Origin of the sequence: Candidatus Tumulicola sp., from assembly GCA_036490475.1 — a bacterium.
GTDB lineage: Bacteria > Vulcanimicrobiota > Vulcanimicrobiia > Vulcanimicrobiales > Vulcanimicrobiaceae > Tumulicola.
The window spans coordinates 1,556,024-1,611,756 of record DASXDT010000006.1; the positions used below are offsets into that span (position 1 = coordinate 1,556,024).

Below are 55,733 nucleotides of genomic sequence, written 5' to 3' on the forward strand. Positions count from 1 at the left end.
AACCATCCTTGAGGTTGTAGTTGACGAACGGTTGAACGAGACTCGAGGTCACGTTCGCACGATTCGGTAGGCCCGCAAACGACCACAGTTGCGTGCCCAGGGCGCCGATAACCCATTTACCCGGCATGATCAAGACGACGGCATCCGGTCCCGCCGACCATTTTCCCGAGCCGAGTGTGTTTGGCGACGCGGTGGGAATTTGAAAGATCGGTCCGACACCCCAGATGATTTGACCCGGCTTGGTTTTTGGTGCGAAGAAGAACTGTTGCTGCACGTCGCTTAGCCCGATCGTCGATGGACACCCGAGAAGCGGGGTCGCGCAAACCGCCGGTGGCGCGGCCGACGGTTGATTGACGATCGGAATAATGGTGCGTGAAATGAGATTCCAGCTGGTGCTCAACATGATTGGGAAAACCGGCTGGATGTTGAGGTTGTATTGCAACCGCGTGTACGGCCCGACGCCGTAATTAAAGTTATTTTGAAACGGAACGACCGTGATGTTGCCGACTGGATTTTGCGACGTCTTGATGATCGCTAACTGCAGCGCCTTTTGCTGCTCGGGAGTTAGCGAATTGAGATCAATGCTCGCAGGCGACGCGCTCGGTGCCGGCGATGCCGGCGGCGCGGCCTGAGGCGTCTGAGCGAGTGCCGGGGGCGACGTACACGCCCAAGCTAGCGCGATTGCCGTCATGCCATAGGCGCGGCGACGCAAGAGTGTTGTATTTCCGAACATTACTCGCTGAATGTAAAGCCGCAGCTACGCCGGCGTCAATCCGGATACGGCAAACGGCGACCGCGGGCAGTCCATTCATAATAGAACAGACATCGTCGCAGGAGAAGTTATACTAGCTAGGGTAGGCCGCCGCTAGAGTGCCCGAGCTGTTTGTAGCTTGAAAACCATCGAAAAAACGCGCTTCATCGACCAATCGAGGATGGTTTCAACCGTTCCCTCGTCGATTACTTGGGAGCAACTACAGCCAGGTAAGCTTGACGTCGCGTTTCGGGTGTTTCAGGTCGGGCCACTCACGATCTCTACGCGCGATATTAATCTGGCCTTCCACGGGTACGCGCAGGTCGCGCCCCACCGGTCTGGGGTGATGGCCGTCGAATCGAAAACCGACGCGCGCTGGCGCGGATCGCTTTTTGATGCGGCTACGCTGGCGCTTGGGAATGAAGTCGATATCCGTACGACCGGCGCCATCACGTTGTTCGGTATCGCGGTCGACCAACCCGAGTTGCATCTAACGTGTCCCCGCTCGTTGGACGCGAGCAATTTGATCGAAAAACTCGCGCACGCCAAGGTGACGAACACCCCCGTTGCGGCGGCAGCCTTTCGCGCCGCGATCAAATTCGTATCCGCGCATCAAGGTGGCCCGCCGCCTGCGGCGACCGGAATGCTCGTGCCGATGCTCGCGACGTTGCTTGACGAGATCGACCAACATGCCGTCGACCGATCGCATTGCTTGAATCGACGCTACGCCGCCGTTCGCACCTGCGAACGATATATGCGCGAACACATCGACGAAACCGTGACGCTCTTGGATCTTAGTCTCGCCTGCGGAATGCGGTCGCGTTCGCTCATCAATGCGTTCGAAGCGATCATGGGATACAGTCCGATGGATTACTTAAAGCGGCTGCGTCTTAGTGCGGTTCGGAGCGCCTTGCTACGAGCGGACGCGCGAGCGACGCGGGTCATCGACCTCGCGATGGACTGGGGATTCAGCCACATGGGTCATTTCGCGCACGACTACCGCATCATGTTCGGCGAGGCACCCTCACAAACGCTTCTTGGTGACGACGGGTAGCTACTGGGCGGCGAGCGTGAACGGTGCCGTGTAGAGTCCGTAGTGCGCTCCGCGGAACTCGATCCACATTTTGTACGTGCCGGCGGGTAGCGCGGGAAGGTCGACCGACATCTCGGGTCCGGCGACGGCCATCGCCATACCGCTGGCCTGTTTGACCTCGGCGTGCACGTGCACGTACTGCAGGGTCGATGTGTTGATTAATACGATGTGCGCAGGGGCGCCGAGATAGAGTCCGAGGTTGCTCGCGGGGTTTCCGTTTTCGTCGATGGTTAGGTGCAGCGTGTGCTCGGCACCGGCGGCAAACGTGACCTTCGAAATCGCGACCGTATACGGCGCAACGCTGAGGGTCAAGGCCGACGGTGCGAAGTTCGGATGCATGACGCCCATCGTCGGAGCTGCGCTCGAACCAACGTTGAAACGGAAGACTTGCCGGTCGAGACCTTTGGGTTGCGTGTCGGCGTAGACGTAGTAGCGATGGCCGGGCTCGGTTTTTATCGTTTCGAGAAACGCGCCGGTGCTGGTGTTGAAAGACGGATGCAGATGGTCGAACGTCGCGAAGTCGTCGCGCACCACGACCATGTGAATCGTGCGTTGCATTTCGACGTCGTACTCCATCAGCGCGGCCGTCGAGCCGGTCGCATATTGCTTGATGTTCACGTGCGTTTCACCACCAATTACCTTCGTGGTCATTTTGGAAGCGATCTGCGCGGTGCCACCGAGCAGCGCGAACGTTCCGTTTTGCGGAGCGGCGGCCGCCGATGCGGCGGCGGGTAGCGTCAGCGCGAGGGCCAACGTCCAGCCGAGCCATCCGCTCATCCGGCGGTGCGAAGGACTTTCCACGTTTCGTCTCCTGTCGATTGTAAGTAACCCGCGGTCGTCAATGCATCGAGCACTTCGTGCAACGCGGCGCGTTCGTTTTTGTTCGGCATGCCCGCCCAGCGCATCGCGAGCTCGTTCAACTCCACGTCGCCGGACCCGTTCAAGGCGTCCCGCACGAAGGTTGGCGAGAGCTTCACGCGTTCCATGCGCCGGGCGACTGGCTCCAGCGCGGCTTCGAATGGATCGGTCTGCGCTTTCGGCGTTTCGGCGGCCACCGGCGGGGCGACGGCAGCAGGTTCTGGTTGGGGGGCGGGTGCCGGTCGCGCCGGCGTTGCAGCGTCGTCGCTCGGCGTGGCCGGCATCTTGGAAAGTACCCCGTCGATCGACGCGGCGAGCAATTCGAGGGCGATGACTCCCAACGTCTGTAAGGGTACCGCGTTGACCACCGGACTGCGCCGACGGATGCCACGGAGAATCGCTCTCGCGACGCGCTGTGGCGAAACGGCCGGTACGTTGGACGAAACCTTCGAGCCCATCGCGATATGAAACTCGGTGTCGACTAAACCGGGGTCGACGTAGGTGACTGCGACGCCGAAGCCACGCAGTTCCCGCCTGAGTTGAATCGCTGCGGCACGCGCGGCGGCTTTCGCCGAAGCATATGCTCCGTACGACGGTAACGGCACGCGTGCCAACCCAGAGCCGAGGAACAGCAACTGTCCGCGGTTCCGCTCGAGCTGCGGGAAGGCAGCGCGCGCCAGACGCAGAGGACCAGCGACGTGCAGCTGCCACTGATAATCGGTGGCGGCCTCGCTTTGCTCGAGCAGCGGCCCGAACGCGCCCGCACCCGCATTGTTGACGACGACGTCGATGCGCCCGAATGCCTGCATCGCCGTATCGACGATCTTGCGCGCCGTTTCCGGAGATGTGACGTCGGCGGCGACCGTCGTGCAAGATCCGCCGGCACGCACGATCGCATCGCGCAGTTCGGCCAAGCGTTCGGCGCGTCGTGCGATGGCGACAATCGCAAAGCCGTTGTCTGCAGCTAAGAGCGCGAGTGCGCGCCCGATACCGGAACTTGCGCCGGTGACGATGAGAACCCGCGATTGCGTGGGCGTTCGGTTATTCATGCGTGTCGCAATACTCGCGATACAGGTCGAACATGCCTTTCGGCAACGATGCGTAGTACTCGGCTTCGGCGGCGATCGGCGCTTCGGCCGGCTTTACTTCGCGTTGTTGCGCGGCGAAGGCTTGCAATGCGTGAGCGACCGGCTTGAGCGATCCGTCCGAGCGGACGATGCCGAAATGCAACTCGTGCGGTGCCTGATCGAACGGGGGCAGCGTCGCGAGTTTCGGATCGTAGTCGGCCCAACACCACCAAAAACCGCCGATGGCTCCGCGCGCGTGCAGACGGTCGAGCACGTCGGTGGCGTAGGACGCCATCTCCTCTTCGGTCAGGCATGCAAAGCCGGCAGCATTGGCAGGCAGTTCTTTTTTCTGCCCATATCCGGGTTCTCCGGGTAGCGGCACCCGATCGTAGGGCGATACCGTATTTGCCGGACACGTTGGATCGCCGAACTCGCTGAACAGCAATGGTTTTCCGGTAAACGAACCTTGCAAAGCGCCCAGAAATGGCACGACGTTGCGATCCAGCCGGCCGCGTGAAAACGAACTGTACACGGAATAGCCGTGCATCGTCGCGATTTCCCATGGAAGTGAGATGCTCGACGGTCGCAGGTGACGGTCGCGTTCTAAATCCTCTCCGTGCATGCCGCCGGTAACCCATCCGCCGCCTGACGCTTCGATCAGCGTTTCCGATAGTTGTTTGCTCCACGCGGCAGCATCTTCGGGCGACGCGGGCTCGCGCAGGTTGCTGAACTCGTTGCCGAGATCCCAACCGTACAGGCCTGGATGGTCTTGCACGCGTTCGCCGACGGCTTTCACGAAGACGAGTTGCGCAGCCAGCAGTTTTGGATCGGCGTAAAAGTCGCCGATTCCATAATACGATTCATTCTCGTTTGAGATCGTGCGGAAGCGCCCGTGCGGCGTGTTGCGATCGAGCGACCACGACGGCAGCCAGTTGACCCCGCTCATGTGCCCGCAAAACAGCGTCGGCATCGCTGTGAGGCCCGCGCTTGCAACCGCGTCCATCACGGCGTCGAAGTTTCTCAGCGCATTGGCATTCATCGAGTTAGGTGAAGGTTGAAACTCATCCCAATCTATGAAGAAGCGCACGACGTCGAGCCCGAGGTCGCGGATGCGCTCCATGTCCTCGCGAATTTCGCCGCGGTCGAACTGCCGCCAGGCGTACATCGCGCTGTGCAACGGCCAGTAGTTGATGCCTAATACGAATTTCGACATGCCGCGAGCGCTATTCGCGTTCGGCGCCCGAGCCTCTGCATGGGCGGCATGGAGGATTCGGCGGCGGGGCGAAGCGCGTCGTAATGGCAGATTCGCGAGGCTCCGTTCGAGTCGGAATTATCATGGGCAGCCGGTCGGATTGGGAAATCATGGAGCCGGCGCGCGCAACCCTCGACGAATTGGGCGTCGGCTGTGAAATGCGCGTGGTGTCGGCGCATCGCATGCCGGATGAAATGTTCGAATACGCGGCCTCGGCCGCCGAGCGCGGGCTGCTGGCGATCATCGCCGGAGCGGGCGGTGCGGCGCATCTGCCCGGCATGACGGCGGCCAAGACGCTGGTCCCGGTCATCGGCGTACCGGTGCAGTCGAAGGCGCTCAACGGGGTCGATTCGTTGTTGTCGATCGCGCAGATGCCGCCCGGCGTTCCGGTGGCGACGATGGCGATCGGCGGAGCAATTAACGCCGCGCTGTTTGCCGCGCGGATCGTGGCGCTCGGCGATCCCGCGGTAGCGGAACAGCTCGCTGCCTACATGGCGCGCATGCACGAAACGGCGAAGTCGTCGACCCCCGAGTGACCGACCCGATACAAACGATCGGCGTGATCGGCGGCGGCCAGCTGGGCCGCATGTTTGCGGTCGACGCCAAGCGCATGGGCTACGACGTACTAACGCTCGACCCGCAAGAGCGTTCGCCCGCCGGACAAGTCGCCGACCAGCAAATCGTCGCGCGTTATGACGATCTCGGCGCGATCGAAGAACTTGGGCGTCGCAGCGATATCGTGACGTACGAATTCGAAAACGTCGCGATTTCGTCGGTCGAGCATCTGGAGAATTCCGGGCACAAAGTTTCGCCCTCGAGTTCGGTGCTGCGCATCACGCAGGACCGTATGCTCGAAAAGCGTTTCGTTCGGTCGTGCGGCATCGGCACGACGGCGTTTGAAAGCGTGGATGCTGCGGCCGATCTGCAGAGCGCGATTGCGACGGTTGGTTTCCCTGCGATTCTAAAGACGGTTCGCGGCGGCTATGACGGTAAGGGCCAGTGGCGCGTCGAGAATTTGACGCAGGCCGAGGCTGCGGTTACCGAAGCGAAAGGTGCGCCGCTGATTTTCGAGCGCGTCGTACCGTTTCGTTGTGAAGTGAGCGTCGTCGCGACGCGCGACGAGCACGACAACGTCGTCGCGTATCCGGTGGGCGAGAACCAACACCGGCACGGAATTCTGTCGATGACGATCGCGCCGGCCCGTATCGGGGCAGCGATCGCGGCGCGCGCGCAAGAAATGGCCGCGACGATCGGCCGTGGATTGAATCTCGTCGGTACGTTCTGCGTGGAGTTCTTCTTAACGGAAGATGGGAAGCTGCTCGTGAACGAGATCGCGCCGCGGCCGCACAACAGCGGCCATTACACCATCGACGTAACGCAGTGTTCCCAATACGAGCAACACGTGCGCGCGATCTGCGATCTGCCGCTGTCGCCGCCAATATTGTTGTCGAATGCGATCATGATGAATATTCTCGGCGACGGCAACGGCGATCGCCTCGGCGGCGTGACCGACTTATTGTCGGACCCAACGATCGTGTTGCACATGTATGGCAAACGCCACGCCGTCGCAGGACGGAAGATGGGTCACTTTACGATGCTGGTCGATGGCCCGCTCGATGATACTGCGATCGGGAAGGCTCGCGCCTCGCACGCGAAACTTCGTTGGACGAATTAAGGGGTTGTTACGCTCGAGCTGGCGGTATTATGCAGGCGATGTTGCGCGGCCGCTGCTTGCACCGCGATACCGAGTAGAACGACGAGGATGACGACGGAAAACGACTTGATCAGAAACGGAAACGTCGTAAAATATCCCATCAATCGATCGTCAGAACTCATTGAATCCTCCTTGGTGCGCTGCTAAGAACGGTTCTCGACCGGAATGACATATCGGGTCGCGGTATGCGTTTCGCTGTACGCGCTAATCTTGTTATCGATCAGGCCGGCGGCGAAACTGGCAGCGCGAACCTGGACGTCTTTTGGATCGGCGCCGCGACCCTTGGGGTGAAATATCCAGAGCATGCCGTTCATTTCGAGATGCTCTGCCGCGCCCGATATGCCGTCGAGGTCTTCGACTCGGTCGACCTTCAGAAAGATGATATCGTACCGGGCACGCAGTCGAGGAGAGGCCGATTTCGCAAGGCGCACGTCGAGCTCTCGAACGAACGCTGCGTCGTGCTTGCCGACGAGCGCGATGCGATGTTCTGCCCGAACACCGAGCTTGTCGAAGAGGGAGCGATGCGAATAGTCACGATCCGGCATCAGGAGAACTTCAGCGATTTCGGCTTTTCCGGAATATCGGTGTACCCTTGCGGACGATCCCACCAATCGTGTTTGCGCGCGGCGAGCGTCCGGTGATCCGGTTCCGGCGGTGCGCCCAGAGCGATCGCCTCGGTGTAGGCGGCGATATATCGGTCGATCATTCGTTCGTTCGAAAACGTCGCTTCGACATGCTGACGACAAGCGCGCCGGCTGAGCTTTGCCAAGCCGGGCGCCTTCGCGACGGCATCCTCAACGTTGTCGCACAAGAAGCCGGTCACGCCGTCGACGACGATTTCGGGAATCGACCCCATGCGCGCGCCGAGAACCGGCGTTCCGCACGCCATCGCTTCAATCAACGTGAGGCCGAACCGCTCGGGTCGCGTCGTCATATGAACTAATGCCAGCGCGTTGGAAAGCAATTCGTCGCGCGCTTCGCGTTCGACCGGGCCGATGAACTGCACCGCGTCGCCATCGATATGCGGCGCGACCTGTTCGTTGAAATAATTCTCGTCTTGCGGTATGCCGGCCATCTTGAGCCGAATGCCCGCGTGCTTGGCAACCTCGATCGCCAGATGTGCGCCTTTTTCGGGATGGAAGCGAGCGAGAAATACAAGATAGTCGCCCGGGGTGTCACGAAAAGTAAACAGGCTCGGGTCGATACCGTTGTACGTCGTCGCGAGATAGTCTAAACCGGGATCGCGATCGGAATCCGAAATCGAGCAGAAGAAGCTGCGCCATGCGGCGTCGTAGTACGCCGCGAGGATTTGCGGAGACGAAAAACCATGAATCGTAGTAATCATGGTCGGCAGTCCCGACGACATTGCGTAGGTCAGCGGCTTCCAATCGAAATTGTTATGGATCAGGTCGAATTCGTGCGCGCGACGGAAGAACTCGCCAATGTGCAACGCGCCGAAGACGTCGCCGGAAAGCGCCGGATCCTGGTTGAGTCCGACCGGGACGATCGACGCGAGCTTGCCTTCGAACGTCGAGTTGCCGGTCGCGAACAGCGTGACGTCGAGTCCACGCCGGCGCATGCCATCGGCAATGTTGAACGCGACTTGCTCCCATGGGCCGTAGCCCGGCGGCGGCGACGGCCACGAGATCGATCCGAGTACCGCGAGTTTAAGGCCTTCGAGGCCGTGCCTTATGCGCGTACGAACTCGCCCGCTTTGACGACGCGCTTTGGATGCTGCAGCGCGCGGACATCCTGTCCGGCGTCGCCGTCGAGCAACAGCATGTCGGCGGGCTCGCCGATCGCTACGATTCCGCGGTGCAAACCGAGTAACTCGGCCGAGACGGCGGTGGCGGCGTGCAATGCTTGCTGCGGCGTCATGCCGAGAAGCGACCACATCAGCTCGACTTCGTACGCGTAGTTCTCGTGCATGTTGTAGGGCGTGCCGGCGTCCGAACCGCCGGCGATGCGCACGCCGTTTTCGTAGGCTTTGCGAATGTTGACGAGCATCGCCTCGTTCACGATGTGGGCCTTATCGACGACGAACTGCGGCTGATGACCCTCTTCCAAGTGTGCCAGGATACAAGTCGGTGCGCTCAGCGTCGGCACGAGATACGTACCCCGTTCCTTGAATAGCGCGATGGCCTCATCGTCGAGCATGTGCCCGTGCTCGATCGAATCCACACCGGCGCGCAAGGCATTCTTGATACCCAGGGTCCCGATCGCGTGCGCAGCAACGCGCATTCCGTGGCGATGCGCCTCATCGACGGCTGACGTGAGCTCGTCGGGTGTAAGCTGCGCATTGCCCGGCACGGCGCCGCGGGTCAACACGCCGCCGGTCGCGATCAGCTTGATGCAATCCGCACCGGCTAACAGCTGCTCGCGCACGGCTTTACGCGCGTCCCACGGAGAATCGACGGCGCGTCCCAGAAACCAGCCGTGTCCGCCGGTCATACACAACACCGCGCCGGCAGCTCGTATGCGCGGGCCGTCGATCGTGCCGGCCGTAGTGCCGTCGCGGATGTCTTGCGCGATCGCGTTCGAGCTGCCGAGATCTCGAATGGTCGTCACGCCGGCTGCCAAACTCTTGCGAGCGTTGGCGACGGCTCGTAGCAGCCGCTGGCCGGGCGTCGATGACGCAATCGCACCCATAACGTCCGCCTCACCCGACATTTCGAGGTGCGCGTGCGCGTTGACCAATCCCGGCGTTACGGAGGCCGCTCGCGCGTCGCACTCACCGCTCGCAACGCGAAGCTCGGCGATTTTGCCATCGGCGACGACGATATCGACGTTGCTCTTCGGGGGCTCTAGTGTTCCGTCGTACAGCAGTCCGGCTCGAACGATCATTTATTCCTCAAATGGGACGGGAAGAACGCGCAATCGCACGTGGTACGTTTGCTCGAGGTCGTATTCGATGTCCGACAACAGTTTCATGACACCGTGCAGCTTCGAAACCGGCACGCTAACGTGATAATCGTAACCGTCGCGCGAGCTTCTCAGCGTCGAGAGGTCGACCAGTGGCGCGAGCTTCGAGAAGAGTACCGCTTCGGCGTCCGACCTCGACTGATGCGCGGCGTCGTTCACTTCAACAGCCTTCGCAGGTCGCGGGCGATATCATCCGCCCACGCGAGGTACTCGTCGGCCTCGGCGCGCGAAAATGGTTCCGCGACGTCGGTAGGGCCATAATCGGCCAATTTCCGCGCCTTTTGCAATGAGTTGGTCCTCTTGGCGGCTTCAGAGGGCGATAGCCGCGCGTCGGTAACGCCGGGCGCATTCCCGGCTTCGATGTTTCCGGAGTTCTGGCCGTCGTACAGCGCCTTTACCAGATCGACCGTTTCGTTGTGGCTAAAATGACCCTCGTAGAACGTTTGACCGGGATGCCGGTTCGCGACGCGCATCTCGAAAAGTTCGCCGGCGAACGCCGCGGTGCAGTAGACGGTGTAATACGCCCGCGCGATCGCCTGCAGATAGCAGCCATTATTTCGCAGCACGCGGATTGCGCTTTGCAGTCTTGCTTCTTGAACGTCAAGCTGATCGCGGGTCACAAAAAGTAGCCGACTCTTCCAAATATATGCATACAGAGCAACTGAGTTGCTCTTGTATCGTAGACGAAGACGAGCAACATCTCAAGTGCCTAGCCTAGATTATCCGGCGCTCGAACGACCGAGATCGAGCGCCGGAGTCTGGCGTTTTACAACGGAAACGGAGGACTGACGGCCACGCCGGTCGGCTTGCCGCCGAGGCTGTATACCTGCTTTGACGTGCCGCCTGCCGGAAAGTCGAAGTGCTCGCCCGATCCCCCACCGGTATTTACCGTGTACACCGAGTTGCCGGATTTCGTGAACGCAAAGGCCGTCGGTTGGATCGTGTACTTGCTGTTGAGCGGCGTTACGGCGAACTTTACGAGCGCATTGGCGAAAGCCGTGTATGTCACGATCGTTTCGGCCGTGGCGTCGATGATCGATAGTCGCTTGTGCGGGCCAAACTGTAGGCTCCCGGGATACTCCATGCCGTAATCCGACTGCAGCTCGTTGTAGTTACTGCCCGAGCATTCGCCTTGAACGATCGACACGACGACTTTCTTTTTGACGAAACCGTCGAAATAGAAGTCGCCGGCGGAATCGAACGCGCCGAAACCGACGCTGGTGTAATCCGGAGTGAGAATGGTCGAGCACGGCGTCGTTTTGCCCTTCGCGTACAGCACGATGCTGCCGGATCCGGCCGGGCATCCTTTCGCCGTGGAGCATTCGTTGGTCACTGCGACCGTGCCATCCGCAGCCACCGCGACTCCGCGCGGAATGTAGCCCTCATCGTCGATGGTTTCGATCGGCGCCCCGTTGTAGGGAGACTCGAAGACCGGTACGCTCTGATCGCCGCTATCGGCGACGTACACTCGATTCTCTGCGTCGACTGCCAAACCGGCCGGCTTATGTAAATAGCTGATAATGCCGACTAAGTCAGGCTTCGTGCGCTCCCAGATTTCGACGTAGTTCTCCTTAGCGTTGGCAAAAAAGACCAACGAGTCGTTCGGGCCGATCGCGGCGCCTTTCGCGTGCTGCGTCGTCGCAGGCTGCACTCCAGCGGCGGCCGGCAAATTCGACGATGGGGAGAGCGAGCCGTTCGAGCAGCCGGCAAGCAAAGCGAGGGCGCCGAGCACGGCAATAGACCGAGTGTTGAACAAAGTGGGATCCTCCAGAGAAAGGGGCGTTCTTAAGCCGTAACGGCTGCGGCGGCCCGTTTGTCGCCGGCTTCGAGTGCTTGGTACGTTCTGCTGGTGAGCGGATGGTCGAGGACGGTCGCGATGTAGCGCGACGCCGCCCGGACCTTATCGATATCGACGCCCGTGTTGACGCCCATCTGATCGAGCATATAGAGCACGTCCTCGGTGCCGATGTTGCCCGTCGCGCCCGGGGCGTAGGGACAGCCACCCAACCCGCCGGCCGACGAGTCGAAGACGTGTGCACCTAAGCGCAACGCCGCATAGATATTCGCCAGCGCCGTTCCGCGCGTGTCGTGAAAATGGAAGCCGATGCGGTCGAGCGGAATCTCGTTCACGAGCAGCGGGACGAGTTGTTCGACTTGCGACGGGACGCCGACACCGATCGTGTCGCCGATCGAAACGCCGTCGCAGCCCATATCCATCAGCTCGACCGCGACGTCGACCACGCTTTGCGGCGTTACTTCGTCGCCGAACGGCGAACCAAAAGCGGTTGAAACGTAACCACGCACCCATACGCCGTCATCTTTTGCCGCGCGTACGACTTGCCGGAACGTCGCCAGCGACTCCTCGACCGTCATGTTGATGTTACGGCGTGTGAATTCGTTCGAGGCAGCGGAAAAAACCGCGATCGCATCGGCTCCGGCTGCTCTCGCATCCGCGTACCCTTTGAGATTCGGCGTCAAAACCGGATAGCGAACGCCGGGCGTTTTCTTAATCCGCCCGAAAACTTCGACCGCATCGCCGAGCTGTGGGATCGCTTTCGGACTGACGAACGAAGTCGCTTCGATCCATTTTAAGCCTGATTCCGACAGCAACTCGATAAAGCGAACCTTGGCATCGGCTAGAATCGTCTGCGACTCGTTTTGCAGACCGTCGCGCGGACCCATTTCGAACAGCGTTACGTTTTTCGGCAGCATGGTTTATCCAATTTCCACCAGCGGCGCTCCGCCGCTGACGATCTCCCCTTCACGTACGAACACATTTTTGACTTCGCCGGCTGCATCGGCCTCGATGCGATGTTCCATTTTCATGGCCTCGAGCACAACCAGGAGCGCGCGCTCTTCGACCGTCTCACCTTGGGAAACGGCGATTTTGACGATCTTGCCCGGCATCGGGCTGGAAACTCGTCCGGGGGCCGACGCGCCGGCCGCGGCCGCCGCGCCGCTGAGCGATGGCGGATCGGCGAAGGCGAGGCTGTAGGTCTGGCCGCCGGTCTGGACCACGAAATCATCGTCGTCGTCAAACGATGCGGTGCCTTCGATTTCGGGCGCCTCGCCGAGTTGGGCCACGAGCGACGTGCCGCGCGTCGAAACGTGGAGTTTGCCGGTGAGCGATCCGCTTAAGCGCCAAACGTTTTCATCGGCCGTTACGTCGGCCAAAATATCGAACGACGCGCCGTCGTCCGACATCAAATGGATCGGCATCCCGACGCCGGCGATGCGCCACGGCGCCAGGCCGTCGAGCAATAGCGCCGCGCAGCACAGTAGCGCCGCATCCGGCGGGGTTTGCGGTTTGGTGAAGATCGATTCGTCCAACCGTTCGGCTAAGAACCCGGTCGTGGTTGCGCCATCGCGAAACGCCTGGTCGCGCACGATCCACGATAACAGCGGAATATTCGTACGTACGCCGTCGACCACGAAATCGTCGAGCGCGGCATCCATGCGCGCGACCGCAGCCGCACGATCGCTGCCGTACACGATCAACTTCGCGAGCATCGGATCGTAATACACGCTCACATCGCTACCGGCCGCGACGCCCGAATCTAGACGAATGCCCGGACCTTCCGGCGGAATCCAATGCTCGATGGTCCCCGTCGACGGCAGCATGTGGTTGGCCGGATCTTCGGCATAAATGCGCGTTTCGATCGACCAGCCGCGCGGCCGCGCGTCGTCTTGCGAAATGGTCAAACGTTCGCCCGATGCGATGCGCAATTGCCAATGCACCAAATCGACGCCGTACACGAGCTCGGTCACCGGATGCTCGACTTGCAACCGCGTATTCATCTCTAAAAAATAATAGTTGCCGGACGAATCGAGCATGAACTCGCAGGTTCCGGCGTTGACGTAGCCGACCGATCGCGCGGCCGCAACAGCGCTGGCGCCCATTGTCGCACGTAATTCGGGCGAGAGCGCGACCGACGGCGCTTCCTCGACGATTTTCTGATGGCGGCGCTGAATCGAACATTCGCGCTCGCCTAAGTGAATCGTCGTGCCGTGCGCGTCGGCCAGCACTTGAAACTCGATGTGCCGCGGATCGATCAGATATTTCTCCAGCAATACGGCGTGGTCGCCAAACGCCGATTGCGCTTCGCGCTGCGCGGCCGCTAACGCATCGTCGAAGTCTGCCAGGTTCTGGACGACGCGCATGCCGCGCCCGCCACCGCCGGCGCTGGCCTTGATCAACACCGGAAATCCCATTTGGCCGGCTTGCGCGCGCAACATTTCCAACGACTGATCGTCGCCGTCGTAACCGGGAACCGTCGGCACGCCGGATTCGCGCACCCGTCGCTTGGCTTCGATCTTGCTGCCCATGGCGGCCATCGCTTCGGGGCTCGGCCCGACGAACGTCATCCCCGCTGCCGCGACTGCGCGTGCAAAGGCCGCGCGTTCCGAGAGAAATCCGTAGCCCGGATGCACCGCGTCGGCGCGCATCGCGACGCCCGCGGCGACGACGGCTTCGATATCGAGATACGACTCCGTGGCCGGAGCCGGGCCGACACAGCGCGCGTCGTCCATGAACTCCAAGTGGTACGCCTCGGCGTCGGCTTCGGAATAGATGCCGAGCGGGACGATTCCCATCTCGCGTGCACCGCGCGCGATACGGACCGCGATTTCACCGCGATTGGCGATCAATAAACGCTGAATCACTTGTGGAAACCGGCTTTGCGGCGCTCGAGAAATGCGCGCAGCCCTTCTTGGCCCTCGGGACTGATGCGTTGATTGGCGATCGCCTGGCTCGTGATTTCACGCGATTCTTCGTAAGTGGCGTCGAGCACGTTGCGTACGAGTCGTTTTGCGGCGCGCACCGCATACGGGCCGGCGCTCAGGATCTCTTTCAGCGTCAACTCGACCCGTGCGTCGAGTTCGTCGATCGAAACCACGTCGTGCGCGAGGCCGATTTGCACCGCGCGTTTCGCGTCGAAACGCTCGCCGGTGAGAAACAGCGCGCGCGCGTTCGACGGCCCGATCTTGGCGATGACGAACGGCGAAATCACTGCAGGAATGATGCCTAGTTTCACTTCGGTAAAACCGAAGAGCGCGTCGTCGGCGGCCAGGACGATATCGCACACCGAGGCAAGGCCCGAACCGCCCCCCAACGCGGCCCCGTGCACCCGCGCGATCACCGGCCTCGGGCAGTTGTCGATGGTGCGGAACATATCGCTCATGCGTTGCGCGTCGATCGCGTTCTGTTCGAAACTGAGGTCCAGCGATTCGCGCATCCAGCCGACGTCGGCGCCGCCGCAGAAGGCCTTGCCCTCGCCGGACAGGACGACCGCCCGAACGTCGTCAGCCCCAGAGAGGCGGGTGAACGTTTCGGCGAGTTCGCCGATCATTTTGGCGTTGAATGCGTTGCGGACGTCGGGGCGCGCGAGCGCGACCCTGGCGATTCCGTCGTCGAAGCTGACGTTAAGGGTCGAAGCGGCCATGCCGGGGGTCGATTCTCCAGTCATCCGAAGGCGCCTTGGACGCGTTATACTGCTGGAATGGGTGCGCGAGCGATGCGATTGATCTACCGCTATGCTTGGCTGACCCGAGCCAGCCACTGGCTCTGGGCGCTTGCGTTTGCCGTGCTCGTCTCGAGCGGTCTGCAGATTTTCAACGCCTCTCCGAACCTGGACGCTTCCGATAAAAGCAATGCGGCGCGGCGCGTCTTGGCGATCGGTGCGCCGTCGGACGGCGTCGGCACGACGACGATTTTCGGACATACGTTTTTTACCACCGGATGGCTGGGCTGGACCGACGACGGCCAAGGATCGCAGGGCTTACACGCCTTTCCGGCCTGGATCACGATCCCGGGCAACCAAGATCTCGCCGGGGGGCGCCGCTGGCATTTCTTTTTCGCGTGGATCGGCGGACTGAGTTGGCTGGTCTGGCTGATTTCCGCATGGAGGAAGGGCAGTCTGCGAGATCTCGTCTTGCGCCCATCGGATATTCCGAAGCTGTGGCCGATGCAGGCGTATTATTTTCACCTGCGGCGCGAGCCTCCGCCGCACGGCGTGTACAATCCGCTGCAAAAGTTTTCGTACACGGCGATCTTGTTCGCGATCGCGCCGTTCGTCGTGCTGACCGGGCTAGCGTTGTCGCCGGGCATAGACGCGATCGCTAATCCATTGACGTGGCTGTTAGGCGGACGGCAGTTCGCGCGGCTGTGGCACTTCGTGGGCATGGGATTGTTGCTGGCGTTTTTCGCGGTGCACGTGTTTCAGGTAGCGACGCAAGGCGTCGTCAATCAGATGCGTGCGATGATCACCGGCTGGTACAAGTTGGATGAGCGAGAGGTGACCGGCCCGTGAAGCGTCGCTTGTTTTTGGCATCATCGATCTCGGCGGCGCTGGCCGGCTGCGGTCCGATCGCCAACACCGTCGCCAACAATCCGGCGTGGCAGAAAGTACTCGAATCGGTCGAGCCGCTCGATCATGCGTTGATCGGCACGCGCGGTTTGGCGCGTGAGTACGCCGATTCGGCGGTCGATCGCAACTTTCGCGTCAACGGCTTTGCGACGCCGGACGATTCGCACTACGTGCGATTGGCCGCGCACGGCTTCGTCGATTACAAGCTGGTCGTCGATGGCGCGGTCGATCGGCCGCGCACGTTTGCCTATTCGCAGTTGCTGCGCATGCCGCGCCAGACACAAACGACGAGACACGATTGCGTTGAGGGATGGAGTGCGATCGGCAAATGGAGCGGCGTACGCCTAGCCGATATTCTCGACGCCGCCGGCGTGCGTCGCGACGCGCGCTATGCTATTTTTCACTGTTTAGATAACGACGGCAGCGGCACGCTGTATTACGAATCGCTGGATCTGCATCAGGCCTATCATCCGCAGGCGTTGCTGGCTTTGACGCTCAACGACGCGCTACTCGATCCCGCGCATGGGGCGCCGGTGCGGCTGCGCGTTCCCACGCAACTGGGCTACAAGAGCGCGAAATGGGTCGCGCGCATCGAGCTAGCCTCGTCGTTTGCGAGCGTCGGCGGCGGACGCGGCGGTTATTGGGAAGACCAGGGCTACGAGTGGTACGCGGGCATCTAACGCCCTAGGGCGCGCGGTGCGGCCGATGGCGCATCCGCTCGGGTCGTTCGACGGTTATCGCCAGCGGAGGACGCAGTTCTTGAGCAATCGACAAGTTTTACAACCGCACCCCGGTCATCCGATTACGGTCGAGCCCGCGAAGGGCCGCGTGGTCGTGACCGTTGCCGGTAAGAAGGTCGCCGACTCGCGCAATGCGTTGGCGCTGCGCGAGGCCCAATATCCGGTCGCGCATTACATTCCGCTCGCCGACGTCGACCACAGCCTGATCGCGAAGACCGAGCACACGACGTGGTGCCCGTACAAAGGTGAAGCGTCCTATCATTCGATTTCGCACGGTGGTGCACGGAGCGAAAACGCGATCTGGACCTACGAGGCTCCGCACGATGCGGTGGCCGCGATCAAAGGTCACGTCGCGTTTTATCCGGATCGCGTCGACTCGATCGAAGTTTCGGATGATTGATCCGTTGGAAGAAGCGATACTGATCGAGACGACCGAAGGCGGCTTATTCCAGTCGCGGGTCACGACTGAGGACACGACGTTCATCATCGACGAGCCGGTTGAAATGGGCGGACTGGCTTCCGGTCCGAATCCCTATGACTTGCTCGCCGCCGCACTCGGCGGCTGTACCGCCATGACGATGAAACTGTACGCGAAGCGCAAACAGTGGCCGCTCGAGCACGTCAAGGTGCGCGTGTTGCACGAGCGTGACGGTCTGAACGGCCGCGACAAGTTTACGCGACAGATCGAATTGACCGGCCAACTCGACGACGAACAAAAAGAGCGGCTGCTGGCGGTCTCGCTCAAGTGTCCGGTACACAAGACGATTTCGAGCGGCGCCGACATCGAGACGCTGATCGTCCCGGCTTCGTCGGACCGGGAGGTCGAGTCCCATTGCGCGCACGCGATCGACTGCATGGAAGCCGCGACGGCGACACCCTGACGCCAACGCCCGAACGCCCTTAACGAGGAAGCTCCTCGTTCGCTCGCGTAGCTGCCGCCATGCGCCGATTGTTGACGACTGCCGCCCTTTTTGCATTGGCGGCTTCGCTGTGTCTGCCCGTGACGGCCGAAGAGCCGCCGCACCCGACGTTCTCACCGCTCGCACCCGGTTCGGTGGTGCAGAGCCAAGTCGTGTACCTCGCCGGTCAGGCGATGCACAGCCAGTGGCGCGGTGTGATCAGCAAACGCGCCGTCGGTAAGAGCTCCGGCACGACGTTTTATCAGTGGTATCTTTCGATTTACCAGATTGACGACACGACGTATCGTTTACGGTATCAGTCGCCACGTGACGGTGGGCCGCTCTCGAAGGTCGAGAAAGCCTCCGTTGGCGATATGTGGTACCCGTTGCAGTCGGCGGAGATCGTCGACAGTGCGATGCTGATGCAGCCCGCGGTGGAGCAGTTGATCGTTTCTTCGCACGAAACCGGCGCGGACTGCGGATCGGCCACCGTCACGGTGCTTCGCACGAATTCGGCCGGCAAGGTCGTTCCGGCGGTGACGATTCAGAACAACTGCGATTTGAAGGTGCGTGTATCGCGAGGGACCGGCGGCGTGTCCGACGCGTTGATTCTTAACGGGCCGTACTACAACTCGACCGCGCCGAATTGCTGCCCGACGAAGGCGAAGGCTGTCGCGACGCTGCGTTATCGCAACGGTACGTGGATCGAGCAGCCGAAATACTTCACCCTGTACCCGAACGCGTTTCCACATTAATCTCGGCATACGTGAGTTCGACGAAGCCTTCGTCTCGTACGACGATCTAACGCGGCTTCTCAACGACGCCTATCGGCCGTTAGCCGAAATGGGCCTCAACTACGTGGCCGCCACACAGGATGCGTCGGTGACGCGCGCGCGCGTCGCGGCGGCATCTGCCTGCTGGATCGCGTATCGAGCGCACGATCTCGTCGGCACGGTCTGTTACTACGCCGGAGGTCATGGCGCGGATGGACCGGCCCGGTATACGAATGCCGACGTCGCCCACTTCGGCCAGTTTGCGGTGATCCCGCGCCTTCAAGGTACGGGCGTGGGTTCTGCTCTACTCGACGTCGTGGAGCGGAAAGCGCTGGCCGATCGTAAGTCGGAAATTGCGTGCGATACCGCCGAGCTGGCCACCGAACTGATCGGCTTCTATCAGAAGCGCGGGTTTCGAATCGTGGAGCGCCATCGCTGGCCGCACGCGCGCTATGTGAGCGTCGTTTTAAGCAAGAGCCTCCATGATTCGACCCAAGGCTCGAAGTAGCTCGCCGTCAGTGTGTTTGACCACTGTAGCGAAATTGAACTAAGTCTAGTTCACTGGTTCACAATTCGCTAACACCGTTTTCGATCGATTTTGATGCGATCCACCGATCGACTGTGGATAGACGGGACAACTGGCGAACATTTTCTCATGTAAGAGCCCGAACGTAGTCCGAAGCCGTACGGAAGGTTAGAATTCCGTCCGATTTGCGTGTTGCCGAAATGTGAACGAGTGGACTTAGTCTAGTCCGAATTCCGTACGGTGCAAATTTATGCTATCGCCTCCGTCAATCGACCAATACGAGCCGCAACCATGTGACGAGCCGGAATAACCAACGCTCTCCGCGCGGATGCCTACATCCGGAATATGCCGAATTGCGTCCGCGGCTGCGGCGCATGCGCCGCGGCATCTAAACCAATCGCCAGAACGCGCCGTGTATCCAAAGGATCGATGATCCCGTCGTCCCACATGCGGGCCGTCGAATAATACGGCGAGCCTTCGCGTTCGTATTTCTCTAAGATCGGCGCTTCGAACGCCGCCTTCTCTTCAGCAGTCATGCCGCCGCGAACGGTCGACAAAACGCTCGCAGCTTGCGGCCCACCCATCACGCTGATGCGCGCGTTGGGCCACATCCAGAGCTGGCGCGGCGAGTAGGCGCGTCCGCACATGCCGTAGTTGCCGGCTCCGAAACTGCCGCCGATCACGACCGTAAACTTCGGCACCTCAGCACACGCGACGGCCATCACCAATTTCGCGCCGTCTTTGGCGATGCCGCGATTCTCGTACTCGCGTCCGACCATGAACCCGGTAATATTCTGCAAGAACAACAGCGGTGTGCCGCGCTGCGCGCACAACTCGATAAAATGCGCCCCCTTGAGAGCACTCTCGCTAAACAAAATGCCGTTATTGGCCAAAATCCCAACCGGATGTCCGTCGATCCGCGCGAACCCACACACAAGCGTCGTGCCGTACCGCGCCTTGAACTCGTGAAACTCCGATGCGTCGACCAGCCGCGCGATAATTTCGTGTACGTCGTAACCGACTCGACTATCCGAAGGGATAACGCCATACAACTCGCGCGGATCGAATGCCGGATCCACCGGCTCGACGCGATCCCATTGCTGCGGGAGCTCCAGATGCAGATTGCGCACGATCTCACGCACCATCGCCAGCGCTTGATTGTCGTCGTTGGCGAAATGGTCGGCCACACCGGAAACGCGGGTGTGCACGTCGGCACCGCCCAAATCTTCGGCCGAAACTTCCTCACCCGTGGCAGCCTTCACCAACGGCGGACCGCCTAAGAAGATCGTTCCGTTACCCTTCACGATCACGGTTTCGTCGCTCATCGCGGGAACGTACGCACCGCCGGCCGTGCACGAACCCATCACGGCAGCGATCTGCGCGATACGTTTGCTTGACATGCGCGCTTGATTGTAAAAGATGCGGCCGAAATGTTCGCGATCCGGAAATACGTCGGATTGCAACGGCAAGAACGCTCCGCCCGAATCGACCAAATAAATGCACGGCAAGTGATTCTGCTCGGCGACTTCTTGCGCGCGCAAATGCTTCTTGACCGTCATCGGGTAGTACGTACCGCCCTTAACGGTGGCGTCGTTCGCGACGATGACGCAATGCACGCCTTCAACGATACCGATGCCGGTGATGATGCCGGCCGACGGAGAGTCGTCGGAATACATGCCGCCGGCGGCCAGCGCCGAAAATTCCAAAAACTCGGAGCCGGGGTCGACCAGCCGGTCGATCCGTTCGCGAGCCGGCAGCTTGCCGCGCGATCGATGCTTGGCGACCGACTCCTCACCGCCGCCGGCGCGCACCGCGGCCAGCCGCGCGCGCAGCTCGGTTACCGAAGCGCTCATGCGCTCGAAATTGCGATCGAACGATTCGTCGCGCGCGAGACGCGATTCCAAGACGGCCATCGGCCAGGCCGTTCGGCGCTTGGCCGCCTCGTTCCGGCGCTGCCATACGACCCCGGCGAGCTTCGTGAAGCGCCGGTTAGATGTCGCTGCCACACCGGCTCCAACCTGAAGCCGAGTGCTATACTGCACCCAATGGCAATCGCGCAAACGACCGCCGATTTTGGCGGCATGAATCGTCCGCAAGGGCGTTTGGACGCGACCACCGCTCTGCTGCCGTTCGAAGGGCCGCTGACGGAGCGTTCGGCCGCACATTTACTGCGGCGCGCCGCCTTTGGCGGAACGCCCGAAGAAGTCGCCCGCTATGCAGCGATGAGCCCGGCCGCGGCCGTCGATTCGCTCGTTCGCTATCCGCAGTTGCGTGTCGACCCGCCGAGCGATCTCTACAGTCCGACTTCCCAGCTAGAACAATACGGACCGGGCGGCTTGCGTTCGCTCGGCATCATGCAGCGCAAGGACCTCAACAAAGACATCCGGCGCCAAGAGCACGGATCGACGCTGTCGATGCAGGTCTGGTGGCTCAACCGCATGCTCGCATCGCCGGCGCCGCTGCAAGAGAAGATGACCCTGTACTATCACGGTCACTTCACCTCGACCGTCATTCGCAAGGGCATTTCGCCCGCGATGATGTTCGATCAGCAGCAACTGTTTCGGCAATATGCGCTCGGCAATCTTCGCGATCTCACCAAGGCCGTGGCCAAAGATCCGGCGATGCTCAGATATCTCGACAACGCTCGCAACTCGGTTTCGGAAAATAACGAAAACTTCGCGCGCGAGTTGATGGAACTGTTCACGCTTGGGGTCGACCACTATACAGAAGAGGACGTGCGCAACTCGGCGCGCGCTTGGACCGGCTGGAAGGTCAATAAAATTACCGAACAAGCGTCCTTCGATCCGGCCGCACATGACAACGGTTCCAAAACGTTCCTCGGGCAGACCGGCAACTTCGACGGCGACGACATCGTCAACATCATTTTCTCGCAGCAGCAGTGCGCGCGATTCTTCGCGACTAGCCTGCTCAATAATTTCGTCTACAACGACCCCGAGCCGGAGCTGGTCGACAGTCTCGCGGCCGTCATTCGCAAGAACGACTATAATCTCGAGCCGGTCATGGCGACGTTGCTGCGTAGCCGCGTGTTCTTCTCGCCGCGCGCCTATCGCGCATTGGTGAAGAGCCCGGTCGAGTTCGTGGTCGGCGCCTATCGGACACTCGGCATCGACAAGCTCGACGGTACCGTACTGCCGATTCTTCGCGAAACCGGACAGATGCTGTTCTATCCGCCCAACGTCGCCGGTTGGCCGGGCGGTGCGAACTGGATCACGAGTGCCACGATGATCGCGCGTCAAAACTTCCTCAAACGCATCGCCAACTCGCAGACCCTCGAACAATCGACGTGGCTGAAATCGATTCCGATGCACCCCACGACGGTGGCGCAAACCCTCTCTTCGGGAATCTTGCAAGGCGACGTCGCGCCCGCCTCGATGCATCAAATCGATTCGTATCTCGCCGGTGCGGGATCGGCGGCGCTGGCGGCGCTGACGATCGAAAACTACGACGAACGCGTGAGCGGCGCGACCTTTTTAGCTATGGCAACGCCCGCCTACCAACTCAACTGACTGCAGGCCAAAATGAAACGTCTTAATTTTCTAGCGGGAACGCTTTCCGGACTCAGCGTGGTCGCAAGCGGCGATCATTTCTTCGCCAAGGCGCTCGCGCAATCGCCGCTGCCCGGTTTACCCGGCGGCGACAATCGTACGCTAGTGCTGGTGAATCTCATCGGCGGTAACGACGGTCTGAACTGCGTCGTACCGCACGGAAATTCCCAATACTATCGCGTGCGTCCGTCGCTGGCGATCGCATCGAGCGATGTGTTGCACATCAACTCGCAGGTCGGCTTCAATCCGAGGATGCGTTCGCTGAAGGGCTTATACGATAAGGGAATGGTCGCGGTGGTTCAGGGCGTCGGTTATCCGGACCCGAATCATTCGCACTTCCGTTCGAGCGAAATCTGGCAGACCGCTGCTCCCGAAACGTACATGCACACCGGATGGCTCGGGCGGTATCTCGACTCGGCCGGCTTACCCGATAAAAATTTGTTCAAGGGCGTCGCGATCTCGCAAGTGCTGCCGGAAGCGCTGGTATCGGAGCGCATAGACGTTCCGACGATCGCCAACCTCAATCACTACGGTTTGGTGTCCGATCAGGATCCCTATTCGCGCAATGCGTTTGCGCAGGATGCGCACGATCGCAGCCTACTCTTTCAATCGCCGTATCTCGGCCAGGTGATGCAGATCGAAGATCACGCGCAACGCGGTTCCGAAGAGTTGCCGCACCTGATCGGCGGCTACCGCACGCAGGCATCCTACCCGTCGTCGACGATTGGAAAGAGTCTCGCGCTGGCGGCACAGATCATCGGCAGCAACATCGGTACCCGAGTGCTCTACGTCTCGCACGGTTCGTTCGATACGCACGTGAACCAAGTCCAGACACAGAACAATCTGCTCGGCCAGCTGTCCGACGCGCTGTCGGCCTTCTACACCGACCTCGCAGCGCACGGGAACGACAAGCGCGTGCTCACCATGACGTTCTCAGAGTTCGGACGGCGCATTGAAGAGAACGGCGCGCGCGGTACCGATCACGGCGAAGCTTCACCGCTCTTCATGGTTGGCGGCGGAGTCAAGGGCGGAGTATACGGCTCCGATCCGGATCTCAACAACACCAACATGGGCAATGTCAAGTTCAGCACGGATTTCCGTAGCGTGTATGCAACGGTACTCGAGCGTTGGCTCGGACGCCCGTCGGCCCCCGTCCTGGGCGGTCAGTTCTCGAAGCTTCCGATCTTAGCCTAAAGTCGCTTCGGCGGCATCGTAGGTTCTCGGTTGCATGTCGTGCAAAACACGGCGGCATGCAACCGATGGAACGCATCGCCGGCCGTTCCTCCATTCTCTTTCTCGGCAGCGGTGGTGCGCGCTTCGTCGTTGCACGGCAACTGCGTTCGTCGGCCGGAATGTGGATACGGTTTGGCGACACGCAAATCCACGTCGATCCCGGTCCAGGCGCCTTAGTACGGGCGCTCTCGCACGTTCCACCGTGCAATCCGCGCGAACTCGAAGCGATCGTTCTTTCGCACAAACATCTCGACCACTCCGGCGATGTCAACGCGCTGATCGAAGCCATGACGTCGGGCGGTTTTCGCCGTCGCGGACAAATTCTGGCGCCGGCCGATGCCTTCGAACACGGCGCCGTCGTGCTTGCGTACTCGCAACGGTATGCCGGAACGGTCGTGCGCCTCGAACCATCTTCCGGGCCATACGCGATTGGTGATGTCGAACTGCGTACGTCGATGCCGCATCTGCACGCGGTGCAGACGTACGGCATGCATTTCACGTACGGCGGCTTGCGCGTCGCGTACCTACCGTGCGGCCGCTTCTTCACCGGCCTCGCCGAAGACTACGCACAGCACAAACCCGACGTGCTGGTCATTAACGTTCTTCGCTACCGCGATGACGCCAAGGTCGACCATCTCACGTTCGATGGTGCGCGATCGATTGTCGAAGCCGTTCGTCCAAGGGTCGCGATCATGCAGCATTTCGGAACGAAGATGCTCGAAGCGCAGCCGCGTCATTTGGCCCAAGAGTTGGAAGACGAACTGGGGCTGCGCGTGATCGCCGCCCACGACGGCTTGACTGTCGATCTCGACACCGAGGTTGCCGCGGTTGGCGTTTGAGATTACCCGGCCAGCCGATACATCGGTCGCGCAGTTTTTCCAGTGCAGCGAACGCGAGAATCTCAAGACGTTCTACGGCTTCTCGGTCATTTGGCACGAGCAGTCGCACGATTTCGCCGCGATCGACGCGGGCGAGACCGTCGGCGCCCTGACGATCCGGATCGCCGCCTCATTGGCGCACATCGAGCGTCTGTTCGTGCAAACGGCGAATCGGCGCGTAGGCATCGGTCGCGGATTATTGGCCAACGCCGAGGACATCGCGAACTACTACAACTGCCACAAGATGACGGTGCTCGTTCCGTCCGGCAGCGCAGCCCAGCGATTTTTCGAAGCCTGCGGATATCACCAGGAAGCGCTGCTGCCGCAGCATACGTTCAAGATCGATATGTCCGTACTCCGTAAATTTTTATTGTAAGGGAACCATGATCCACCGATCCGTCGTGGCTACCATTGCGCTCGCTCTGGCGGGTTGTTCGTCGGCCGCATTGCCAAATTCGACCGCGTCAAGCGCCGGAGCGGTGCGTTCGCTGGCCCGCGCGGCTCGCACGTTCGCGCCTAGTAGGGCCGCAGTAATCCCGGCTGACAAAGCGCCCTGGAAGGGCGCGTCGTGTACGTTTCGCCGACCTCCACCGGATATACGTACGTGTATCCGGGCGCACCGCACGCGCCCAGGAAAACGCTGTATTCGTTCGATCTCTATCCCGGTGTCGAAAACTCGATTCAGATCGACACAAAGCAGAACGTCTACTTCGCCGATTCGTACTCGACGTGGGTATACGAATACGCTCCCGGTACGAATACGCCGGTCAAGAGTTTCCCGACCACACAATCACCGTACGATATTGCTCTACGCGGCAATACGCTGTACGTCTTTGAGGGTCAGTTGAGCGGCGGGATCGCGGACATTGCGATCTACGAGAACGGAAGTACGAAGCCGACGCGGACGCTAGCGGACGGGAACGTTCAGTATCCGTCCGGCCTAGCAGTCGACCAGGTCGGCAACGTGTTCGTCGGTTACGAAGGGCCGAGTTTTACGTCGGGCATCGGTGAGTTCGTGCGTGGCAAAGGCTCGATGAAAGTTTTGAACTCGAACGTGCTGCCGCTCGCACTCGCGATTGACGGTGCGGGGAATCTATTGGCTGACGTGGTGTCCGCAGGCTCGAACTCGAGCATCCAAACCTATCCGCCGGGGAAAACGAGCCCGAGCAAATCGATCGATAATCTGCCCTGGCTCTATCAGTTCTCGCTGACGGCCGACGGCAAGCATTTCTATGCGGGCGACTCTGGATACAACGCGACATCGTATCAATACTACACGTATCCGGGCGGCAAGCTGGTGTACACGTATGCAGTGCCGGGCGCATTTGCAGGCGTGGCCGGCATCGCTGCTGCGCCGTCGCTAGTCGTTGGAAAGTGGTAACGAGCGCGCGTCCTGGGCAACCGCCCGACGTTGCAGGAACGGCGAGCTCGAGGGGCACGAGTTCGGGTAGTTAGCCGATCCTGTGGAACCGCGGCGGCTGATGACTGTCGCGCTGGTGCGGGCGCGCGTCGCCCTGTGAATTCTGGGGCGGTGCCGCGCCTTTGCGTCCACCCTGCTGCTGTTGATAGGTAGGCGCCGGCGGTTGTGCGTTGCGCGGCTGGGAAGAGCGCGGCTGCGGCTGCGGTTGTTGATAGCGAGCCGGCGGCGGCTGTTGCGGGTAGCGCTGCTGCACTTGTTGCGGGTAGCGCTGCGGATACTGCGGCGTCGCGTAGCGCGGAGCCGGCTGAGCGTACCGCGGCGCGACGTTCGCCGGAGCGAACGCACGAGCCGGTGCATAGGCGCGGGCCGAAGCCTGTTGCACCGGTCGCGGCAATCCCGGGAGCGTCTGAGTACTGCGCAGTTCGGCTTGTACGCGCGGGTGGTTGCGCGCCGATCCGTTGTAGAGGTATACCGAGCCGTTCTTGCTGTCGGCGGTAACGACAGGACCGCCGCCGCGCACGGTGGCTTGCGTCATGTTCGTGCCGTTATGCACTTGCGTGCCGTCGTGAAAGCTCGACACGATGTGTCCCGAACCGCTGTGTGCGCCGATTTGCGCGCTTCCGCGAACGCCCAGCGCCACGTTGCCGTGCACCGATTCGAACCGTGCTAAGCCCGCCTGAAACGATCCGTTGTCGTATACGATCGAGCCGTATTGGCTGCTGGCCTCGATCTGATGCGACGTGCAGCCGCGAAACAGCATGTTGCCGGTGGCCGTACGCACGCGCAAACGATCGAAGGTCGAGTTGTTAGCGCGTACCTGGCCGTCGACCGCTTCGGCGTAGCCGCTGCCGTGCACGTGATTCATCGTGATGCCGCCGTTATCGACGTGTGCGATGAACGCGCCGTTGTAGTTGCGGAGATTGTACTGTCCGGTTCCCACGTGCGCCGTCACCAATGCGGTGCCGCGGGGCACCATGATGGTTGTGTTACCGTGCCCTTGCGCGACGACGGCGTCGTGCGTCGAACCTTGCAGTTGCGGCATCACGAACGACTCTTCGGGAAGCGTCACGTTGCCGTGTGATGTCGAGACGTTCTGCGACCAGGCGGTGTACTGATGCGACAAATTCGGATCGACCGCCGATGCGGGCACGTGTCGCACGTTCACCGTTCCTTGGGTCTGCACGCTCACGTCGGGCCGGTCCCAGGTTTGCACGTTCAACGTGCCGCTGTCGAGTTGGACGTTCAGAACCGGATTGGGTCCCACCGAGACGGACTGGTCGGCCAATGCAGCCGCCGCGGGCACGGCGGCCCAGCAGAGAACTGCGAACGCGAACATCTGGCCCCAGCGCGCGGGGCGGCGGTTGGACACGTCTCTATTGTATCTGCCTGCGGTCGCGTCCATCATGAAGGGCCGGTGAACGGTATGGCCAGCATGGGCAAGCGCACCCGAAAAAGGGCGCCGCCGCGCTCGGAACGGCCGACCGTCACCTCTCCATCGTGCACTCGGGCGATCGAACGAACGATGGCGAGCCCCAGGCCGGTGCCCGGTACGGCGCGCGAGCGGGCCTTATCGGCGCGGTAGAAGCGGTCGAAAACCAGGGGCAGCTCCTCTTCGGGCACGCCCGGGCCACTGTCGGCAACCTCGACGAAGGCGTTCGGACCCTCGCTGCTCACGTGGACGTCCACCCCGCCTTGCTCGGTGAACTTGAGGGCGTTGTCGACGAGGTTCGAGACGAGCTGGCGTAACAAGCCGGGATCCCCCAGCACGGTCGGCGTTCCGTCGTAACGGAAATCGAGGGCGAGGTGCTTTTCCTCGGCTCGGGGCTGCGCGTGCTTGGTCACCTCGCTGGCGACCTGCGCCAACGACACCGGCTCCTTGGGAACGTCGTCGCCGCGGTCGGCCTTGGCCAGCGTCAGCATGCCGTTCACCATGTCGGCCAGCGTGGCACTTTCGCTCGCGATCGTCTCGAGGCTGTCGCGCAACACTTCGGGATTGCGGTCACCCCAGCGCAGCAGCATCTGAGCGTTCGAATTGATCGACGTCAGTGGCGTCTTGAGTTCGTGCGATGCATCCGAGATGAACTGGCGCTCGCGGGCGAACGCTTCGGATAGGCGCTGCAGTAAATCGTCGAAGCTCGTCGCCAAGCGACCGATCTCGTCGCGGCGCTGCGTCCAGCGAAGACGTCGCGTTAGCCGGTCGAAACCGATCTGCCGCATTGCGTCCGACAGCTCGTTCAGCGGCGTCGTAATCTGCGCGGCCAAACCGATCGAAAACAGCACGACCGCCAGCGCGGCGCATACCAGGACCAACGCGATGGCGTCGCGCGCCCGAGCGAACGTTTGATTCAGCGCATCGAGCGGTTCGGCGACGTGCACGATTGCCGAACTATCGCCCTCGCGTAAATACCGGTCCTCGACGAGAAACGGACGCCCATCGACGGTGACGTTGCGATAGTCGGTTTGACGTTTGGCGGAGAGCGACGCATTGGGCGGAATGCTGGCATCGCCGAGATTCGCCGTTTTCGCGAGCGGATAGCCGGCCGCGGAGTCGACTTGCACGAAGCTGCTGGGCGAGCTCCAGTTAGCTAGATTGCTACTGGTAAAGAGAAATTGCAGGCTGGCCGGCGAGCTGCCCTGCACCGAAAACGGATTCGACTGCGCGGCCGATTGCACGATCGCGCGCATCGTGGCCGATACATTGGCCATCGACTGATCGTAGAGAATGCCTTGAAAGCGCCACGCGATGATGCCGCTGGTGGCCGCCAGCACGACGATCAACAGGGCCGCATACGACAACGCGATGCGCCATTTTAGTGACACGAACGGACCTTGGAATCAGTCCTTGATCGTGTAACCGACGCCGCGTACGGTCGTGATCAGTTTGTCGTCGAACCCATCGTCGATCTTGCCGCGCAGATACCGCACGTACACGTCGATCAAGTTTGAGTCGCCGAGAAAGTCGCTGCCCCACACTCCGTTGAACAGTTCGTCGCGCGTGTGTACTTTGTTGCGATGCAGCAGCAAGTACTCGAGCAGCGCGTACTCTTTGGCGGTCAGAGCGATCGGCTGGTCGCCGCGATGCACTTCGTGGCGATCGCGATCCATCACCACGTCGCGATACTCGATCACGTTCGATTGCGGCGAACGCTCGCGCAGCCGCGCGCGAACGCGTGCTAACAATTCGGGCGTCGAGAACGGTTTGGTGACGTAGTCGTCGGCGCCGACGTCCAGGCCGGCGATCCGGTCGGGAACGCGGTCTTTGGCCGTGAGCATGATGATCGGGACTTTGCTCTTGGCGCGAATGCGGCGGCACACTTCCATGCCGTCCATGCGCGGAATCATCAAATCGAGGATAACGAGGTCGGGCTCTTTGAGGGCCTTTTCTAGACCGCTGAGCCCGTCGCGAGCGACATCCACGTCGTACCGCTCGTGCTCGAGCTCGAGCTGCAGCACGCGGCTGATGGCCGCGTCGTCCTCGATGACGAGAATCTTATATGGCTGACGGTCCGCGGGTTTCTCCATGCACCACGTTTATCGACCGCGTCCGGCCTCGAACCTCTGCCGTAACATGACGGCAGATTGTGATGAGGTGAAAAGTGACAGCCACAGCGCGGTCGCCGTGCCGGCGCCCAGCCAACCCAGGACCATTACATTCGAGAGACCGGTCGCTATCGTATGGGCGATCGCGGACAGCGTGTTCACGAAAAGGGCGCCGCCACCCAAGGCGACGAGGATGACCAGCCACACGGTTACGGCCGAAACGGCACCAATGGCGATCACTTCCCACAGCGAGAACGGCGGGGCCGGGCGGTAGGCGGTGGCAGTCAGTATCGATCCGCGGAGCTCGCCGGGCGGCTCCTCCAGCGGTAATGCGAAGAGGGCTCGGTCGAGCGCATCGTCGCTGTCGTACATCATGATTCCGTTACCTCCGTGTTCCCAAGAAGCCTGCGTAGCTGCTCCTTCGCCCTGAATAAGTGTGTCTTTACCGTACCCATCGGCAGCCCCAATACCTCGGCGATCTCGTCGTACTGGCGTCCTTGTAAATGATACAACGTAATCACCGTCCTGTATTTCTCGGGTAGCTGGTCGATTGCGGTTCGCAGCCGGCGTGCTTGGTCGAGATCGATTGCCTGTTGTTCCGGCCCTGGCGTTGCGTCCGCCCGCTCCGGCATTTCCTCGTTACTGAATCGCTTTCGACGGTCCAGGCGGTCGCAGCTCGCATGGTAGACGATGGCAAAGATCCAGGTCGAGAATTTCGCGCCCGGCTTGAACGTCCGCAAGCTGCGAAAGGCCTTGAAAAATGCCTCCTGGGTAGCATCCCGTGCATCTTCAACATTTTGTAAGGTGCGATACGCCAGATGATACACGGCCCGATCGTAGCGCTCCACCAACGTGGCGAACGCTTCGGGGTGTCCGTGGAGGGTCATCGTAACCAATTCCCCGTCGGCCGGTGAGTTCGTCATTCGGCGTTCCGGCGGGGCCTCAGCGAGTACCGGCACGTCTCAAGTACGCGCGTGCGTATCGAGTTGTTTCGCCTCGACGGCATCGCACGAATTCGAAACAAGTGCGCCGCAGGGCCGTAGGTAGGGCAGACACTTTCACGGAGGCATAAACCCAAAATGGCGACTATCCCGAACACACTCCTCTCCGATCCGGCTCGCCCCACAGTGGGCGGAACCGAGCGGAACTCCGCCCAGGCGCTGCGCCCGACCTTCACCGGCTGGGGCCCGCGTATCTAACGATGAACCGCACCCCGATCGTCGCGATGCTGGTTGCAGTCGAAATACTGCTGGTCGGTATCGGAGTGTTTGCGCTTCAAGGCGGGCATGCATTTTCGGCGCAACGCGGCGGCGGTTGGACCGCCGGCCCGATCGCGCCCATCGCCGCCGGCGGCGCCCCACAGATCGAGGTCGACGACTCAGATTCTCGCGTTGACGTAGCGGTATCGAACGACGGCCTGGTGCACGTCGCGGACCGTTCGCACGCCGATCTCATGTGGGGCGGCCACATACAACCGCTGCACGTGAGCCGAACCGCCGGCGGCGTTTCGATCTCGCGAGCGCACTCCGATTCGTTCGGCGCACACATTCAGATTGGTTTTTCGGATCAACGTATCGAAGTCGACGTTCCGCCCGGCGCACATCTCAAGATCGTACGCTGCTCGGGCGCAACGCTGACCGGCGTTCGCGGCGGTGCCGAAGTGCATTCGCAAGACGGACGCATCACGCTGACCGACGTTCAGGGCGACGCACTGACGGCGCAATCGGATGACGGAAGCATCCATCTCGACGGCGTGACGGCGGCTTCGCTGGACGCACACTCGAGCGACGGACGCATCGTCGCTAAAGGTTTGACACTCACGGGCTCGGCGCCGCACGCGTCGCTGCAAACGGACGACGGTTCGATCGACGCCGGCGGTTCGTTCCCCGCAAATGGTTCATACGACGTCTCGACGAGAGACGGCTCGATTCGGCTCGCGCTCCGGCGCGACGCCGACCTCACGGTCGACGCATCAACTAGCGACGGACGCATCTCCGTAGACGGAAAGAATACCGCCCACGGCGATGGCGACGGCGCACATCACACGGTCCGCCTCGGGAACGGCTCGGGAAATCTCCGGGCATCGAGCGACGACGGATCGATTAACATTCTTACAAACGGAGCGGTCTAAGATCATGGATGGCACAGTCGTACCTGTTTTCGTGATTCTCATCGTTGTCGGCGCGCCGATTGCCGCGTGGGTTGTCACCCGCGTCCTCGCGCACCAAGAACGAATGGAAATGCTCAAGCGCGGCTTCGTTCCGCCGCCCGATCCGCACGCAATGCGGCACGCGGCGAAGTGGGGCATGAAATCCGGCTGGGTGCCGGGACCTGGGCCGGGGCCCGGGCCGGGCGCTTCGGTTCCGCCTCCGGGATGGAGCCCCGCCGCCTACGATCCGTCGTTCCAAGCGCAAGCCCATCTGCGCAAAGGCGTTCAGGTCGCCTTCATCGGCTTGGCGCTGCTGATCGGCCTCTCGTTCATCGGGCACCACGCGTTCGGACCGTGGCTGCTCGGCGGACTCATCCCGCTGTTCGTCGGCATCGCCCAGATCATCACTGCGATCATGGGGGGAGCCCAGTTCGGACAGTTGCCCGGTGTAGGCTGCTCGCCGTCCGAATCGCAGTACAGCGCCGGGGCGCCGCAGGCGCCGACGGCGCCGACCGGCCCGCCTCCGCCGCCCTCTTCGTACGGCGGCTGGCGTCCGACCGGCATGACCGAGATCGAGCCGCCGGCTTCGCCGCCCGACCGTCGCTAGAAGCGATCGATCCAAACAAAAAATGCCGCCGGATTTCCGGCGGCATTTTCGTTAGTGGTGGTGGTTATGAAAAAGTGAAGAGGACGTTACTTGCAGGATACCAGAGCCATCGCCCAGCCTGCGGAGGTACGCGTTCGGACGAGATATCCGTCGGCGGTTCGGTCGTACACTTGATAACCAGCGCGGAGCGCATCCGCTAACGATTTGAAAACGAGTAGACCAGCCATCTGCGGAGCCCTCCTTTCGAGTTCTTACTGCTCTATACCGTATAACGCACGAAGCTGCAAGACGGTTAGGGCAAATTCGCGGATTTTTTTTAGAATTAGGAGAAATATGAGGGAAATGCAGCCGGCGCTCGATCACAACGCTCGCGTACACGTCACATCCGTCATCGATCGGCGCGTCGTTGCGCCCGGCGTGATTTCTCTAGGATTTCGCGCGCCCGAACTCGCACGCGCGGCGCGCGGCGGGCACTATGTGATGGCGGTTCCTCCAACCGGCGAAGCGGCCGCCGTCGCGCTCGGAATCTACGAAGCAGACGACAATCGTATCAGCTTGTTGTTTTTCTTGACGGGCAAGCGAACGCGTGAGTTGGGCGCGTTGCGTCCGGGCGACGAGCTATCGATGTTCGGCCCGCTGGGTAACGGCTTCGATCTCACCAAGCCTCCGAAGCGCGCCACGATCGTTGCGGGAGGCGTCGGCATCGCATCGGTATTACTGGCTGCCGAGGAGTTGTTGCGCGCCGGTTCGCGTGTGGAACTGCTGTATGGCGCCCGGTCGTCCGCCTACTTGGTCGACGCCAAGCGGTTCGCGCGGCTCGGCTGCGACGTTGCCGTATCGACCGACGACGGCAGCGCCGGGCATCATGGTTTTGTCACCCAGCTGCTCGAGCAGCGCAAGCCTCCCGAATTGTTGCTGGCCTGCGGTCCATCTCCGATGTTGCGCGCCGTTGCCGCGTCGGCGGCTCGCATGGGCGTGCGAGCGCAACTTTCACTCGAGGAAACCTTTGCGTGCGGCGTCGGCGGCTGCTGGGGTTGCGTGGTGCCGCTCTCGGCAGAGAGCGCGCAAGCGCCGAGTTTCCCGCCAGGCGATCGCGGCGGCAGCGACGTCGTGTACGCACGAATCTGTAAGGAGGGTCCGGTCTTTTGGAGCGACGAGCTGCGGTGGTAGCATGACGGCGATCGCAATGCCCGATCTGTCGGTGCGCCTGGGCAAACTCGAATTGCCGTATCCGACGCTGATGGGCAGCGGCTGCTACGGTTCGGGCGACGAGTTCGCCTCGTTCGCCGATTTACGCAAGATCGGCGCGGTGGTGCTCAAGAGCGTCACGCGCGAGCCGCGGCTCGGCAATCCGACGCCGCGCCTGGTGCACGTTGCCGCCGGAATGCTCAACGCGATCGGATTACAGAATCCGGGCATCGATTGGTATCTCGAACACGACGTGCCGAAGTTTGCCGGACGTCCGTGCGTCCTGATCGGCAGTGTCGCCGGCTTCTCGATCGACGATTACGCCTACGTTTGCGAACGCTTGGCATCGCGCGACGAGATCGCTGCGATCGAAGTGAACATTTCGTGTCCGAACGTGGCCAGCGAAGGCGAGACGTTCGCGTGCGATCCGCGCCTGACGGAAAAAGTCGTGCGCGCCGTGCGTTCGACCACCGATAAAACGCTGATCGTCAAACTGTCGCCCAACGTCACCGACATCGCTGGCATCGCGCGGGCGGCCGAGGCGGCCGGCGCCGATGCGCTGGCGGTCGTCAACACCGTGCGCGGCATGGCGATCGACGTCGAGACATGGCGTCCGCGTCTGGGGAACGTCACGGGCGGCCTGTCGGGCCCGGCGATTCGGCCGATCGCCGTGTTGGCAGTGTACGAAGTCGCGCGCGCGGTGAAGATTCCGATCGTGGGACAGGGTGGAATCGAAACCGTCTCCGATGCGCTGGAGTTTCTCCTGGCGGGTGCGAGCGCAATCGGAATCGGAACCGCGAATTTTACGGACCCGCGCGTACCGGAACGCATCGTAGCCGGGCTATCGGACTACTTACAGCGGCGCGGCTTGTCCACGATTGCCGAGTTGACGGGCAAAGCCAACGTCGGGCGCTTGAGCGCCGCACAAATCGAAGGAGATGCTGGATAGTATGGCACCGCAACTCATCGTCGCGCTCGACGTGCCGGACGCCGCTGCGGCCGAATCCCTGGTCGATCGCCTGTACGACCTCGACCCAATCTTCAAAATCGGACTCGAGGCGCTCTGCTCGTATCCGGAGCGCATCTTTTCATACTGCGAAGCGCGCGACGTGCGGATCTTCGTCGATGCAAAACTGCACGATATTCCGCGCACCGTCGCTGCCGCGATACGCGGCCTCGTACGGACAAACGTCAAGATCATCAACGTGCACGCGCTCGGTGGCAACGAGATGATGCAGGCGGCGGTCGAGGCGGCCGGCGAGCGTGCGGCCGAACTCGGTATCGCGGCACCGAAGATCTTCGCCGTCACGATTCTTACCAGCATCGCACCGGAAGATCTCAACGAGCTGGGTCTACAAGGCGGCCCGGGAGAAAATGCGACGCGACTCGCGGCGCTCGCGCGCGATGCGGGTTGTGCCGGCGTCGTGTGCGCCGTGCCGGAAGTACGCGACTTGAAAAACTTCTTCGGAGAAAACTTTCTGACGCTGACGCCCGGCATCCGGCCTCGCGGCAGCGATCACAACGATCAGAAGCGCGTGGTGACGCCGGCCGACGCCGCCGCCGCCGGCGCCGATTACGTCGTTGTCGGACGACCGATCACACAGACCGAAGATCCGCTAGCTGCAGCGCGCGCGATTCTCGACGAATTAGACGGCGTTGCCGTCGTGTGAGCATTTCAGCCGAACTCACGCAGCGGTTGGCCGAACGTGGCGCGTTGCTGCAGGGTCATTTCCGGCTAAGCTCCGGACGTCACAGCGATCGCTACATTTCGAAGTTCAGAATTCTCGAAGATCCTAAGCTCGTCGAACCGCTCGCGGCCGAAATCGCGCGCGCCTTTGCCGATGCGCGTCCAACGGTCGTGGTGAGTGCCGCCGTCGGCGGAATCGTGCTGGGTTACGAAACGGCGCGCAGCCTCGGCGTTAGCGGAATTTTCGTCGAAAAAGAAGATGGGCGCGCCGTGTTGCGTCGAGGCTTTGCGTTGAACGCACGCGATCGCGTGCTAATCGTGGAAGACGTCGTCACCACAGGATTATCGGTGCGCGAGGTGATCGACGTCGTGCGTGCGACCGGCGCGCAGGTGGTCGGCGTCGGTGCGATCGTAGTGCGCGGGACCGCTGAATTCGGCGTTCCGACCGTCGCACTACTGCACATGCCGTTGGAATCGTACGATCCGAGCGAATGTCCGTTGTGCGCCGCGGAGGTTCCGATCGACGATCCCGGCTCGCGCCGGACTTGACCCCGAGCGTCCGAACCGGAAACGCCGCCGACTGGCCGTTCGTCAGCGATCTCGGGCGGCGAACCGCGTCGAGCAGCATCGCTTCGGTGCGACCGGCGCCGGAGCGTTTCGTGGTGAATGCGTTCGACCGGCTGATCGACACGATTCGAGCTCAATCGCACGTGGTGCTGATCGCCGAGGTAGACGGCCGCCCGGCGGGGTTTTTGCTGATGCTCGACGGGCTGCCGGACGACGTGACCGGCTTGCCGCAAGCGTTCGTGGCGTATATGGCGGTCGAACCGCAGTTGCAGCGCTCCGGCATTGGTGCGGCACTGTTGCAAGCGGCCGAGCGTAAAGCAATCGAGCTAGGCCTGCCGTATATAGCCCTCATGGTAACCGAGGAGAACACCGCGGCGCAGGCGCTGTACGGAAGCGGCGGCTACGCCACCGAGCGGCGGCTGTTGAGTAAACGGCTCTGAACCCGCAGCTCTGGCGGCGCATCGCCTGGATCGTCGCCGGTCTGTGCGTTTTGCTGGCAGCCGTTTGGGTGGCCGCACACATTCCGCGTACGATCTCGATCTTCACGATTGCGGCGTTCATCGCGTTCGGTGTCGGTCCGGTCGCACGCCGCCTCGAGAAGCACATGCCCAAACCGTTAGCGATCGCCGCGGTGTTCGCGGTGTTGTTTCTTGCGATCGCCGTCGCGATGTTGTTCGTGGTGCCGCTGACGATCGATCAAGTGCAGCTGCTGGCGACCAACCTTCCTAGTTACGCGACTGCGGCGCAAAGCTTTATCGGCGGCGCGCAGCACTCATTGTCCGAGCACTTCCCGCAGCTGCAGCTTCCCCAAGCCAACCTCAGCGTCTCGTCGTTCACCGGGACCAAGCTGACCGGATTCGTCGCCGCGGCGCTTGCTTCGCTGGGAACCATCGCGATCAACACCGCCGCCGGACTGTTCGTCGCCTTTTCGGCGATCATTCTGTCGTTTTTCTTCCTGCTCAACGACTCGCAGATCGTCGAGTGGTTCGCCGGGATGTTTCCGCCCAACAAGCGCGAGACGGCGCGTAAGCTTTCGGCCGAAGTAACGCAGCTGTTCGGCAACTATATCGCGGGTCAGATCGCGGTGAGCGCGATCACCGGTTTCGTGATCGCGGTAGCGAGCGCGGCGATCGGCTTTAAATTCTCGCTGATTCTGGGCATCATCTCGGCGGTCGCATACGCGATCCCGATCATCGGCATGCTGATCGCGGAAATCGTCGCCGTTCCCATGTGTTTGCCGCAAGGCGTATGGATGGTGCTCTGGGTGCAAGTGATCATGTTCGGAATGGCGCGCATCAGCGATAACGTGCTGGTTCCGAAGATCATGGGCCAATCCGTCGGCGTCTCGCCGATCGGCGCGATGTTCGCAGTGTTCGCCGGGGGCGAGCTGTTCGGGATCCCGGGGTTGATTCTCGGGATCCCGGTCGCTGCGTTAATAAAGATCCTATGGCGCTATTTCATGGCGCCGTGGCTGCACGCGCAGCTGGATCGAAACTAACCTTTCGAACCTCTGAATACGCGCGAGGCATTACCAGGGTACTGGTAGCGCATCACCTTCGTCAGATCGATTCCGCGAATGATGCTGGCTGAGTGGTACGCGAGACCCCATGAATCGATCGACGACATATCCGGGAAGATACACGCTTCCAGAACTTGATCCGTGGATTTGTTGTTGACCCAGCCGCCGCCGGCAGCGTTGATTCCACCGAAGAGGTCGCTTCCGCCAAGCGTACTGCAGTAGCACGACGCGGGATTACCGCTGCACGAGCCTAACGGCGGCGGGAACAGATACGCCAGAGCGGCCAACGTCGGTTTGGTGGTGTACAGGGTCGAGAGCAGGATGTGAATGCGCGATCCACCGCTGGTGGTGGTGTCGGTGTATTGGCAGAACTTTGCCTGTCCCGAAAGCTGCAACTCCGACGACGGATCGTTGGTGCCGTACACCGGAACGCGCGTGTACACCGTACCGCCGGTTTGTTTGCAATAGGCCGCGGCTTTCGATTCGTCGGGCGAGACGGCGTTGGAAACTTGGATGTGCGCGGCCGCTGCGGCGTTCATCTGGGTGGGGGCCGGCTGATGTAAGCCGGATGCAGCGACAGCATTCGATCCGGCGATGCCGGACGATTGTGGGCTGGTATTGTAATTTCCGGCGCAGCCCGTTGCAATAACTGCAACGGCGACAGCGGCCGCAAATGATAACTTCATGCGGGCTCTCCTAGGGGTGCAGGGACTTAGTAAGAGTTAAATACGCCTTTTTAGGGAGAAAACCCGCTCACGACCGCGAGTGGGTCGAGGAATGTGACGTATCCACAGGCTCTTGCGACGCGTAGACGTTGCTCGTTGTACCAAGGCGAGCGGTCTTGCTCCGCCAGCGCAACGAGCGCTACGTTCGCAGCGCGCGCAGCGGCGCAGGGTTGTGATTCCGGCAGATCGAGCGTGCGGGCGTGCGGGGCTAAAACGTCGACGACGCCGATACGGATGCCCCAGCCGCCGGCCGACGAGGGCTGCGTGCGCGCGATCCACGCGAACAATCGCGACGCTTTGCCGTCGACCGCGTAGGTGTCGGTGTAATAATCAACCGGGTGGCGCGCCGCCAACGACGACGCGGCGACGATCGACAATGCGAATGCGACCGTGCACACGGCTACAGTTTTCGTTCGTTGCGAAAGGTACGCGCCGAGCGCGGCTAACGGACCGATGGCAAGCGCGGTGCGCGTCCCGCCGTCGTTCCAGTAAATCGCCGCCGTCGTTGCAACGCCAAAGACGCACGACAGTGCGCTCACGACGAGCGTGCCGATTGAAAAGCGCGCGATCCATGGACCGGCCGCCACGATGCCGGCCGCGATCGCCGGAACGGCGTACCGCAACGAGGTCCCGTTGGCGAGTTCTGGATGGACGTCGACAAACGCTAGCGGCATCACCAAGAAAAAAAGGCCTGCGGCGAGCGCGGAATATCCGATCGCACGACGCGGTTCGCGGTCGAGCAACGGGCCGGCAAACGCGGCCAGCAACGCCAGTGCGAAAAACGGCGAGACGGTGAAACTAACGCGCACGAGTAAGGCGAGCGCGCCGAAGCCATTGGCGAGGATCGTCGAACTCCAGGTGTTGGCGTAGGACGTTTCGGCCGGCGGCACCAGTGCACGATGCCACAGCAGGGCATCGTGCGCGAACCACAGCACCGCTGCGGCGGCGAGCGCGATCCATACGCCGCGAGCGGCTCGCGTCGTTGCAGCCGCGACGACCGCTAAGACCCAGCCGTACGGTTTGATCAACGCGGTGACGACCGCCGTGCGTGCCGCGGCCGCAGGTTCGTAGAGCATCGTCCACAACGACTCGAGAAAAAATGCGCCCAGCCACACGTCGTTCTGGAGCGAACCGGCTTGCTGCGCTACGGGAGCAGCCGTAACCGCCGCCGCGGCGACGATATCGGCTAGCAGCGGCGTCGCACCGCAGCGCTCGCGTAACCATGTGGCTAAGCGCAATCCGAGCAGTGCTAATGCGCCGAAACCGGCCCAACCAACCGCAAACGGACCGCTGACCGCGTAGAGTCCGGCGGCGAACGCTTCGCTGGCCGGCGGATACCACCAGTAGCGCCCGTCGGTGGTCCACATGCTGCCGGCATGCACCCATGCTGCCGCGTTTGGCAAGTGATATGACAGCGTGTCGCCGTCCAGCGGCGGACGCATCAGTTGTGGCCACGCAACGAAGAACACGGCGGCGGCCAGAACGTACGGAATGGGTTCTGCTACGTCGTTCGTGCGAATGCGCGGGCTTCGAACGTAGGCGATCGCGACGACGATCGCGAGCACGATCCAACACGCCGCGGGATACAACAGATGAACGAGCGCGAGCCCGATCGGAATCGCGACGCCGATAACGAGTGCATCGCGCACGCGATCGGCAATCGACGCGCGGCCATCGCGACGGAGCGCGCCGCCGGCATAGCCGATGCCGAGCAGCCAGAGCGCTGCCGCGATCGCGTTCAAGGTACCGCGACCGCGTTCAAATCACATCGATTCGGGAGCGGAGACGCCCAACAAATGTAACGCGGTCGCCAACACCGATTTCGTCGCGACGCATAATGTGAGACGCGCGCGGCGCGTCGTCGCGTCGTCGGTGAGAATCTTGCACTCGGCGTAGAACGCGTGAAAATCCGATGCAACATCGCGAGCGTAGCGCGCTAGTCGGTGGGGTGCGAGATGATCGACGACGCCTTGGACGATCGACGGGAGCTCGACCAAACGCCGAATCAACTGCAATTCGGTCGGCATCGTCAAAACGCTCAAGGTGCCGTCATCGGGCGCGCCTTGCGGGTCGTGTCCGGCGTTGCGTAGCACCGAGGCGATGCGGGCGTGACCGTATTGCACGTAATACACCGGGTTATCGTTGCTATGAGCCACCGCCAGCGAAAGATCGAAGTTGAGCGGCGACTCGGGCGACAGCATGACGAAGAAGAAGCGCGCCGCATCGTTGCCGACTTCGTCGAGCAGCGTTTCGAGCATTTCGATTTGACCGGCGCGCTTGCTCATCTTGACCGGTTGGCCGTCGCGAACGAGCGTGATTTGACCCGAGATCAACACGTCGATGCATCCCGGACGCCCGAGCGCGGTCGCTAGCGCATTAAGGCGTCCGACGTAGCCGTGATGATCCGGCCCGAGAATGTCGATCACGCGATCGGCGCGCCCAAGCTTTTCGTCGTGATACGAAACGTCGAGCGCGTAATAGGTCGGCCGCCCGTCGCTGCGCACGACCACACGATCCTTATCGTCTCCAAAATCGGTCGTGCGCACGAACACCGCACCGTCCGATTCGTAGGTGAGCCCGCGGCCCTGCAAACCGTCGATTCCGCTCTGGATCGTGCCGCGTTCGTGCAGCTCCAACTCGCTCTGCCACAGGTCGTAGCGAACGCCGAAGCGCTCGGCCAGCAATTGCTGCTGCTCGACGATCGTGTCGCGGGCGAAGCGCTGAAAATACGGCAGCCACTCATCGCGTGAGGCGGTGTCCCAGTGCGTGCCTTCGCGTTCGCGCAGCGTTTGCGCGATGTCGATCAGGTACTGGCCCGGGTAGCCCTCTTGGGGAAACGGGAATTTGGGCGTTTCGATTTGACGGTAGCGTGCGTATAACGATTCGCCCAAGAGCTGCATCTGTGCCCCGGCGTCGTTGATAATCCACTCCGTGAACACGTCGTATCCGCAGTAGCGCATGGCGCGCGCCAGGGCGTCGCCGATCGACAGCGAGCGCCCCTGTACCACGACCAACGGGCCGGTGGGATTGGCGCTTCCGAATTCCAGCGAGATGCGCCCACTGCGATCCGTACGTTGCGTGTCGCCGCCATCGCGCGCCAGCCGCGCCAACTCGGCCTGCCAGATCGTCGGCGAGAGCCGTAGATTGATGAACCCGGCGACCGCGGCGACATCGGTGAACGCGCGGGATGCCTCAGTTTCGCGAACCCGCTCCACGAGTGCCAATGCGACGTCTTGCGGCGAGCGGCGAGCGAATTTCGCCAGCGAAAACGCGACGTTGGTCGCAAAGTCGCCAAACGACGCGCGCCGCGGCGATTCAAAACTCACCACGACCGCAGGCGCATCGGGATACAGCGCGGACGCCGCAGCCGATAGCGCTTGTGCGAATCCGTCGAGCGCGTGCGTTCGCGGATCAGTGATGGTAGGGCTCATCGCGCGCGATCTTCGCCGCGCGATACAACTGTTCCAGCACCAGCATGCGCGCCCACTCGTGCAAGAACGTGAGCTGCGAGAGCGACCACGTGAAATCGGCGCGTTCGAGCAACGCCGGAGCCGCGCCGTACGTGCCCGCAATGACGAGCGTCAGGCGTTGCATTCCGTCTCGGGCGACCGCATCCAAGCGCGTCGACAGTTGCGGGCTCGAGAGTTGCATCCCGCCGCGATCGAGCAGCCAGACCGGCTCGCCCGGCCGGACGTGCTTGAGAATTCGTTCGCCTTCGTCGCGCATTGCCGACGCCGGATTGCTGCCGTCGCCGGCACGCACTTCGATTTCTTGGTAGGTGTGGTAGTGCGAGAGGCGCGAGCGCATATCGTCGCAAGCGGCGGCGACGTACGAGCTTCGAATCCGGTCGACGGCGATTAGGCGCACGATCATGGCTTGCGGGCGGTTTTACGTGCATAGACACCGGGGCCTCGCGATTCGACGAATCCGCGCAGTTCGAGCGACGTCAACGCAGCGAGTAGCGCGGGTACACCGAGGCGGACGGCCGCCGCCAGCTCGTCGATGGTGCGCGGCGATTCGCTCAGCGCCGCAGCAATCGCCCGGTCCGCCGGACCGGATGGCGCGAACGCTTCGAGGCTGGGGAGTACCGGCGGGATGCGCAGCACCTCGAGCACGTCGACGGCGCTGCGTGCCAAGATCGATCCATCGCGAATCAGCGCCAGACAACCCGCCACGTGCCGCCGGTCCACGTCGCCTGGGACGGCGAACGTGGGAATGCGTCCGCCCGCCAGCCCGGCGGTGTTGAGCGCGCCGCTCCTGGCCGGCGCCTCGATCACCACGAGCGCGTCGGCCAGCGCCGCCACCAATACGTTTCGCTCCAGAAATCGATACGGCAGCGCCGGCTCATCGGGCTCGAAGGGAGAGATGACGGCGCCGCCACCGGCTACCATGCGTTCGGCCAGGTCGCGGTTGCGAGCCGGAAAGAAGTGGTGGTGGCCGCCGCCGAGGACGCCGACGGTGGGCGCTCCAGCCTCGAGTGCGCCCTCGTGCGCCGCGGCGTCGATGCCGAGCGCCAGCCCCGAGACAACCGTGCAGCCCGCCGCCCCCAGGTCGCGGCCGAACTCACGAGCCAGCCGCTTCCCCAACGGCGTCGCCGCACGCGTCCCTACGACAGCCACGCACGGCCGCCGCAGGCATTCGAGGGTCCCGACGTACCAGCCGCCGCCGACCGATGCGTCGAGACCGCGGTCCTCTCGAACCGCCTCCATGGACTCGCGGGAGTATCGATCCGGCTCGTCCACGCCCGTCTATCCCCCGCCTCGACGCGGCGGCAAGGGTGCCCGGCTATCCAAGCGCGGGGGGAATCGCCTGGGTCCACGGGAATAGGCTGGCCCCAACGGAGGTAGACTAGTGGCAGCAGAGGCGTATTGCGTTAAATGCAAGACGAAGCGAGAGATTAAAGACGCCGTTCAGATTACGATGAAGAACGGACGTCCCGCAACCGAAGGTAAATGTACGGTATGCGGTACCAAGATGTTCAAGATCGGCGCCGCGGCCTAACAACCCGCGTACATAAGCCGCGCGAGGACCGCCAAAGGCGGTCCTTTTTGCGTTCACAACGGATAGTGACGTATACTGTGAGAACCCACTACATATGGGCCTTGGAGTGCACCGCTGACCTGTCCGACATGCCGCAAGAGCGAGACGCGCGTCGTCGATTCACGCGACGACGAAACGGTCGTCCGCCGGCGTCGAGAGTGCCTCGATCCGCGTTGCAAGCACCGTTTTACCACGTACGAACGGATGGAAGCGCCGCGCCTTTTTGTCGTAAAGAAAGACGGGCGTCGCGAGCAGTTCAGCCGCGAAAAACTGCTTGGTGGGCTGCGCAAGGCGTGCGAGAAACGGCCTATTTCTGAAAGCCAGATGGAAGTCGTGGCCGCCGCCTTGGAGCGCGAGTTGTTGGCGCGCGGCGAGAGCGAAGTTTCGTCGTCCTTCGTGGGCGAAAAGTTGATGGAAGCGCTCAAGGCGCTCGACCCGGTCGCGTACATTCGATTCGCCAGCGTCTATCGCTCGTTCCGCGATATCGAGAGCTTTCGCGAAGAACTGGCGGCGCTGCTTGCCAAATGACGCGGGCGCGACGGTGCACGTTGCGCTCAAGCGCCTTCCCGGGCTCGATGGATTACCGCTTCCAGAATACATGAGCGAACACGCCGCCGGCGCCGATTTGCGGGCCGCCGTCGACGAACCAGTCGTTCTCGCGCCCGGAGCGCGCGCGCTGGTGCCGACCGGCATTGCGATCGCGCTTCCGCCCGGATATGAAGCGCAGGTGCGCCCGCGCAGCGGTCTGGCGTTACGCAGCGGCGTGACGTGCCTCAACTCGCCCGGGACGATCGACGCCGATTATCGCGGACAAGTCTGCGTGCTGTTGGCCAATCTCGGAAGCGAGGACGTGACGATCCAGCGCGGCGATCGCATCGCCCAACTCGTCGTCGCGCCCGTTTCGCGTGCAGCGTTCGGCGCGGTCGACGAGTTGCCCGAAAGCGTGCGCGGCGCCGGAGGTTTCGGATCGACGGATCGAGCGTCGTGAAAATTTATATCGTCGGCCGCGGCGCCGTTGGCTCGTATTTCGGCGACGCGTTGGCGCGCGTCGGTCTCGATGTGGAATACGCTCCGCGTTCGATCGACGACGTCGTTCCGGTCGACGCCGACGTGGCGTTGGTAACGACCAAAGCGTACGATACCGACTCGGCCGTCGAGAGCTTGCGAAAAGCGATTCGCGATCCTGCGAAGTGCGTGTTCGTGACCCCGCAAAACGGCGTCGGCAACGAAGAAAAATTAGCGGCGGCGTTCGGCGCCGATAACGTCGTTGCGGCAGCGCTGACGACGCCGGTGGGCCGCGATCGCGACGGGCGCGTGAATACCGCCAACGAGGGCGGCGTCGCACTGGCGCCGGTCGGTTCGAAATCGTATAACTGGCTGATCGCTACGTTTTCTGAAGCCGGTTTGACGGTGAAAGTCGTCGAGGATTGGCGCGCGCTCAAGTGGAGTAAACTGGCGCTCAACGCCGTCGCCAACGCGAGTTGCGCGATCTTGAACGTGCTGCCGAATCGGTTGGTGCATTTTGAGAAGATCTTCACGCTCGAAATTCGCATGATTCGCGAGATTCGCGCCGTGATGCAAGCGATGAAACTGACGCCGGTCGACCTTCCGCGATATCCCGTTCGCGCGTTGTTCGGCGTCGCATCGTTGCCGAGTCCGGTAGCGCGCGGATTGCTGGCGCGCAGCATCGTTTCCGCGCGCGGAACCAAGCCGCCGTCGCTGTTGCTGGATCTGCGTAGCGGGCGGCCGCAAACCGAAGTCGACTTCATCAACGGTGCCGTTTCCGCTGCAGGACACGACCACAACGTGCGCACGCCGGTCAACGCGATCTATTGTCGCGTGCTCGACGATATCGCGCATACGCCGCCGTTATGGGCGAAATACCGCGAGCGACCGGAAACGCTCGAGGCCGAAGTTGTGGCCGAAATGCGTCGCGCCAAGGCGCGCGCCCGCAAGTAGTTTTTCGCTACAACTGCTTGGCGTAAAATATTTCCGGGTCGCCGGCGTCGAGATCGTCGAGACGCCCGACGCGCGCAAAACCGAGACCTTCGAGCACGCTTTGCATCGCGCCATTCGACTCATTGGTCGACGTGTGTAGGCGATGGCCGGTGTTGAGTTGTTCGACGCGCTCGATCAACGCCGACGCGACCCCGTGATGGCGATAGTCCGGCGACACGCCGAGCATCCATAGAAACGGTCGCGCGTAAAATCCGCGGTCCCACACCACGTAACCGGCGACGCCGCCGTCGATATCGGCGACGAGACATTCCTTGGTGCCCAGCGCATGGCGAATGAACGTGCTTGGATGTTCGTAGTGAAGGGCGTGCGGCAGGCTCGCCAGGAGCGGTAACTCTTCCGATTTGGCGGTGCGAAGATGCATGGCGGGCCCTGCGACGTGCTGATTCGGCTTTCCTAGGTAGAAGGAGAGGCCAACCTAAGGACGTAGTTAGGAGCACCTAAATCGGAGGTAACGGTGCGGATCTGGCTACTGGCGCTGGCCTTGGGGGCTGCGTGGTTCGTGAGTAACACTGGGCGGGGGCAGGCGCTCCCGATTTTTGCCCACCGGTACGGCTTTTCGTGCCAGCAATGCCACACCACCATTCCGCAGCTGAATGCGTTCGGTAAGTATTTCCAGAGCCACGGTTTCCGGTTGCCTGGGGGGCGCGGCGTCGTGCCGGTCGCGGTGAAAACCGAGCTGCAATACAACAGCGCCGGAGGTGGAGATAGCGACGACCCGGGCGGCGCCCCACAACCGCTGCCAAAATTCATCGTCAACGAAATCGAAGTGCTGTCGGGCGGTTCTATCGGCAACAACACGTCGTATTGGCTCGAGCAGTATCTGGTCGACGACGGCTTGCCGGGCCAGCCACGCGATATGTGGGTGAACTTCGACCAGTACGACAAGGCGCGCGATCCGATCGGGCCGACGTTTCACGCCAAGATTGGACAGTTCACGCTGCCGTTGCCGGTCGATCCCGAAACGCAACGGCCTACGCTCTCCGGCTATCTGCTCTATAGCCAGACGGTTGCGAGCAATCCGTTCAACTTTTTCGATCCCGATATCGGCGCAGATTTCTCATTCACCGACGATCGTCACGGCTTTGAAGCGCATTTCGATACCCTCGAAGCCTACACGCGCAGCAGCGGCATTCCGATATCGGGCATCGATTTGATGGGCACCGTGTCGCAAAATATCGGCCGCAATTTTACGGCGTACTTGTACCGCTATCAAGGCCAGCAACACCTCGAACCGATCGAAGATAATTTTTACCGGCAAGCGTATGGGCTCGGCTTTCAGGAAGGCAAATTCGGCGCCGTCGGGATCATTCAGAACGGCTACGACACGAGCGCCTACGGTTTCGGTAACGGCGCCCGATCCTCGGGCGGCTTTCTGCAAACGTCGTATGCGTTCAACAGCGCCGTTGCGCTCTATGCGCGGTACGACAGCGTGTACGATCCGTTCAACCTACGCGTTAATCAAGGCACGCTGTCGCTCGTTTTGCGGCCCGCCAGCCACTACCGGTTTACCCTCGAAGGCACCAAGTCGCAAGGCAACTATCAGCTCGGCACCGGGTTGATGTTTGCCTATTAAGAGATCGTCGATATGTTAAAGCGTTGGTTGGGTTGTTCGATCGCACTTGCGATCCTCGCCGGCTGTGGCGGCGGTGGCGGCGCCGGAGGAGGCGTGGTTCCGCAAACCACTTCGACCTCGGCCCCGACATCGTCCGGACCGTTGCCCGAACCTCCGCAAGTGTTTGCCAAACACGGCGTCGCAACGGTATCGCTGACGGCACAAATCGACGCGGCGACCGGCTTTCCGGAGTTCGTTTGGAAAGGCCAAAAAGGCATCATGCCGACGATCCGCGTGAAGCCCGGCGAGACGATCGTGGTCGATGTTGCCAACGAACTGCCGGCGGCCGGCGGCCGCGCCAGCGACATGAATCTGCATTTTCACGGTCTGACGGTATCTCCGAAGGCGCCGGCCGACGACGTGATCACGATGTTGGCAATGCCGGGCGGAACGCTGCATTACGTCGTTCCGGTCCCGAGCAATCAAGAGCCGGGATTGTACTGGTATCATCCGCACGTCTTCCCGCAAACCGACTACCAAGTTGGCCAGGCAGGCATGTCTGGTGCGATCGTGATCGATGGTTTGCAAGATCACTTGCCGGGGTTGGCATCGATGAAAGAGCGGCTGATCATCGTTCGCGACACCGACATCAGCGTCGCCCAGCAGAACCTGCGCGTTCGTCACAACGACGAAGACAGCAACGGCAACCCGTGCGGGCCCGATCCCGGATTGCAACCGTCCCTCAACGGCGCGGTGCGTCCGACGATCGCTATCCAGCCCGGCGAACGTCAATTTTTCCGCGTCATCAACGCGACCGGACATAAGAATCTCAAGCTCGCGGTCGACGGCGGAACGCTCGACGTGGTTGCGGTCGACGGCTACGCGCTCGACGTTAATCCCGGAACTCCGCCGACCGAAACGATGCCGAGTTTGGTCGTTCCGCCGGCTGCGCGCGCCGAGTTCGTCGTTACCGGGTCTGCAAGTGGAACGTCGGAGTTTCGCACGCTATGCTATAACTCGGGTCCAACGGGCGATCCGGATCCGATGAACGTGCTCGCCGATTTGCGATCGAAGGGAGCGGGCCAGTCGGCGCGCTTCGCGCGCTCGACCGGACCGCTTAGCGTCGGCGCGCAACTGCCGCATAACGCGTTCTCCGGGCCGATGCCGGCGTATTCGCAAGAACGAAAAGTCGTGTTGAGTGAAGACAACAACGGCATGTACATCAACGGCAAGCAGTTCAATATGGGCGATGGGCCGATGTTCACCGTGCATACCGGCACGGTCGAGAAGTGGAACGTCGTCAACGTCACCGAGGAAGTGCACGACTTCCACATCCATCAGGTGCATTTCTTGGTGGTGCAGATCAACGGAGCTACCGTACAGCATCCGATTTGGCAAGATAGCGCGGTCGTGCCGCATCGCATTCCCGGCGTCAACGGTTCGTGGAAACCCGGCTATCTCACGATGCTGGTCGATTTTCGCGATCCGATCATCGCCGGTACGTTTATGTTCCATTGCCACATCCTCGATCATGAGGACTCCGGCATGATGGCCAAGATCACTGCGATCTAGGCGAACAACAATCCGTGGCGGCTCCTACGCGGAGCCGTCACGGAACCGCGGCGGCTCCGGATTGGGGCGGGGCCGTCGCGGACCCTTATTATTTACGAGCCCGCCGCACTTTTGGCCCCTTGAGTTCTTCTTAGGATTAGCGCGGGCGCGGCGCGGGCAAAGGAGCGGAATGGCAAGCAAACATCGGTACACGGCCAAAGAGCACCGGCAAGTCGAGCACATCGAAAAGAGCGAGGAAGTTCGCGGGCATTCGGCGACCGAAGCCACAGCAATCGGTTACGCGACCGTCAACAAACGGAATCCCGACGATCACCGTTACACGGCGAAAGAAAAACGCCAAGCCGAGCACATCATCGATTCGGAAGAAAAGGCCGGTAAGTCCGAGACCGAGGCGAAAAGCATCGCCTATGCGACGGTCAACGCCCGCTCGAAATAGCGCTCCGTTTCGGGCGGTCGAAGTACCAGTCTAATACGCGTATCGCGCGTAACGTATTCCAGCGGCTGGCGCGGCCGGTTTCGGGTTCGATCGGAAATCCTAGCCGGTCCGAATGGACGCGATTCATCGGCCAACGGCTATTTTGATGGCGGCGCGCTTGCACGATTTCGATCGCTTCGCTCGCGCGCGCGTCGGGTTTTGCGCCGGCACTTCGAAGGTAATCGAGCCCGCGCAAAATATCGTAATGCCACGTCGTCGGATACGCGAAGCGCGTCCAGCGTTGGTCGATTTCTGCGCCGTCGCTCAGCCGGCGGAACATCCGCCGTTCGAGCAGATATTCTTGGCCTCTCAACCGCGCTGCGGCGACCGTTTCGTCGTGCCCCCAGCGGCGCTCGTATTCGTTCAATCCTTCGAGAACGCGAATCGTCGAGTTGAACGACGAACGCACGCTGGCCGGTGCTTCGCAGTTCCATCCGTCGGCAAGCTGTTCGCTCAACAAGCGCTCGACGATCGCGTCGCAACGCTCGCCGAAGTAGCTGCCGAAAGCCAGGATGGCGCCGTTGATGCACGCTTCGGTTTCGCCCTCGAAGTACGGCCGGCCGTCGAGCGCTTCCCAATGTAAGCTTTGCCGGACACGCGCGATCGCGTTTTGCGCTTGCGGGCTTTTCGGGTCGAGCCCCATTTCACGCAAGAGCGCCAGCGCGTCCATCGAGATCATCCATCCGTCGTCGGGCTCGGCCCAGGCGCCGTTCGGCATTTGCCGGTCGAGCAGCGCTTTGCCCCAGCCTTCGGTGGCGACGCGCGAGCGTTCGGCGGCTACGGCTTGGGCCGCCGCATCGGTTAAGTCGTTCAAGGCGTGCCAGCGAATCGCCGGATCGCCCTCTATCAACCAGCGAAGAATGCTTGCGTCACTCACCGATGACCGCTACCGCCCCGCGCGGCATCGCCCCTGCGCGAGGCCGCGGATGTCGCGGGCGCGAATTGCGAGGTTATGTTCCGTATCGTGCTCTCTCTGATCGTCGGCGTCGGCGTTGCGTACTTCAGCATCACCGCACTGTGCGGTTACGAGTTAGGGCGCCAGATCAATAAAGCAAAAGCCAACCCGCTCGTTGCGATCGGCGCGCAGATGATCGGCCGCAACGACACCGAAGCGTTCGCGATTCACAAGGCCAAGTTTCCGGCTTTCATCACCGAATCGCCGAGCTTTTGGCTGCTGCTCCGCCAATCGGAGTAAGCTAGAGTTTTCTCACTCGCCAAATTTGTTCTGCAGGCCACTTACGCGCCCACTCGAGGGGCACAAAATCCACGTACGTCGTCGCTGCGTTTTCGGGTGGTCGAAGCTCGATCAGGTCCTCGATTTCGAAAGCATTGTTTCGAAACAGCTCGATCCACTCGCCGTAGGGTAACGAGAAATTGACCGTGTCCGCGTCTTCGAAACGTCGTTGCTTGAAGTAGTTTGCGTGCAACCGGTCATCGACACGGTCGTTGGACTCGTTCCAGCAAACATTAAAAATAGGCGTTGAGGCGGAGAATGCCAGCAGCCCGTGTTGACGCAACAGACGACCGGCTTCGGGCACGGTGCGAAGCGGATCGCAGAAAGTCATGGCACCGTGGTCGCAGAAGACGATGTCGAACGATGCATCCGACAACGGAACCGCTTCCGCGCTGGAGTGAACGAGTGGAAAAGCGAGGCCGGCGTCGCGCATGTTCTTGCGAGCGTGGTCGAGCTGCCGCGCTGAAACATCGAGACCGACGGGGCGCGCGCCGAGTTTCGCAAGCGCGATCGACCAACGTGCCGCTCCGCAGCCCAATTCGAGCACATCTTTTCCTTCGACGTTTCCGAGCACGCGGAGTTGCGATTCGGGAATCGACCAACAACCCCAGGCCATCGAATTTTCGGCTAACTGGGTCGAATGCCGTGTCTCATAGTCGTCGCTCTGTTGATCCCAGCGCGCGGCATTCTTTCGTGCGTGCTCCGTCAGCGATTTCATACCCAGGGGTTAACTGATGTTGCCGGATCTCTTTCTTGGTGGCCTCGACGTCGTGTTCGTCAATCTCAATCCGGCGGTGTATTCCGTGGAACGGGGGCATTATTTCGCCCGCAAGAGCAATAAGTTTTGGCCCTGCATCTCCGCGTCGAAGCTGACGCTCGCGATGCGCATGGAGCTCGGCGTAGCTCGACTCGGCCCCGAGCACGACGTCCTCTTGCCGCGGTTCGGCATCGGCTTTACCGATCTGGTCGAACGCCCAACGCCGCGAGCCGGTGACGTGAGCCCGGCCGAATTCGTTGACGGCGCTGCCGCACTCCTCAGGAAGCTCGAACGATTTCAGCCCCGCATCGCATGCTTTCAGGGTATAACGGGCTATCGCTACGTGCACGCATCGTTCGCCGAATTGTCAGATCGACAGCCGTCTCTCGGACTACAGGCTGCGCACGTCGGACGAACGCGACTCTTCCTCGTGCCGAATCCGAGCGGTGCGAACGCTCATTATACGAGGGCGGAACAAACGCAGTGGTACGACCGTGTCAGCGACGCCCTCGCGGCAGAATAAGCGTTAGGGTGGGCTTACGACTTGGCCGTATGGGGCCTTGGGCGCGATCGACGGATCGATCGAGCGTGTCGGGTTTCCGCCCTTGGTATAGCTGAAGTAGTTCTCGCGGTTAGGACAATTCAAATTCCCGGCGACGACGACGTTTTGCTTGTCGCCCACACCGGTGACGAAGGGTTGTATCGCGACCATCCAATTGTGATAGGGATAACACGTGTCGGTAAGGTCGGTCTTGCGGACGATCCGTACTTCTCCGCCCGAAACGGTGATGCGATAGATCATCGTCGTGTAGTTGAACTGGTAGTTTTGATCGGTCGCGGTGAGATATTTTCCGTCCCATCCGACGCTGCCGGGAAATCCGACCGCTAGTCCGTTCAACGGTTTGAATTTCTTCTTGCCGGCAGGCAGTTCCAGAAAACTCGGTACACCCGAATAATCGGTGCCTTGCACGAAGAGATTTCCGGATGGGTCGTAACCGGGCGGAAACGCCCGGTACAGAGCGGGGTCTTCGTAGTTGGCTTGCTTTCCGGTCAATCCGCCGGATGCGATGACGAGACCGCCGCCGCCACTCGCGAAATTAGCGAAGTTTGCGATGGCCATGTCGCCATTTTTCGGGTTGACCGAACATCCCGTGGGAAAACCGAAATTGTCGGTCACCGTCGCGACCGGCGTGGTGCCGCCATGCGCGAATTCGTAGATCCTTCCGGTGTCATTGTCGACGACGTAAATGTTGCCGCCGCTATCGACGCACTGCCCGTACGGAAAAGTCAGACCGGTAATCTGACCGTACAGTTTGCCGGCTTTCGAACGGTAATCGTACACATCGACGGTTCCGGAGGCGCCGTCCGAAACGTACAGCAGCCATTGCTTCTTCGCATCCGGCAGCATCCAGGACGCCCTGCGGTTGAAATGGCGCACCGGCACCAGCCCCAAGCTGTTCGTCCCGGCGATTCGCTGGTCGAGCGCTGACGACGTGGCCGGCGGCGTGCCACCGGAACAGCCGCCGGCGAGAACCGCCGCGGCGAGCAAACCGAGGAAATGTCTTGCGCGGACCCTGTACGACATACGGGTGCTCCCTTCGCGAAAACCTTGCCGGGCGTGCTTTTGCCAAGGTGGTGCGGTTATCTTTCAGCGCGAATGGAACTCAAATGCCCGTTGCGTCTTGCGTCCCGGTCATTCCGAGCGTCGATATCGAGAAGAGTTTGCGCTTGTGGGTAGACGGCCGCTAAACAAAGACCATATGTGGTTTATATTGAACCGGCGAGCGGGACGCCGGACAAGCCGGCAGGTTACGAGGGCATCCGGCTGTATTGGACACCGAACGATCTGCGAGAAACTCGGGAGCGATTGAAAAGCCTAGGCTACACCGTTTCGGAACTCGACGATCGCAGCTACGGACAGACCGAGTTCTTGCTGACCGATGACACGGTTATTCGCACTGTTTCGGCATCCCGTGCGAAGAGAAAACCTAGCTACTCTGGCCCACACACGCGCGAACCGAAAGGAACGACTAGATGAACGGCAACACGGCCGGCAACATTCCCAGCTGCCCAGCTCCCGGCGCAAACGGCACCCATAACTTCCCGGCACTGCCCACGACGCTCAACTCCTACACCACCATCCTCTGCAAAAATTGCGGCGGGACGCTGGGGATTCAAGCCGGACAACCCCCGCAATTCACGCCGTGTACGGGTTCGAGTCACTAAGCTGGAGATGGCGCCCTTGGCGCGCAGTAGCACGACGAAACTACAAGAGACGATGCGACAAGAAGAATCGCACCATTTCGCGGCTTGCGTCGGGTCCGGCCGCGTCGGTATAGGAACCGGCCGGACTTCCCCCCGACCATGCATGGCCGGCGCCGTGAATATCCCACTGCTCGAGTAGGTCGCGCCCGTTCGCATCCGCGTACGTCGTTTTCGTGTAGGCGCGGCTTCCCGGAACGTGTCCGGCCTCGACGCGCTTAGCGTATTCGGGTGAATGGAGAGCCTGCGCAAAGCGGTCGCTATTGACGTTGTTGACGGTCCGGTCGCGATCTCCATGAAACACGATTGTCGGTGTCGGGACACCCTTCGCCGGTTGGGACGGTGACTTGGCGGCGCTCGGGCCACGTTTCATTACCGCAAACGCAGAGTCGACGTCCTTGGCCAAATCGTATGCGATGCCCGAATGCACGCCCACCGCTGCATAGATGTCGGGATACGTCGTTCCAAGTACCGCTGCCGCCGCGGCGCCGGCCGATAACCCGGCGACGTAGACGCGTTGAGAATCGATCGCATAGCCGGACATGACTTGTCGCGTAATGCCGGCGACGATCGACGGCTCACCGAAGTCGCGGGTTTGTTGGGTGCGCAAAAACCAGTTCCAGCATTTCCGCGGATTCGCCGACGCCGGTTGTTCGGGATACGCAACGAGGAAGTTGAATTCTTCCGCGAGTTCGTTCATGCGCGTTCCGGTTGCAAAGTCGCCTGCAGATTGCGTACAACCATGAAGCATGACGATCAGCGGGCGCGGTTGCCCGTCGTAGCGGTTTGGCACGTAGAGTTTGTACGATCGAGCGCCAAAGCTGTTGTTAAAGGTTTTCGTTAGGAATTGACCGCGCGTTACGCCGATCAATGCACCTTGAACGACCGTCGCCTGGGCGGCAACGGGCGCGCCGGCGACGGTCAGTGACGCTTGCAGTAGGGCCGTCGCTTCCGTGAGGTTTCCCGCGCGCGTAAGTTTCGTCGCGGCAACGATGTCGCGATACTGTGGTGTTTTCAAAATATGGCTTTCCGGTTATGAGGAGAGGCGGTCGGACAACGCGGATTTGACGGCCGCGCTGGCTTGCAGTGCACCGAGAACCGACACCGATGCGATTGTGGAGCGTGCGAGCTCGGCGCTAACGTCGTTTGCGATGCGAGCGAGACCGATCACCCGAATGTTTACTTTGTGGCCCGAGCGCTGTAGATCTTCGAGAAACTCCCGGCTGTAGTCGTGCAGTCCCAGGTCGAAGTTCTTCCGCGCTACCGACTTTTCTAACGCTTCGCGGTGTTTATCGAGATGATTGCGAATTGCCGTGCGGATGAAATCGGTGCGATTCGCGTAGAAGCCGTCCGACACAATCAAATCGATCTGCCCAAGGTCGACGTACCCGAGGTTGATCGTGATTTTTTCCGAATCGCCGGCTCTGGCAGGCCTCTTCTCCGCAATAACCATCCACACAGATGGTACACGGATGGCCACATTTAGTCAACCCCGGCGTCGCGAAGCGGCTATTATGAGAAGGCTGCTGTTATGAACGGTAAGCGCTCGTGCCGCTCGGAGGCCTAGCGCGCGCCTCGAGGTTGCAGCGCGTCATGTACCCGTCATCTCGACGATTGTCAATGGCGTCGTAATCCGCTGACACGGCGATTCTTCGAACGCGCCGAACCGGAGCGTTTCGTGCCATCCTCCGAGCGTGCGGATGTCGCTCTGCTGTCGGCTGAGTTTTAGCTCGAACGGGGGCTAGGAGGCGACAAGTTCTTCGAGACGACGGAGGACTTCGGCGAGGGGTTGAGACGCGTCGATCTCCGTCGTTGCGCCGGCTCGCAGTAACGGCTCGACGATCGCGAGATCGTACAAGATACGCGCGCGCTCATCCGCGGTCTTACCATACGGGTTGTTGGTGCGGGTGGCGATTCTCTGGAGTAGGACTTCGGCACGCGCGCTGAGCAGGACGATGTGATCGAATAGCGGGTAAAAGGTTCCTTGATTCGATTTGCAACCGGCTACGAATAAATTGCCGTGCGTGTGCGCAACCAGTAGGTCGTTCATCGCGTCCTCTCGCCAGATCCAGTCGCGCTCGCCGTTCGGCAACGTTATCCAACGACTCCAACGATCGTCGTCGGTATCTACGGCGTCATAACCGCGTTCTGCGAGAGCGTGTAGCGCGCTGGACTTACCAGTGCCCGACATTCCGGTAATGAGGACTTTCGCCATGGATAACGCTTCTAGGCGGCTCGGCGTAGGGCTCTTTCGGTTCTACGTGAAGGGAGTGTGTGATGAATACGACTGGCTTTCTACGATGCGCCGGTGCTGCGATCGCATTGGCGCTCTGTTCGGGCTGCGCGAGCGGACCCGGTGCGGCGCCGTCAAACGCCAACTCTGCTAACAAATACGGCGCGAAAACGTTGATCGTCAATGGTCGCGCCATAACTGCAGAGCGACTCAACCTGGGCGGCTTGCCGCTATACCCGGCGACCGTTTTCGACGCGACTGCGAAGTCGAAATCGAAGTACTTCGACTACATCATCAACCTATATGGCACGTACGCCAGCATCTTCGATTATCCGAAGAGCACCAAACAGATCGGCACGATAACCAATGTCGGTGGCCAGGGTTGCACGAACGTGCTGTATGGCTACGGTAAGAAGAAGTTCTGGATCGTCGCCGGATCCGACCAGATCACGGAGTACGAGGTCCCGCAGAAACCCCTCAGGACCCTGTCCACTCCCGACGGCAGCATGCCGTCCAGCTGCGCGATGGACAGCGACGGCAATCTTGCGGT

At 61.5% G+C, this 55,733-nt stretch carries 64 protein-coding genes (2 of these 64 running past the window's edge); 32 read left to right on the forward strand and 32 right to left on the reverse strand.

The window, feature by feature from the left end:
• Positions 1-712 carry the 5' portion of a hypothetical protein gene (locus tag VGF98_14865; protein HEY1682925.1) on the reverse strand. It extends 254 nt beyond the left edge of the window, so 712 of the gene's 966 nt are visible here — the first part of the coding sequence; its start codon is at positions 710-712; its stop codon lies off the left edge, out of view.
• Positions 713-890: 178 nt separating this feature from the next.
• Between VGF98_14865 and VGF98_14870 the strand changes: the two genes are divergently transcribed.
• Complete coding sequence (locus VGF98_14870) at positions 891-1,805, forward strand: helix-turn-helix domain-containing protein (GenBank protein ID HEY1682926.1); 915 nt, start codon at positions 891-893, stop codon at positions 1,803-1,805.
• Here the strand turns inward: VGF98_14870 and VGF98_14875 are convergent, their stop codons facing one another.
• The 3 genes from VGF98_14875 to VGF98_14885 are packed head-to-tail and all read right to left on the reverse strand — an operon-like array spanning position 1,806 to position 4,982.
• Positions 1,806-2,621 (reverse strand): hypothetical protein, encoded by an 816-nt coding sequence (locus tag VGF98_14875; protein ID HEY1682927.1) that lies wholly within the window; start codon positions 2,619-2,621, stop codon positions 1,806-1,808. It lies immediately after the preceding gene.
• Positions 2,618-3,751, reverse strand: a complete 1,134-nt coding sequence (locus tag VGF98_14880) for an SDR family NAD(P)-dependent oxidoreductase (GenBank protein ID HEY1682928.1) — start codon at positions 3,749-3,751, stop codon at positions 2,618-2,620. Before VGF98_14880 ends, VGF98_14875 begins: the two co-directional genes overlap by 4 nt.
• Positions 3,744-4,982 (reverse strand): beta-galactosidase, encoded by a 1,239-nt coding sequence (locus VGF98_14885; GenBank protein HEY1682929.1) that lies wholly within the window; start codon positions 4,980-4,982, stop codon positions 3,744-3,746. The genes VGF98_14880 and VGF98_14885 overlap by 8 nt, the downstream gene beginning before the upstream one ends.
• Positions 4,983-5,065: 83 nt before the next feature.
• Here VGF98_14885 and purE point away from each other — a divergent pair, with 83 nt between their 5' ends.
• Together purE and VGF98_14895 are read left to right on the forward strand one after the other, a co-directional pair.
• Positions 5,066-5,557 (forward strand): 5-(carboxyamino)imidazole ribonucleotide mutase, encoded by a 492-nt coding sequence (gene purE, locus VGF98_14890; GenBank protein HEY1682930.1) that lies wholly within the window; start codon positions 5,066-5,068, stop codon positions 5,555-5,557.
• Positions 5,554-6,696 (forward strand): 5-(carboxyamino)imidazole ribonucleotide synthase, encoded by a 1,143-nt coding sequence (locus VGF98_14895; protein HEY1682931.1) that lies wholly within the window; start codon positions 5,554-5,556, stop codon positions 6,694-6,696. Before purE ends, VGF98_14895 begins: the two co-directional genes overlap by 4 nt.
• On the opposite strand, the gene VGF98_14900 is transcribed toward VGF98_14895, so the two are convergent.
• The 10 genes from VGF98_14900 to VGF98_14945 form a co-directional block, all read right to left on the reverse strand.
• Entirely contained in the window at positions 6,693-6,857 is a 165-nt protein-coding gene (locus VGF98_14900; protein HEY1682932.1) for a hypothetical protein, read from the reverse strand. The genes VGF98_14895 and VGF98_14900 overlap by 4 nt on opposite strands.
• 21 nt (positions 6,858-6,878) lie before the next feature.
• On the reverse strand, positions 6,879-7,280 hold the full coding sequence (locus VGF98_14905; protein HEY1682933.1) for a hypothetical protein: 402 nt from the start codon (positions 7,278-7,280) through the stop codon (positions 6,879-6,881).
• Positions 7,280-8,314: a glycosyltransferase family 4 protein gene (locus tag VGF98_14910; protein ID HEY1682934.1), complete on the reverse strand. Its 1,035-nt coding sequence runs from the start codon at positions 8,312-8,314 to the stop codon at positions 7,280-7,282. Before VGF98_14910 ends, VGF98_14905 begins: the two co-directional genes overlap by 1 nt.
• Before the next feature lie 110 nt (positions 8,315-8,424).
• Positions 8,425-9,579, reverse strand: coding sequence for an amidohydrolase family protein (locus tag VGF98_14915; GenBank protein HEY1682935.1), 1,155 nt, complete (start codon positions 9,577-9,579; stop codon positions 8,425-8,427).
• Positions 9,580-9,816, reverse strand: a complete 237-nt coding sequence (locus VGF98_14920; GenBank protein HEY1682936.1) for a hypothetical protein — start codon at positions 9,814-9,816, stop codon at positions 9,580-9,582.
• On the reverse strand, positions 9,813-10,223 hold the full coding sequence (locus VGF98_14925) for a hypothetical protein (GenBank protein HEY1682937.1): 411 nt from the start codon (positions 10,221-10,223) through the stop codon (positions 9,813-9,815). The genes VGF98_14920 and VGF98_14925 overlap by 4 nt, the downstream gene beginning before the upstream one ends.
• A gap of 200 nt (positions 10,224-10,423) precedes the next feature.
• Entirely contained in the window at positions 10,424-11,413 is a 990-nt protein-coding gene (locus tag VGF98_14930) for a hypothetical protein (GenBank protein HEY1682938.1), read from the reverse strand.
• A 29-nt stretch (positions 11,414-11,442) separates the two neighbouring features.
• Positions 11,443-12,369 carry a hydroxymethylglutaryl-CoA lyase gene (locus tag VGF98_14935; protein ID HEY1682939.1) on the reverse strand — a complete coding sequence of 309 codons (927 nt, stop codon included), beginning with the start codon at positions 12,367-12,369 and terminating at the stop codon, positions 11,443-11,445.
• A gap of 3 nt (positions 12,370-12,372) precedes the next feature.
• The gene (locus VGF98_14940) at positions 12,373-14,319 is read right to left on the reverse strand and encodes an acetyl-CoA carboxylase biotin carboxylase subunit (protein HEY1682940.1); all 1,947 of its coding nucleotides are present in this window, start codon (positions 14,317-14,319) and stop codon (positions 12,373-12,375) included.
• Positions 14,316-15,098, reverse strand: a complete 783-nt coding sequence (locus VGF98_14945) for an enoyl-CoA hydratase-related protein (GenBank protein HEY1682941.1) — start codon at positions 15,096-15,098, stop codon at positions 14,316-14,318. Before VGF98_14945 ends, VGF98_14940 begins: the two co-directional genes overlap by 4 nt.
• 57 nt (positions 15,099-15,155) lie before the next feature.
• Here VGF98_14945 and VGF98_14950 point away from each other — a divergent pair, with 57 nt between their 5' ends.
• From VGF98_14950 to VGF98_14975, 6 genes are all read left to right on the forward strand, one after another.
• On the forward strand, positions 15,156-15,965 hold the full coding sequence (locus VGF98_14950) for a cytochrome b/b6 domain-containing protein (protein ID HEY1682942.1): 810 nt from the start codon (positions 15,156-15,158) through the stop codon (positions 15,963-15,965).
• Positions 15,962-16,702, forward strand: a complete 741-nt coding sequence (locus tag VGF98_14955; GenBank protein HEY1682943.1) for a molybdopterin-dependent oxidoreductase — start codon at positions 15,962-15,964, stop codon at positions 16,700-16,702. The genes VGF98_14950 and VGF98_14955 overlap by 4 nt, the downstream gene beginning before the upstream one ends.
• 79 nt (positions 16,703-16,781) lie before the next feature.
• Entirely contained in the window at positions 16,782-17,162 is a 381-nt protein-coding gene (locus tag VGF98_14960) for a DUF427 domain-containing protein (GenBank protein ID HEY1682944.1), read from the forward strand.
• Complete coding sequence (locus tag VGF98_14965) at positions 17,155-17,643, forward strand: OsmC family protein (GenBank protein HEY1682945.1); 489 nt, start codon at positions 17,155-17,157, stop codon at positions 17,641-17,643. Before VGF98_14960 ends, VGF98_14965 begins: the two co-directional genes overlap by 8 nt.
• Positions 17,644-17,702: 59 nt before the next feature.
• Positions 17,703-18,416 carry a hypothetical protein gene (locus VGF98_14970; GenBank protein HEY1682946.1) on the forward strand — a complete coding sequence of 238 codons (714 nt, stop codon included), beginning with the start codon at positions 17,703-17,705 and terminating at the stop codon, positions 18,414-18,416.
• A gap of 103 nt (positions 18,417-18,519) precedes the next feature.
• A complete protein-coding gene (locus VGF98_14975; GenBank protein ID HEY1682947.1) occupies positions 18,520-18,942 on the forward strand; it encodes a GNAT family N-acetyltransferase in 423 nt (140 codons plus the stop codon).
• A gap of 350 nt (positions 18,943-19,292) precedes the next feature.
• Here the strand turns inward: VGF98_14975 and VGF98_14980 are convergent, their stop codons facing one another.
• On the reverse strand, positions 19,293-21,002 hold the full coding sequence (locus VGF98_14980; GenBank protein HEY1682948.1) for a carboxyl transferase domain-containing protein: 1,710 nt from the start codon (positions 21,000-21,002) through the stop codon (positions 19,293-19,295).
• Positions 21,003-21,005: 3 nt separating this feature from the next.
• On the opposite strand from VGF98_14980, the gene VGF98_14985 reads away from it, so the two are divergent.
• The 5 genes from VGF98_14985 (at position 21,006) to VGF98_15005 (ending at position 26,018) form a co-directional block, all read left to right on the forward strand.
• Positions 21,006-22,487, forward strand: coding sequence for a DUF1800 domain-containing protein (locus tag VGF98_14985; GenBank protein ID HEY1682949.1), 1,482 nt, complete (start codon positions 21,006-21,008; stop codon positions 22,485-22,487).
• Positions 22,488-22,499: 12 nt separating this feature from the next.
• Positions 22,500-23,720, forward strand: coding sequence for a DUF1501 domain-containing protein (locus tag VGF98_14990; protein ID HEY1682950.1), 1,221 nt, complete (start codon positions 22,500-22,502; stop codon positions 23,718-23,720).
• Positions 23,721-23,776: 56 nt separating this feature from the next.
• On the forward strand, positions 23,777-24,598 hold the full coding sequence (locus tag VGF98_14995; GenBank protein ID HEY1682951.1) for an MBL fold metallo-hydrolase: 822 nt from the start codon (positions 23,777-23,779) through the stop codon (positions 24,596-24,598).
• Positions 24,588-25,013 carry a GNAT family N-acetyltransferase gene (locus VGF98_15000; GenBank protein HEY1682952.1) on the forward strand — a complete coding sequence of 142 codons (426 nt, stop codon included), beginning with the start codon at positions 24,588-24,590 and terminating at the stop codon, positions 25,011-25,013. Before VGF98_14995 ends, VGF98_15000 begins: the two co-directional genes overlap by 11 nt.
• 192 nt (positions 25,014-25,205) lie before the next feature.
• Positions 25,206-26,018 carry a hypothetical protein gene (locus VGF98_15005; protein ID HEY1682953.1) on the forward strand — a complete coding sequence of 271 codons (813 nt, stop codon included), beginning with the start codon at positions 25,206-25,208 and terminating at the stop codon, positions 26,016-26,018.
• A 70-nt stretch (positions 26,019-26,088) separates the two neighbouring features.
• Here the strand turns inward: VGF98_15005 and VGF98_15010 are convergent, their stop codons facing one another.
• Genes VGF98_15010 through VGF98_15030 form a run of 5 tightly spaced genes read right to left on the reverse strand, consistent with a single transcriptional unit; the run spans position 26,089 to position 30,520 of the window.
• The gene (locus VGF98_15010; GenBank protein HEY1682954.1) at positions 26,089-27,426 is read right to left on the reverse strand and encodes a DUF4097 family beta strand repeat-containing protein; all 1,338 of its coding nucleotides are present in this window, start codon (positions 27,424-27,426) and stop codon (positions 26,089-26,091) included.
• A 32-nt stretch (positions 27,427-27,458) separates the two neighbouring features.
• Positions 27,459-28,877: a HAMP domain-containing sensor histidine kinase gene (locus tag VGF98_15015; protein ID HEY1682955.1), complete on the reverse strand. Its 1,419-nt coding sequence runs from the start codon at positions 28,875-28,877 to the stop codon at positions 27,459-27,461.
• A gap of 15 nt (positions 28,878-28,892) precedes the next feature.
• The gene (locus VGF98_15020) at positions 28,893-29,579 is read right to left on the reverse strand and encodes a response regulator transcription factor (GenBank protein HEY1682956.1); all 687 of its coding nucleotides are present in this window, start codon (positions 29,577-29,579) and stop codon (positions 28,893-28,895) included.
• Positions 29,580-29,588: 9 nt separating this feature from the next.
• Positions 29,589-29,972, reverse strand: a complete 384-nt coding sequence (locus VGF98_15025) for a hypothetical protein (protein ID HEY1682957.1) — start codon at positions 29,970-29,972, stop codon at positions 29,589-29,591.
• A complete protein-coding gene (locus VGF98_15030) occupies positions 29,969-30,520 on the reverse strand; it encodes a sigma-70 family RNA polymerase sigma factor (GenBank protein ID HEY1682958.1) in 552 nt (183 codons plus the stop codon). Before VGF98_15030 ends, VGF98_15025 begins: the two co-directional genes overlap by 4 nt.
• Before the next feature lie 278 nt (positions 30,521-30,798).
• Here VGF98_15030 and VGF98_15035 point away from each other — a divergent pair, with 278 nt between their 5' ends.
• The 8 genes from VGF98_15035 (at position 30,799) to VGF98_15070 (ending at position 37,293) form a co-directional block, all read left to right on the forward strand.
• The gene (locus VGF98_15035) at positions 30,799-31,728 is read left to right on the forward strand and encodes a DUF4097 family beta strand repeat-containing protein (protein HEY1682959.1); all 930 of its coding nucleotides are present in this window, start codon (positions 30,799-30,801) and stop codon (positions 31,726-31,728) included.
• Positions 31,729-31,759: 31 nt separating this feature from the next.
• Positions 31,760-32,353, forward strand: a complete 594-nt coding sequence (locus VGF98_15040) for a hypothetical protein (GenBank protein ID HEY1682960.1) — start codon at positions 31,760-31,762, stop codon at positions 32,351-32,353.
• Between the two features lie 342 nt (positions 32,354-32,695).
• Complete coding sequence (locus VGF98_15045; GenBank protein HEY1682961.1) at positions 32,696-33,523, forward strand: dihydroorotate dehydrogenase electron transfer subunit; 828 nt, start codon at positions 32,696-32,698, stop codon at positions 33,521-33,523.
• A 1-nt stretch (position 33,524) separates the two neighbouring features.
• Positions 33,525-34,490: a dihydroorotate dehydrogenase gene (locus VGF98_15050; protein ID HEY1682962.1), complete on the forward strand. Its 966-nt coding sequence runs from the start codon at positions 33,525-33,527 to the stop codon at positions 34,488-34,490.
• Between the two features lies 1 nt (position 34,491).
• Positions 34,492-35,211 (forward strand): orotidine-5'-phosphate decarboxylase, encoded by a 720-nt coding sequence (gene pyrF / locus VGF98_15055; protein HEY1682963.1) that lies wholly within the window; start codon positions 34,492-34,494, stop codon positions 35,209-35,211.
• A complete protein-coding gene (gene pyrE / locus VGF98_15060) occupies positions 35,208-35,777 on the forward strand; it encodes an orotate phosphoribosyltransferase (GenBank protein ID HEY1682964.1) in 570 nt (189 codons plus the stop codon). Before pyrF ends, pyrE begins: the two co-directional genes overlap by 4 nt.
• On the forward strand, positions 35,774-36,235 hold the full coding sequence (locus VGF98_15065; GenBank protein HEY1682965.1) for a GNAT family N-acetyltransferase: 462 nt from the start codon (positions 35,774-35,776) through the stop codon (positions 36,233-36,235). The genes pyrE and VGF98_15065 overlap by 4 nt, the downstream gene beginning before the upstream one ends.
• Before the next feature lie 50 nt (positions 36,236-36,285).
• On the forward strand, positions 36,286-37,293 hold the full coding sequence (locus tag VGF98_15070; protein ID HEY1682966.1) for an AI-2E family transporter: 1,008 nt from the start codon (positions 36,286-36,288) through the stop codon (positions 37,291-37,293).
• Here the strand turns inward: VGF98_15070 and VGF98_15075 are convergent.
• Genes VGF98_15075 through VGF98_15095 form a run of 5 tightly spaced genes read right to left on the reverse strand, consistent with a single transcriptional unit; the run spans position 37,290 to position 42,748 of the window.
• On the reverse strand, positions 37,290-38,000 hold the full coding sequence (locus VGF98_15075) for a hypothetical protein (GenBank protein ID HEY1682967.1): 711 nt from the start codon (positions 37,998-38,000) through the stop codon (positions 37,290-37,292). The genes VGF98_15070 and VGF98_15075 overlap by 4 nt on opposite strands.
• A gap of 50 nt (positions 38,001-38,050) precedes the next feature.
• Positions 38,051-39,781 (reverse strand): hypothetical protein, encoded by a 1,731-nt coding sequence (locus VGF98_15080; GenBank protein ID HEY1682968.1) that lies wholly within the window; start codon positions 39,779-39,781, stop codon positions 38,051-38,053.
• A gap of 21 nt (positions 39,782-39,802) precedes the next feature.
• Positions 39,803-41,470 (reverse strand): arginine--tRNA ligase, encoded by a 1,668-nt coding sequence (gene argS, locus VGF98_15085; protein ID HEY1682969.1) that lies wholly within the window; start codon positions 41,468-41,470, stop codon positions 39,803-39,805.
• Positions 41,451-41,912 (reverse strand): 23S rRNA (pseudouridine(1915)-N(3))-methyltransferase RlmH, encoded by a 462-nt coding sequence (locus tag VGF98_15090; GenBank protein HEY1682970.1) that lies wholly within the window; start codon positions 41,910-41,912, stop codon positions 41,451-41,453. The genes argS and VGF98_15090 overlap by 20 nt, the downstream gene beginning before the upstream one ends.
• Positions 41,909-42,748 (reverse strand): DNA-processing protein DprA, encoded by an 840-nt coding sequence (locus tag VGF98_15095; GenBank protein HEY1682971.1) that lies wholly within the window; start codon positions 42,746-42,748, stop codon positions 41,909-41,911. Before VGF98_15095 ends, VGF98_15090 begins: the two co-directional genes overlap by 4 nt.
• A 406-nt stretch (positions 42,749-43,154) precedes the next feature.
• On the opposite strand from VGF98_15095, the gene nrdR reads away from it, so the two are divergent.
• Genes nrdR through VGF98_15110 form a run of 3 tightly spaced genes read left to right on the forward strand, consistent with a single transcriptional unit; the run spans position 43,155 to position 45,038 of the window.
• Positions 43,155-43,607 (forward strand): transcriptional regulator NrdR, encoded by a 453-nt coding sequence (gene nrdR, locus VGF98_15100; protein ID HEY1682972.1) that lies wholly within the window; start codon positions 43,155-43,157, stop codon positions 43,605-43,607.
• Positions 43,597-44,067 (forward strand): dUTP diphosphatase, encoded by a 471-nt coding sequence (dut, locus tag VGF98_15105; GenBank protein ID HEY1682973.1) that lies wholly within the window; start codon positions 43,597-43,599, stop codon positions 44,065-44,067. Before nrdR ends, dut begins: the two co-directional genes overlap by 11 nt.
• Positions 44,064-45,038 carry a 2-dehydropantoate 2-reductase N-terminal domain-containing protein gene (locus tag VGF98_15110; protein HEY1682974.1) on the forward strand — a complete coding sequence of 325 codons (975 nt, stop codon included), beginning with the start codon at positions 44,064-44,066 and terminating at the stop codon, positions 45,036-45,038. The genes dut and VGF98_15110 overlap by 4 nt, the downstream gene beginning before the upstream one ends.
• A gap of 7 nt (positions 45,039-45,045) precedes the next feature.
• Here VGF98_15110 and VGF98_15115 read toward each other — a convergent pair whose 3' ends face one another.
• Entirely contained in the window at positions 45,046-45,459 is a 414-nt protein-coding gene (locus VGF98_15115) for a GNAT family N-acetyltransferase (GenBank protein HEY1682975.1), read from the reverse strand.
• 93 nt (positions 45,460-45,552) lie between these two features.
• Between VGF98_15115 and VGF98_15120 the strand changes: the two genes are divergently transcribed.
• The 3 genes from VGF98_15120 to VGF98_15130 all read left to right on the forward strand — a co-directional run bounded on the left by VGF98_15120 (position 45,553) and on the right by VGF98_15130 (position 48,658).
• Positions 45,553-46,671: a hypothetical protein gene (locus VGF98_15120; protein ID HEY1682976.1), complete on the forward strand. Its 1,119-nt coding sequence runs from the start codon at positions 45,553-45,555 to the stop codon at positions 46,669-46,671.
• A 12-nt stretch (positions 46,672-46,683) separates the two neighbouring features.
• The gene (locus VGF98_15125; GenBank protein HEY1682977.1) at positions 46,684-48,222 is read left to right on the forward strand and encodes a multicopper oxidase domain-containing protein; all 1,539 of its coding nucleotides are present in this window, start codon (positions 46,684-46,686) and stop codon (positions 48,220-48,222) included.
• A 169-nt stretch (positions 48,223-48,391) separates the two neighbouring features.
• Positions 48,392-48,658, forward strand: coding sequence for a hypothetical protein (locus tag VGF98_15130; protein HEY1682978.1), 267 nt, complete (start codon positions 48,392-48,394; stop codon positions 48,656-48,658).
• Here VGF98_15130 and VGF98_15135 read toward each other — a convergent pair.
• Positions 48,639-49,574 (reverse strand): hypothetical protein, encoded by a 936-nt coding sequence (locus VGF98_15135; protein HEY1682979.1) that lies wholly within the window; start codon positions 49,572-49,574, stop codon positions 48,639-48,641. The two genes, VGF98_15130 and VGF98_15135, sit on opposite strands and share 20 nt — an antisense overlap.
• 75 nt (positions 49,575-49,649) lie before the next feature.
• Between VGF98_15135 and VGF98_15140 the strand changes: the two genes are divergently transcribed.
• On the forward strand, positions 49,650-49,892 hold the full coding sequence (locus tag VGF98_15140; protein ID HEY1682980.1) for a hypothetical protein: 243 nt from the start codon (positions 49,650-49,652) through the stop codon (positions 49,890-49,892).
• A 1-nt stretch (position 49,893) separates the two neighbouring features.
• Here the strand turns inward: VGF98_15140 and VGF98_15145 are convergent, their stop codons facing one another.
• Positions 49,894-50,649, reverse strand: a complete 756-nt coding sequence (locus VGF98_15145) for a class I SAM-dependent methyltransferase (protein HEY1682981.1) — start codon at positions 50,647-50,649, stop codon at positions 49,894-49,896.
• 16 nt (positions 50,650-50,665) lie between these two features.
• On the opposite strand from VGF98_15145, the gene VGF98_15150 reads away from it, so the two are divergent.
• A complete protein-coding gene (locus VGF98_15150) occupies positions 50,666-51,211 on the forward strand; it encodes a mismatch-specific DNA-glycosylase (GenBank protein ID HEY1682982.1) in 546 nt (181 codons plus the stop codon).
• 3 nt (positions 51,212-51,214) lie between these two features.
• On the opposite strand, the gene VGF98_15155 is transcribed toward VGF98_15150, so the two are convergent.
• Positions 51,215-52,273 (reverse strand): hypothetical protein, encoded by a 1,059-nt coding sequence (locus VGF98_15155; GenBank protein HEY1682983.1) that lies wholly within the window; start codon positions 52,271-52,273, stop codon positions 51,215-51,217.
• A gap of 449 nt (positions 52,274-52,722) precedes the next feature.
• Between VGF98_15155 and VGF98_15160 the strand changes: the two genes are divergently transcribed.
• Positions 52,723-52,914, forward strand: coding sequence for a hypothetical protein (locus VGF98_15160; protein HEY1682984.1), 192 nt, complete (start codon positions 52,723-52,725; stop codon positions 52,912-52,914).
• A gap of 40 nt (positions 52,915-52,954) precedes the next feature.
• On the opposite strand, the gene VGF98_15165 is transcribed toward VGF98_15160, so the two are convergent.
• From VGF98_15165 to VGF98_15175, 3 genes are all read right to left on the reverse strand, one after another.
• Entirely contained in the window at positions 52,955-53,968 is a 1,014-nt protein-coding gene (locus VGF98_15165; GenBank protein HEY1682985.1) for a PHB depolymerase family esterase, read from the reverse strand.
• Between the two features lie 15 nt (positions 53,969-53,983).
• Positions 53,984-54,403 (reverse strand): hypothetical protein, encoded by a 420-nt coding sequence (locus VGF98_15170; protein ID HEY1682986.1) that lies wholly within the window; start codon positions 54,401-54,403, stop codon positions 53,984-53,986.
• Between the two features lie 288 nt (positions 54,404-54,691).
• A complete protein-coding gene (locus VGF98_15175) occupies positions 54,692-55,165 on the reverse strand; it encodes an AAA family ATPase (protein HEY1682987.1) in 474 nt (157 codons plus the stop codon).
• Between the two features lie 62 nt (positions 55,166-55,227).
• On the opposite strand from VGF98_15175, the gene VGF98_15180 reads away from it, so the two are divergent.
• Positions 55,228-55,733 carry the beginning of a hypothetical protein gene (locus tag VGF98_15180; GenBank protein ID HEY1682988.1) on the forward strand. Its footprint extends 508 nt past the window's final position, so 506 of the gene's 1,014 nt are visible here — the first part of the coding sequence; the start codon lies at positions 55,228-55,230; the stop codon falls past the right edge of the window.

Bases quoted from the DNA above. Each gene is read 5' to 3' on its own strand.
- VGF98_14875 (HEY1682927.1), bottom strand. From the start codon at position 2,621: ATGAGCGGATGGCTCGGCTGGACGTTGGCCCTCGCGCTGACGCTACCC.
- VGF98_14880 (HEY1682928.1), bottom strand. From the start codon at position 3,751: ATGAATAACCGAACGCCCACGCAATCGCGGGTTCTCATCGTCACCGGC.
- VGF98_14885 (HEY1682929.1), bottom strand. From the start codon at position 4,982: ATGTCGAAATTCGTATTAGGCATCAACTACTGGCCGTTGCACAGCGCG.
- purE (HEY1682930.1), top strand. From the start codon at position 5,066: ATGGCAGATTCGCGAGGCTCCGTTCGAGTCGGAATTATCATGGGCAGC.
- VGF98_14900 (HEY1682932.1), bottom strand. From the start codon at position 6,857: ATGAGTTCTGACGATCGATTGATGGGATATTTTACGACGTTTCCGTTT.
- VGF98_14905 (HEY1682933.1), bottom strand. From the start codon at position 7,280: ATGCCGGATCGTGACTATTCGCATCGCTCCCTCTTCGACAAGCTCGGT.
- VGF98_14910 (HEY1682934.1), bottom strand. From the start codon at position 8,314: ATGCGCCGGCGTGGACTCGACGTCACGCTGTTCGCGACCGGCAACTCG.
- VGF98_14915 (HEY1682935.1), bottom strand. From the start codon at position 9,579: ATGATCGTTCGAGCCGGACTGCTGTACGACGGAACACTAGAGCCCCCG.
- VGF98_14935 (HEY1682939.1), bottom strand. From the start codon at position 12,369: ATGCTGCCGAAAAACGTAACGCTGTTCGAAATGGGTCCGCGCGACGGT.
- VGF98_14945 (HEY1682941.1), bottom strand. From the start codon at position 15,098: ATGGCCGCTTCGACCCTTAACGTCAGCTTCGACGACGGAATCGCCAGG.
- VGF98_14950 (HEY1682942.1), top strand. From the start codon at position 15,156: ATGGGTGCGCGAGCGATGCGATTGATCTACCGCTATGCTTGGCTGACC.
- VGF98_14965 (HEY1682945.1), top strand. From the start codon at position 17,155: ATGATTGATCCGTTGGAAGAAGCGATACTGATCGAGACGACCGAAGGC.
- VGF98_14970 (HEY1682946.1), top strand. From the start codon at position 17,703: ATGCGCCGATTGTTGACGACTGCCGCCCTTTTTGCATTGGCGGCTTCG.
- VGF98_14985 (HEY1682949.1), top strand. From the start codon at position 21,006: ATGGCAATCGCGCAAACGACCGCCGATTTTGGCGGCATGAATCGTCCG.
- VGF98_14990 (HEY1682950.1), top strand. From the start codon at position 22,500: ATGAAACGTCTTAATTTTCTAGCGGGAACGCTTTCCGGACTCAGCGTG.
- VGF98_14995 (HEY1682951.1), top strand. From the start codon at position 23,777: ATGCAACCGATGGAACGCATCGCCGGCCGTTCCTCCATTCTCTTTCTC.
- VGF98_15020 (HEY1682956.1), bottom strand. From the start codon at position 29,579: ATGGAGAAACCCGCGGACCGTCAGCCATATAAGATTCTCGTCATCGAG.
- VGF98_15025 (HEY1682957.1), bottom strand. From the start codon at position 29,972: ATGATGTACGACAGCGACGATGCGCTCGACCGAGCCCTCTTCGCATTA.
- VGF98_15030 (HEY1682958.1), bottom strand. From the start codon at position 30,520: ATGACGAACTCACCGGCCGACGGGGAATTGGTTACGATGACCCTCCAC.
- VGF98_15035 (HEY1682959.1), top strand. From the start codon at position 30,799: ATGAACCGCACCCCGATCGTCGCGATGCTGGTTGCAGTCGAAATACTG.
- VGF98_15045 (HEY1682961.1), top strand. From the start codon at position 32,696: ATGCAGCCGGCGCTCGATCACAACGCTCGCGTACACGTCACATCCGTC.
- VGF98_15050 (HEY1682962.1), top strand. From the start codon at position 33,525: ATGACGGCGATCGCAATGCCCGATCTGTCGGTGCGCCTGGGCAAACTC.
- pyrF (HEY1682963.1), top strand. From the start codon at position 34,492: ATGGCACCGCAACTCATCGTCGCGCTCGACGTGCCGGACGCCGCTGCG.
- VGF98_15075 (HEY1682967.1), bottom strand. From the start codon at position 38,000: ATGAAGTTATCATTTGCGGCCGCTGTCGCCGTTGCAGTTATTGCAACG.
- argS (HEY1682969.1), bottom strand. From the start codon at position 41,470: ATGAGCCCTACCATCACTGATCCGCGAACGCACGCGCTCGACGGATTC.
- VGF98_15090 (HEY1682970.1), bottom strand. From the start codon at position 41,912: ATGATCGTGCGCCTAATCGCCGTCGACCGGATTCGAAGCTCGTACGTC.
- VGF98_15095 (HEY1682971.1), bottom strand. From the start codon at position 42,748: ATGGAGGCGGTTCGAGAGGACCGCGGTCTCGACGCATCGGTCGGCGGC.
- VGF98_15115 (HEY1682975.1), bottom strand. From the start codon at position 45,459: ATGCATCTTCGCACCGCCAAATCGGAAGAGTTACCGCTCCTGGCGAGC.
- VGF98_15125 (HEY1682977.1), top strand. From the start codon at position 46,684: ATGTTAAAGCGTTGGTTGGGTTGTTCGATCGCACTTGCGATCCTCGCC.
- VGF98_15130 (HEY1682978.1), top strand. From the start codon at position 48,392: ATGGCAAGCAAACATCGGTACACGGCCAAAGAGCACCGGCAAGTCGAG.
- VGF98_15140 (HEY1682980.1), top strand. From the start codon at position 49,650: ATGTTCCGTATCGTGCTCTCTCTGATCGTCGGCGTCGGCGTTGCGTAC.
- VGF98_15145 (HEY1682981.1), bottom strand. From the start codon at position 50,649: ATGAAATCGCTGACGGAGCACGCACGAAAGAATGCCGCGCGCTGGGAT.
- VGF98_15150 (HEY1682982.1), top strand. From the start codon at position 50,666: ATGTTGCCGGATCTCTTTCTTGGTGGCCTCGACGTCGTGTTCGTCAAT.
- VGF98_15155 (HEY1682983.1), bottom strand. From the start codon at position 52,273: ATGTCGTACAGGGTCCGCGCAAGACATTTCCTCGGTTTGCTCGCCGCG.
- VGF98_15160 (HEY1682984.1), top strand. From the start codon at position 52,723: ATGAACGGCAACACGGCCGGCAACATTCCCAGCTGCCCAGCTCCCGGC.
- VGF98_15170 (HEY1682986.1), bottom strand. From the start codon at position 54,403: ATGGTTATTGCGGAGAAGAGGCCTGCCAGAGCCGGCGATTCGGAAAAA.
- VGF98_15175 (HEY1682987.1), bottom strand. From the start codon at position 55,165: ATGGCGAAAGTCCTCATTACCGGAATGTCGGGCACTGGTAAGTCCAGC.